Here is a 57671-nt window from a genome sequence, read left to right as displayed (position 1 = left end):
AGATTGCCAGAGACAACAACGTTGCCATCGTGCTGGTCTGCCATGTGAGGAAATCTGCTGGAAACTATGCCGATGGTCAGATTCTGGGGTCAGTTGCATTTACTGGTATCCCACGCAGTATCTACCACCTCGATCGCAGTGAAGAAGACAGTACTCTTTGCAGGTTTTTACCAGGTGGTACAAATGTTGGGCCACCAATGCCCGGTTTGGGTTTCAGGATCACTGGCGACCCAGCCCGGATTGAGTGGGAACCAGAACCGTTGGATATGACTGCCGATGATGCAATGGCGGAAGCTGCTGCAAACAACAGGCCAGGGCCAAAATCAGACATACTGGATTCAGCAATTACCTGGTTAAGGTCCAGACTGCAATGTGGTGCTGTTCATTCCAAGATTCTGTTTGATGAATGGATCAATGGGGAAGGTGGGGCAAAAGCTACATTGCAGCGCGCGAAGGAAGCGCTCAGTATTGTTTCTCGCAGATGCGGGAGTGCCTGGATATGGCAGTTGCCAGTCGAGACAGAAGAGTAAGTTTTCTGACAAAGGTGAATATCTTGAGCATCTTGAGTACCTTGACCAGGGTACAATTGTTTGAATGTCGGCCAGTTTGGCAAAACCCAACTGGCTTGACCATATTGACTGAATTTAATTACATGTTAACTTGAATCCAATCGGTACTCGCTGAATGCTTGGAGCAAGATACCGGTTGGTGAATGGAGATAAAAGATGGCAACTGTGTTTAAGGTGACGACGACACGTAAGCAGGCGGATGGAACGCAGAAACAAGTTTTCTCAAAGAAGTGGTATGGACAATATCGCGATGCATTGGGTCAAAAGAAACGCGTGCCACTGAGTACCAACAAGACCGCAGCCCAGCATATGCTGGAAAAATTGTTGAGGAAATTGAAAAAGAAAAAGCAGGTATTGGCAACCCACGTACCGCCAAATTTCAGCGGATGCCATTATCGGAGCACCTGGAAGCCTGGCGGGAATCGTTGCAGGCGAAGGGTTCTGAGGCGGAATACATCAAGCTCAAAACAAGCCGCGTTACAGCGATCTTGGCAGGTTGTCATTTCCATCTCACCAGAGATCTGAATGGAGAAGATTTGGAAAAGTTCCTATATGATTTGCGAACAAGAAAAGGCAAAAGCACCCAGACTGCAAAACACTACCTGCAAGCAATGAAGCAGTTTGTGATTTGGATGATGGAACATGATCGCATCGACCGTAACCCGTTCAAGACGGTTAAGCCTGGAAATGTTGCCATGGATGCAGAACGTCGGGGTGAATTTCACATCGATGAAATTACTCGCCTACTTGCTGCAACTGCAACTGCTCCAGCCTTTCGTGGTCTGTCTGGCATCGATCGTTCGATGCTGTACCGCGTCGCACTGGGAACCGGATTCCGTGCGTCGGAATTGGCGGTTCTGAAACCAAAATCATTTGATCTGACAGCCGATCCACCGGTGGTACACCTTCAGGCAAGTGACAGCAAAAACCGCCAACAAGTGGTACAGCCACTTCCTGTAGATTTGGCAATTGATCTACAAGTTTTTCTGGCATCCAAACCGCACGGAAAAGTAATCTGGGCAGGTACCTGGAAAGAAAAGGCTGCAACGATGATTCGGCGGGATATGGCCCTCGTGGGCATTCCTGTGGAAACTACCTCTCCCGAAGGTGAAGAGGTGCGGGACTTTCACGCACTTCGGAACACCTATATCAGTAACCTGATCCGCAGTGGGGCAGATCCGAAACAGGTAATGACCCTTGCACGGCATTCGGACCCAAAATTGACAATGAAAAGGTACGCCCGAACCAAGTTGACCGACCTTGGAACCATGGTGAACAGTCTGCCGAATAACAAAAGTGTTGCACCCAGTGTTGCACCTCTTTCTGACAAAACATGCCAAAGTGAGCAAATTGCTGACAAAATGGACGAATCGTTGATCGTTGATGCAACGGGTCTGGAAAATGAAAAAAGCCCTGAAAAAATGATGTCTGGTGATGTCAGCGAATTGGTGGTGAGAAATGACGAAAAGCACGCCCGGCTGGAGTCGAACCAGCAACCTACGGTTCCGAAGACCGTTGCTCTGTCCAGTTGAGCTACGGGCGCGTGTAATTAATTTATATCAACTGAGCCACGAATCGCATAGTAGGTTCGCTCGGAAGACATAAAGCCTACTGGATATCTTGTAGAATTTCTCACGTGCGTGCTGCACGCGTAAATCGTTGGATAATCTCTCCAGTCGATCGATCTTTTAATATATAACGGATTATATATGTAGTTGCAGCAGGGATCTGGAAGAAGACCACCTTGTAGTTCTCAGCGTTTCGCCTCGCAATATTTACAATCGAGTGTTCTTGCAATAGAATCCGTCGTTCAGGCAAAAACAATTGGATTGTCAATACAGGATCCAAAGTTGAAGTGGTCAGAGTGCCAGTGATTTCTAGTTTTGCCATTATTTCTCCAAAAGTGCTTGTTTTTTCATTTTTTAAGGTTGAATCAAGGTGACTTCAATTGGTGGTGTACCTGTCAAAATGTTGATGTTGGACACCGAGGTTGAATTGTTAAACGCAGCAGAGTTGCTTGCTATGATCATATGCGGGTTGTTTCCTGCAACTAAAGTGTAATTTGTGCCGGCAATGAAATCGATTGTCCAGTAGCCACTGGCCGGGTTAGTTGTCAAATAATCCTGCCCTACGTTTATTACAACATTGGTACCATCTTTATCCAAAATTCTCAGGTAAACTGTAGCAACACTTGATCCCGAAGTGCCTGCCACCTGAAAACTTCCTCCGGGGCTTTCATTCTGGCTAGGGACCAGGATTTCAATTTCATCGTTTGCGAGTGTCAACGCCAATCCAATCGCTCCGCCGTTGCTCATTTGATGCCTCACTTGCTGATTTTTGGAGTAACAACCACATTTCGGAATGCCACGGTGGCATTCGATGAATAGATACCGAAAGACCCGCGTGGGTTCCAGGCGGGATAATGTACTTTACCACCATCCTTCAAAGTGAAGTGGTTCTGGCCAAGATCGCCTTTCACTTCCATATTTTCAGGTGGGATATGAACTTTCGCCGTGATCCCTTTGGTTTTTTCGAATTCCACTTCGATACCGCTGGGAGATACTTCGAGTTTCATTTTCCGCCAGCCATATCTGACATCTGCGGGAAAAAAAAGTCCCATGGGTGGGTTCGGGCTCAGGTTAATCAGCCGATGCTGCCAATCACCCCGCTGGAAGGCAACATAGCGTTGTATGCGAACGGAATGTTTTGCAGCGACAGCGGGCATTTGTTGTTCAATAGTTTCCAGAAAATCGCTCCACTTGAGGGCCACGAAACTGATACACGGCGTGCCATCATCTGCACGGATACGTACCAGATTAAGGTAAATGCCAACATAGCTGCCCGGATCGACTACCTTCTGATGGTGGGCAATTTCCAGTTCAATGGTGTATTCATCGCACTGTGGATCGTCCAAGAGAGACAGCAGTGAAAGTGTCTGTGTTTGAAAACTGGCGGATCGGTCGCCTCTGGTTGATTCCATCAGTACCGTATCGCCCAATTCCCAAAGAAAGTATTTTGGAAATCCTGTTTCTCCCACTAACAGGGTGGGCTTCTCATTTCTGAGAGAACGATGAATTGAAGTAATTGGTTCTAATTCCCGCCGGATAATCATGGCAGCCAGCAGTACGGTGGGGATCAGTACTGCTACCGCAGTTAACTTCCAACGCCGACGCAGCCATCGAAAAGTTCGTTCCGAAAAGCTGAGCGGACTGGCAATGGTCGATTTTCCAGCTTGCCAATTCAGTAGATCATCACGAAATTGAGCAGCAGATATATATCGATCATCGATATTCAGGGAGCAGGCTTTGGTGACAATTGCTGCCAGTCGAGCGGGAATTTCAGGTTTTGAAGCTCGAACATCGGGTAAGGGTTCCTTTTTCAGCTTTTCCAGGGTGTCGGCTTTGTTCATCCCTTCGTAGGGCACCCGACCGCTTAACATCTGGTGCAGCACGACGCCCGCAGAAAAAATATCGGATGCAGGAGTGAGGGTTTCTTCCAGGCGGGCCTGTTCCGGTGACATGTACTTCGGCGTGCCGATTAATTGGCCCGATAGAGTGGGTGAGTTGGGGTCGTCTGGTAGTTTTGCGATGCCAAAATCTGTCAGTTTAATTTGCTGCAAATCAGTAGTGAGGAGGATATTGGAAGGTTTGACATCGCGATGCAGAATCCCCTGTTCGTGGGCAACTTGCAAGGCTTCCAAAACGGAAGCCATAATGGTGATAATCTCTGATAGGGAGAGGTCTTTCAGGTCCAATAGTCTGGATAGCGTAACCCCTTCGATGTATTCCATCGTCATGAAGGGGATACTCGCTTCCAGTTGAAAATCTATGACCTGAACTATTTTATCGCTCTGTAACTTTGAAATTGCGTGGGCTTCTCGTTGAAAACGGGCGATGTCTTCCTGGTAATAACTGCGAAAAATACATTTGATGGCCACCATGCGGCCCACAGACAATTGCAAGGCCCGGTAAACCCGCCCCATACCACCTTCACCCAGAACTTCCAGCACGCGGTAGCCGGGAAAAGTGGGTGCATCTTTCAATTCCTGCTCGTTTTCCTCATTAAACTTTAATAAATACTTGTTTTTCGGCAGCTGGGATTGCTGGCTCTCAACAAGAGTTATTGTGTTTAATGTTTGATCGACAGTATTCAGAGAAGATGTGTCAGAATTGGTTTCCTGTGGAATGGCGGTCAGTGGTGCACCACAGTCCGGACATTGTTGCCCAGGCTGTTCCACTGCTGTGGAATAAACGCATTTTTGACAAAACCATTTACTCATATTGGGCACACAGGAAACTTATGTTCATCATGACAAATTCGTCCGAAAGATGCAAGAGAAAATCCGATTTTTGTGCTTACAGAGAAAAATGTGGCAGAGCTTTCATCTCATTGTGGAGAAAGTGAAGAATTGATTAAGGCTTCCCAGCTAAACTCATCGTGGGAGAGTTGGGGTATTCTTTGCGCAGACTTTCAATGACTTGCAAATAATCAGCAGGGATTGCTTCAAATCGATCCAGTTTGATCGTACCCATCAACCGTTTGCATTTGGAATCTTCGTGGGCGGTCAAAAGGCCCTTCTGACATTGTGTTACTTGCTGGTCTGGCATACCGCCAGTTTTGTACGCGATTACCGTGGATGGAAAGACCTTCGATTGCAGCAGCACCTTCAAATTCTGAGCGGGACCTGGGTACAATTTCTGAAAATAGCTCCAGGAGGCACCATCAGTGAAAGTGATATCTGCTTCACCATCTATCACCAGATGAATCGCATCGTGGGCGGTTTTTGTGTTTTTGAGATGGGTAAAACTGCTGCCCACGAGTTGATTGGTGCGTTGTTTGTCCAGATAAAGCAGTACGTGGTCTCGAGTAGTGTCGGCGATTACCAGTTTCTGGCCTTTGCATTCACCCAGATCTTTGGCGGGGTGGTCGTAACGCACTAATCCAAACGCCTGGATTTCGCGTGGCTTTGGCACGCAAATCACCAATGGCATCAATTTGGGAAATTTATCTTTGGCCCAGGCGAACTCATGTGCCTGAAATACCCCCAGCTGATACTTTCCACTATCCAGATGCTTTGCGATGGTCAGGGCATCATCAACTAATTCCGCATCACCGGGGTAGCCAGTGCGGGATTGAATCAGCTGATCGAAAGGCTGGGTGGCGAATGACAGCAAAGGTTTAGGAATGTCTTTGAAAACGGAAGCAGGTATCCCCACATTGACCCGTTCTGCACATACCACTGTGCCTGGTGCCACCAACAATAAACATGAAAATACTATGAGAGAACGCATGACAATCCTTTGATCTGCGTGGAATGCGGCCACCAGCACCGTAAATTTTTTCTAATTGTGGGCGATTGTCGCAAGACATTTTGTCTTATCGGCCTGGGAAGTTGATGCTTACCCCGCCGGAAGTTACCCGTTCCAGGTTTGCCAAGGCAATTATCTGTTCGAAAAGTGCTTCGTTGTAGGAAGCAAATGCCTTGGTGGCTGCAATTTCATTGGTCAGCAGATCTTCTTTAGTCAGCGTACCACCAGCTGCTTCCCGTTGCCGGGAAATCATTTCTTTGGCGGCTTTACTGGCATCTTTGAAGAGTGCGACTTTCTTATTGGCATCTTCCCACCGTGTAAAGGCGACATCAGTTTCCAGAATAATCAGATTTTTTGCCTGGTCTGCCACAGCCTGTGCCCGATCGGCATAAAACTTGGCAGTATTGGTTCTGGTTTCTCGACTGCCAATTAAGCGGTCGGGCATTTCCGGATTAAAGCCACCTGGTTTGTATTCTGGATCGCGCGTTGTCAGCGGGACGGAACGGGCATGAATGTCCCCGGCGTTCGCATACGTGGTCATGTAAATACTGAGTCTTCGCGACCACTGGGCACAGATTTCCAGCCGACTCACATCCGCACCGATGCGACTGAGGACAATTTCTCCACGCCGATTGAGTGCGTGGCCAAGAATGACCTCTTTGGTCAGGTCCGCTTCCACTGCTGGAAGCAATTCATCTGCTGCATCAACAGCAATTTCGTTGCCGTAGCCCATTGCTTCGCGAAGTAGTGCCTGAGATTTCTTCACCCCTGTAACCGCATCGAAATATTTGCCTTTGGCTTCGGAAATAATGATCACCAGTTTGTCTTCCGTATCTTTGGTAATACCGCGGATACCACCATTCTTACTGTTGACAATTTTGCGAACCTGTTCCAGGTAAACTTCCAGTTGTTCCACCAGGTCGGCGGCAACTTTTGCCTGTTGCTTGGCGTAAACCACGGTGTAGTAAGAACGAATCACTCCGAAAGTTACTTCGAATTCTGCCTGCCGTAATTCTGCCTGAGCAGCCAGCAGTGCCATTTCACTTTGGGTTTTGCGATATTTCATATCAGGTAGCAGGAAGGCCCCGCGGGAGGCAGATTCTTCCAGCCCGTAGTGCTTTGTCAGTGCAGCATTATAGCTGGCATTCATTGCCCTGATTTGTGGGTGTCGGCTGACCCCGACGCGAATCGCATCCGCAAGAGCAAAACGTTCCACCCCACGTGGGACTTCGACAGCCGGTGGAACACCTGGAATTGTTGGAACCACGGGAGGTGGTTCAACAACTGGTGCTGGCAATTGGCCATAAGCAACTGAACAGTAAGCACTTACGATCAATAAGCACCCAATTTTCTTGATCGAACTGTACTTATCCATTGTGTCAGTCTCCACGCACCGCATTCAGTCCCACGTGGGGTAAATCCCACAAACTTCTCTATCGGCAACTACTACCCCAATCAGCCAACTTGCCAGCTTTTCCCAATGAAAAAGTAGTTTGGAATCTACCGAAACCGCCCATCGTAGCAGTTAAACGGATCAGGCAAACTTTGAGGGCTAGGTAAACTAGTCACCATTCCAGCAGAAACGGTTCACCATAAAACAACATGGTAATAGAACAATGAGCGGCACCATGTTAGAAGAGTTTAGCCCCGCTGTGGAGCGGGCAATGGAATTAGCAAAAGCGGCATCTGTAGACGGAATTATCCAGAACCATCACTTGCTGTTGCAACTCCTGGCAGATGATGAAGGGCGAGCTGCAGAAGTAATTCGCGAACATGGTGGGCAACTTCCGCAGATCAACTCTGCAATGCTTGCACTGTCTTCTTCTGACGATTTCAAGATTTCTAAAGTGCTTTCAGAGGTGAAACTGCTCTTTCCTGAGCGTATTGAAGAAAACTTAACCACCGAATTGTTGCTGATTGGAACCCTGGCTACCAGTAGAATATTGCAACAATTGTTTAATGATAATAGTGTCGATGTCAGTAGAATGCTGCATATTTCTGGGCCCGAACCAATCATCATTTCAGAAGATCTCAATGTGTTGCCCACGGCAGAAGAGTCATCGTTGTGGCGGATTATTGACGTATCAACTAATCGGGTGCGCGAAGGTTTGCGCGTGATTGAAGATTACGCACGTTTTGTGCAGAATCATTCCCGAATTTCATCAGAATTGAAAGAAATCCGCCACCAGTTTTCGCAGGCTGTGAATCACTTCCCATTGTCGATGGTGCTGCAAACCCGCGATACCCTGGGCGATGTGGGAACCAGTATTTCTGTACCAACGGAAATGGTGCGAGCTTCACTTTATGAAAACTCTCTCATTAACTGCAAGCGAGTGCAGGAGGCTCTTCGTAGCCTGGAAGAATACTCCAAAATGGTAGACCCACATCTAAGTAGAGAGTTTGAGCGGATTCGATATCGTGTATATACGTTGGAAAAGTGGATTTTTGTCGCACAGGATGCCCAAAGCAGATTGGAAAATGCCTATTTGTATACGTTAATCACAGGCTCATTGTGTTTGGCTGCAATTGATTGGACGATCAAGCACGCTGCCGCAGGTGGTTGCCAAATTTTTCAACTTCGTGAGAAAAATCTCACCGATCAGCAATTGCTCGCACGTGCGAAACAGGTGAGAAAATGGACGCACGAGGCTGGGGCGTTAATGATCATGAATGATCGGCCTGATATCGCGTTACTGTGCGGTGCGGATGGAGTTCATTTAGGGCAGGATGACCTGTCCGTTGCTGATGCCCGTAAGATATTGGGGCCGAGGGCAATTATCGGCATCAGCACCCACAATCCGGAACAGTTAGAACATGCACTGGCTGCTGGCGCAACCTATGTTGGGGCGGGGCCCATTTTTCAAAGCACCACGAAAACTTTCGAAGAATTCGCCGGTTTGGAATACTTGAAATATGCCTGCCAGCGGTCTTCGGTACCAGTTTTTGCAATTGGTGGGATAAATGCAGCAAATGTGGCCCAGGTTCGAGAAGTGGGTGCCCAGCGTGTTGCAGTAAGTTCGGCAATTATTGCTGCCGACGACCCCCACTTGGCCGCAGCTACAATCTACCAACAACTTGTCTGAATCAGCGTAAGTAGTTACACATCAAGCTCTTCAGTAGAAACCTTGTCCGCATTACTCATAATTTCCACATAGCGGTGGGCAGGGTCTTTGCCTAGCAGATGGTCGAAGGTTTCATCGGCTTTCAACGGATTGTCAATTTCCATCCGCAACAGGGTTCTGGTCCGTCGATCAAGAGTAGTTTCCTTGAGCACTTTGGAATCCATTTCGCCCAGCCCTTTAAATCGGGTTACTTCGTAGCGTGCATTGGCTCGCAGACCAGCAATGATTTCTTCTTTGTGGTTGTCGTCGCGTGCCCAGAAGGTTTCTTTGCCCACATCAATGCGGTAGAGTGGGGGTTGACCGATGTACACATGGCCTTTTCTTAATAAATCGGTCATATGTCGGAAGAAAAAGTCCAACAAGAGTGTAGAAATGTGATGGCCGTCGGCATCAGCATCCATCAGCAGGATGATTTTTCCGTAGCGCAGCCCACGGATGTCAAATTATCCCCGGCACCAGTGCCAATAGCAGTAACCAGATCTTTTAACTCGTTATTCTGTAAGACTTTAGCTGTTGCCAGTCCTTCAGAATTCAGAATCTTGCCCCGCAAAGGTAAGACCGCCTGCGTGCGGTTATCCCGCCCTTGTTTTGCTGACCCACCTGCGGAATCACCTTCCACGATAAACAATTCGCTTTCATCCAGCCCAGTGGATTTACAATCGGCCAGTTTGCCAGGTAGATTCAAACGGCGGGAACCGATCGTTTTCCGTTTGACTTCACTGGCTGCTTCCCGCGATGCCTCCCGGGCTTTTGCTGCCAGAATAATTCGGCCAACAATCTGGTCTGCTGCGGTGGAATTGTTATTCAGCCATGTTTCCATGGCGGGGCGCAGGGCATTTTCCACCACGGAAGTCATTTCGGGATTATTCAACCGTTCTTTTGTTTGTCCCTGAAACATGGGACTGCGAACGAACACAGACAGCACGCCGATAACACCTTCACGGATGTCATCTGCGGTGATGGTCAATCCCTTTACTTTGACCTGGTGGGTCTCCATATAGTTGCGGATTGCCTTCACCATCGCCGCTTTGAAGCCATTTTCGTGGGTGCCACCATCGGGCGTGCGGATCCCATTCACGTACGAACGAATCACTTCTTCCGTAGATTCTGTCCATTGAATCGCCGCTTCAATTTTTTCTGTGCCCGGCCTGCTGTAATTGAAGGCGGCATCGCTGACCACTGGTTTCTGGCCTTCTTTCACTAATCTCGTCAGAAAGTCCGGCAGTCCGCCAGGGTGGCTCAGGTCGTGGGTTTCGCCAGTAATATCATTCTTGAAAATAATTTTCAGGCCGGAATGAATGTACGACATATCCTCCAGGTGAGACTGGATTTCATCCGGGTTGAACCGCGTGGTGCGGAAAATGGTTTCATCTGGCTCAAAATAAATGATCGTTCCATGACCACGGAAAGGCGCCAATTTCTCGATCGGACCTTTGGGAATGCCTTTGGAAAATTTCATTTGCCACTCAAAACCATCCCGCCGCACGGTAGCAATCAGTTTGCGGGAAAGTGCATTGACGACGGAAGCACCCACGCCGTGCAGACCACCGGAGTGAAAATAGCCACTGCCATCCGCACCGAATTTGCCTCCCGCGTGCAGCACGGTGAGCACCAGTTCCAGGCCACTTTTTTTGTGCTTGGGGTGGATATCAACAGGAATCCCACGTCCGTTGTCCGCAACGGTAATGGCATCACCCGATTTGTGCAGGGTAACAGTCACGGTGTCGGCATGACCGTTCAGGTACTCATCGACTGAATTGTCGACTATTTCCCACACCAGGTGGTGCAAACCTTTTGCATCGGTGCTGCCAATATACATCGAGGGACGCACCCGAACAGGTTCCAGACCTTCGAGTACCTGAATCGATTCTTTGGCGGTGTACCGCGATTTTTCTTCGACTTCTGCCATAATTTTGAGTTATTTTCTGAATTAATCGAAAAGATCTGGTTGTGCTTTGCCATTTTTGGATGCGGTGGGCTTGGGTTTCGGATCCGATTCCAGCTCGTCCCAATTCACCAGTTGAATCGGTGGGGGAACAATCCCATCAATTCCTGCTTTTTTCACCACATGTTCCCCTTTGCGGTGGCGCGTACCAATCGGGACGTCTCTGGGTGCAAGTTCCCGTGTGGTTCCCCCACCCGTACGGATCGTGGGCATCGTGCCACGTCCGGTAACTAACGCTGCACCCACGCAACGGTCGCGTTCCAGTTTGATCCCACCAACGCCTTTGCCAGCGTTTTGGGTCAGCGGCACTTCAGACAGTTCAAAATGCACGGCATAACCTTTTTCACTAGCAAGCAGAATACTTTCCGTACCTTGAACGATGCCACAGAAAATTGCTTTTGCCGGATCAGTAAGGCGAATGTACCTGCGGCCATTTTTGGTGGAAAGCTTGCGGAATTCTGTGAATGGGATCTGCAGAATGTTGCCATCGCTGGTAACTGCGACCAGTTTTAATCCATCTGCTCCCGTTTCATCACCAGAATCCGGCATAAACCGTGGGTCGGTAGTTTCCATGGCGATAATGCGAACATTATCACCCAATTTAATGAATTTACTGATCGGTTCGCCATAGCCGGAACTGGCAGGGATTTCATTCACCCGAATCGTGTAGGAAGTGCCATCTTCCGCAAAGAATATGACGTTGTCCAGCGTGCTGGCAGGCACCACGGCAATCACTTCATCGCCTTCCCGCACGCGGGTGCCTTCAACGGAAGCAAGTCTGCCCACCCGTTTTACCCAACCATCGCGGGTCAGAATGACGTTGGTGTTTTCCTTAACAATGTAGGCTTCAGCGTTGAATTCGAGCACATCCTCATCGCCCGCCATCCGCGATTTTCGTCGTTCGCCAAACTTTTCTGCAATTGCCCCCAGCTCATCGCCAATAATTTTCCAGAGCTTTTTCTCAGACTTGAGAATGTTTTCAATCCTGTTGGCCTCTTTGGTCTTTTCTGCCAGTTCTTCCAGGATTTTGTTGATTTCCATCTGGGCGATTTTGTAGATCTGTGCTTCCAGCACGGCGTTGGCCTGTTCCAGGTCCAGCCCGAAATTTTTAATGAGTTTCTCAGCGGCATCTGCTTTCCCACTGGATCGGCGGATCAACCGCAGGGCTTCATCCAGCACATCAAACACAATCCGGAAACCTTCGAGAATATGGATCCGTTTTCGTAATTGTTCCAGTTCGAATTCAAACCGCCGCCGCACGGTTTGCATGCGGAATTTAAGGAACTGCGACAAAATTTCTTTCAACCCACATTTTTGTGGGCGAACTGTCCCATCTTCGTTTGGGATCAGACAGGTCATGTTGAATGAAAAATTCGCCTGCAGCGCAGTATGGCGAAACAGATAGGCCATCACCAGGTTGGGATCAGTGCCAGGTTTCAAATCGATGGTGATCCGCAAGCCGTCTTTTTCGTTGGTTTCGTTGGTCAGGCCAAGCGCCCCAGGCAGCTTTCTTGCCTCAATAATGGTGCCGATATCGTTTTCGATCTTGCTTTTATCGGTGCCATAAGGGATTGAGGTAATCGCAATCTGGGGTGTTTTGCCATCAGCACCTTCTAGTTTCCATTCAGCCTGAACTTTAATGCTGCCATCGCCATCTTCATAAATCTTTCGAAGGGTGGATCGATCTGCCAGAATTTTCCCACCAAGAGGGAAATCGGGCCCTTTGATCGAATTCATCAACATCGAGGTGGTGGCTTCCGGGTCTTCGATCAGTGTCAGGCAGGCGTTGATTACTTCCCGCAGATTGTGGGGTGGGATGTTCGTTGCCATCCCCACAGCAATGCCGGAAACACCATTGACCAGCAGGTTCGGGTACTCAGCAGGCAGCACCACCGGTTCGGTTGATTCACTGTTGTAGGTGGGGCGGTGGTCAACGGTATTCTGGCGAATTTCCCGCAGCAACAAATCGGCAATCGCGGACAATTTGGCTTCGGTATAGCGGTATGCAGCAGCAGAATCACCATCAACGGAACCGAAATTACCTTGCCCCGCAACCAGTGGCACCCGCATGACCCATGGCTGAGCCATCCGCACCAGGGCATCGTAGATTGCACTATCTCCGTGGGGGTGGTATTTCCCCATCACATCGCCCACAATACGAGCACATTTAGCCGGTCTGCCATCAAAATACAAACGTAAATCGTTGTACATTGTGTAGAGAATGCGACGTTGCACGGGCTTCAAACCATCGCGGACATCGGGTAATGCACGCGCGGTAATCACTGAAACGGCATAACGCAGATAACGTTCGTGCGTTTCGCGTGCGATAGAAACCGTTTGAATTGTTTCCGCCATAAACCCCAGTCAACTCCTGTCTGTCGCAGTAAGCCTTTCACATTGGTGGGCAATTATTGTTAACAAGATTACATGTTATCAGGCAATTGGGCAATTGTTCATGATAATATGTGCAGTTTTGACTTTGAAAAGAGCATCCACTGAACGATTGTTCAAAAATTCTGGGAATTCATTCAATAACTTCTTGGCAAAATGGCGAAAGTAAGGTAATAATGAACAAGTCCTTTTCGGTGCGTGGATTATCCACAGCGACAAGTTGCCTGGGCACGGTGTAGTGCTCCATCGAGAAGATTCGAGGATTTAAGATTATGGCGCGTCCCAGCGCGCGAGAGATGCTTTCGCAAACGGCAAGCTTGCTCATACCAATGGCAAGCAAACAGGATTTCGTCGTTCGGATCGTTTTCTTGCGGGCCTTCGGTCCGCCCCACGTGTGACATTCATTTCACATGTTCAGCCAGACCCAGACAGTATTGGAAGCATGCTGGGTTTGTCTCATCTGGTCGAGTCGACCTTGGGGATTCCCACTCGCATTACACGCGATGGATTAATTAACCGTGCAGAAAATCGGGCAATGGTGGAATTGCTTGATGTGGATATGGATCCGGTTGAGAAACTGGATTACCTTCCCGATGAAGCAGTGGTGATGGTGGATAGTCAGCCAAAAACTGGCCGACATTCCATTGATTGCAAAGTACGCTTATACGGCGTAATCGACCACCACAATACCCCTGGTGACCTGCAGGGTATTCCATTTATTGACTTACGCCCCAGCCTGGGTGCCACCTGCACGATTGTCACTCGTTATCTGCTGGAACAGCGGGTTTCCGTTCCGGAGAAAATTGCCACGGCACTTTACTACGGCATTGAAACCGAAGTGGGGGGCTATCCCCGGGAAGCGACACAGATTGACGATGGTGCGCTGCACTTTTTATTCCCATTGGCGAATAAAGATCTGCTGGCACAAATACGTAATGCCAAACTGTCCCATGGCCACTTTGAAGTGCTGCTGAATGCACTGCAATGTTCCACCATCTACGACCGCCTGATGATCAGTTGGATGAGCCACATTCACCAACCGGAACAAGTTGCCGAAGTAGTGGACTTCATGGTGCGTTTCGAAAAAGTAGACTGGGCACTCTGTGGAGGAATCTATCAGGGTAAACTGCTGCTTTCGTTACGCACTTCCATACATAATGTGCAGGCAGGCGACCTGCTGCGGAAAGTAGTGGGCGATCTGGGTAAAGCAGGTGGGCACGATCGCAGAGCAGGGGGATGTATCCCACTGCCAGCTGATAACCCAGGTGCTGCCTGTGCGATTCAGGAAGAACTACGCCGACGGATGATCAAAGAACTGAACATCCACGATCACTGTGGGGAACGCCTGGTTCCACTTCGTGAACTACTTCAGAAATTATGATCCGGAATAACCCACTAATAAATTCCGGCGTTGTCTACAAAGTCTTTCAATTTATTTTTCGTACGTTTCAACCGTAATTGCCGCAACCACTGGTGCACTGCCATCTGGCCCTTTTACCAGGCGGATCTCTTTAATGAGATCTTTCTTCTTCGGCTGCACCGTCAGATAACGCATTTGCTGGGAACGCAACGAGAATGCAAACTTTGATTCCGGCACATCTTCCCGTCGAATGTAATCGGCAAAGTGCACCGCATTCAACAATTCGTGCTTTTCAGTTTGACCATCAGCATAAACAATTTCCACAATCATGGTGGTAGATTTTGCACGGCTGTACGGATAGCCCCAGCCGCTGATCCCACTGAGCATGTGGATTGTTTTTGCACTGCTGTTCACCGGCAAAGTAACTGATTTCGGCATTTTCGGTGCGTTGTTGCCGTTTGGCCCGTAAAGCAGAATCATATTTTTCTTGCGATCTCCTTCCGGATCTACCAGCACAAATGGCACATTTTCAAACATCTTCGGTTTCCAATCGTTGAAAACCAAACGTTCGAGGGTGGATGATTCTGCAAAAAACATCCCCTTGGTGCTCACCACAGTGGCAACTTTATCCAGTGGCAATGGTAGGTAGCGTCCTTTCTGGGTCAGAAATTCCAGCAAGTGGTTGATTTCTTCAGGTTTCATCTGTTTTTCAAACCCTTCGGGCATCAACGATTTGTTTGAAGCCTTCACGACATCAATATCGTCTCGCTGAATCAAGTGGCGTTTTGCTTCAGCATCAATCACTTCCAGACTGTTTTTGGTTTCTGATGCCAGCATGCCAGAAAAGATTCTGCCATCGAGCAGACTGATTGTGTAGGTACGGAAATTACCTTCCACGCTTCTGCTGGGATCCAGCAGGTGGATCAGTAGCTCTTCTTTTGGGTGGGCTGCCATTCCAGTCAAATCTGGCCCAATGTTGTTCCCTTCTCCCTGATGACGATGACATGTAGCACAATGTTTTTTGAACAGTTCTTTTCCAATGGCAGTTTGCCCGGAATGTTCAATAATCTTTTTGTGGCTGTTAATCACTTGTTGTCGATCTGCATTGGGCAAGCCACCTTGTTTGCTCATGATTTCCCGGGCACGTGAGGCAACCTTCGCATCCGGATAGCTCAACAAATTCTGTTGTAATGCTAGGGGGATATCAATCATGGTGATGTTGCCCGCCTGCAATTCGTCCAATAGAGCAGTCGTCAGATCTGGCCTTGTCAGGATCATGGTGATCCCCACCGTTTTGCTGTTCGGCGACCACTGTGGCAGATTCTTCAACAATTCACCCGCAAGATTGGGTGCCTGGGATTGTTGCAACACACGCACCAGGCCACTCACCATATCGGGTGAACTGCGGAAGGTAATCCGTTTTAGAACGGCCGTAACCACCTGTGGATCTTTGCTGCGCATCTGTACCAGTTGGGTGGCAGCGTTTTCCGTGGCTTGCTCGTCTGCTTCTACATTATTTACTACTGCAAACAATTCTTTGGCAATTTCCATTGTGAACTTTTCAAACTCTGTACTGCCAAGCACTGTCGCCAGTTTGATCAATTCACTCTTCATGGTGACTGGTGCTTTCGTCATCAATTGTACCAGCCGTTTTTCTGCAGGTGCATTCAGTTTGATCGTGTTGTTGCGTCCTAACGAAGAGCTGATTCCGGAAATAATGACTGGAACATACCCCGTTCCATTTTCATCCAATTGAGAAATGACCTGATTCAAGTCATCACCAGGTTTGCGACGCGCAAAGTGGCCCGCGACCAGACGCACCAGTTCAGTGGTCTTTGCCGTTGGTTTGGCATTGCCTAATTGCTGTAGGAAAAATAGATCGTGCTTGGCACTTGCTGCAGTCAATGCATCAAGCAGATTGCGATCGTCCTGGTTTTCAACATCATGAATGGCAACGACCAATCGTTTGCCAAGACTGATATTCGAAGGCATTTCTGCCACAGTCTGAAACAGTGCCAGGCGGGTTTGCAGATTGCGGTCGTTCCAGAGTGCTGGCATATCTGCCAGTAATTCTGCCGCACCTTCAGTGCGTGGGATTGTCTGCAGCCAGGCACGTCGCACTCCGGCAGCACGGTTGGATAACTTTGCACGCCAATCTGCTGCATCCCACTTTACCATGGGTTCCTGCAGATAATTCAAGCACCAGATTGCATGCATTGCCGCAGGATTTAAACCAATTGCATCAACACTATCTTCTAATGACAACATGTTTAATGCAGCAACTACTTTTTCTTCAGTTGCCTTGCGTTCAATTAACATGCGTTGTGCGTGCAAGCGCCAGAACATATTGTCCGATTTCAAACCTGCTACCAACTGTTCATTACTGGGATTAGCAGGGAATGGGGCGTTGCCTAATTGCGTCTTTGCTGCCACCAATCGATAGATACGGCCATGCTTTTTATCTCGTAATTCAGTCTCGTAAGCATTGCCACGACCATTTTCAAATCCAGCTGGCGTGGGGTTGTGCTGCACAATAAAGTTGTACCAGTCAATTACCCACATGTTGCCATCGGGGCCAACTTCAGCAGCGATGGGCGAAATCCATTCATCCTGGCCAGCCACCAGATTCCACGAGTTGCGGGCGATAAAATCTGCTCCCTTGGGTTCCAGTATAAATGTGGCACAGAGGTGACCAGTGGGTTCTGCCACAAAGGCAGTGCGATTCCAGTAATAACTGGGATAGGCCCTTGCGGTATATAACGCATGGCCTGCCGCAGCAGTAAATCCACCGTGAAAATCAACTTGCCGCACTTTGGTAGTGATTGGTTTAAATGCGTTGCTGATAGCAATGTTGGGCAACACACTGGAAGACCAACCTTGTACCTGTTCATAGTATCGATTGGGCATACCTAGAAATACACTGGGCGTGCCATTCGCAGTGGAACCGAAGACCAGGCCTTCTTCGCTGATTCCTACACCCCAGGAATTATTGCTGGTATTCCGCAGGAATTCAAAGCGGCTGACACGTACTCGGTCTCGTTCTTTGGTTAACTGAAAACGATACAGCCCTTGTCGCATCGAAACTTGTTCACCAGCAATCCGACCATTGAAACCACTATAGCCAACGATGCCGTAATACCAGCCATCGAGACTATAACGAAGATTGCTTGGCCCAGCGTGGGTGTCTCTGGTGCCCCAGCCAGTGAACAAAACGTTGCGTTCATCAGCAACATCATCTCCGTTAGTATCGCGCAGAAACAGTGTATCTGGTGCCTGGTGTACAACAATGCCGTCGTAAGCAAATGTAAACGAAGTGGGAATGCTCAATTTATCGGCAAATACTTTGAATTGATCGGCTTTGCCATCATTATTCGTATCTTCGCAGATGATGATCTTGTCATTACCTTTGCCTGGTGCCTGCAAATCGTTGGGATAATCCACCGTAACTGCTAACCACAATCTGCCACGTGCGTCCCAGTTCATCGCAATTGGTTTGCCGCCCAGCCCAGGTTCCGATGCAAACAGCTTCAGGTCGAAATCTGCCGGATACTGGTAGTGCTTCATCGATTCTTCTGGCGAAACGGGCAACTGCATCTGACGTGGGGCACGTTGATCTCGGCCACGACCGGGGTAAAAAGGAATCTTCGCATTCTGGTATTCGAACTGATCTGCATTAGCGACCGGACCTGTCAATCTCGGTTGATCGATATATTTTGCATATGCGGGGATTTCGCGACCACATGCCCAAAGGATGCCACGTTCCACAAGATTCTGAAAACCACTGTGGGCCCAGGTGCGTTCATCATGGCCCCAGGCGGTGTAAAACACTTTTCCCTTGCCGTGCGTGCGAATCCAGGTCCAGGGTTCTTTCTGACCACCTTCCTCACGATATTCCAATACTGTGCGATCTTTGTCGTTGTGTTTGGAATGCACATAGGTTTCATCCCAGCTTTCAAAGCTTTGAAAGTTTTCCATGATGGGATGTTTCGTGGTGGCAGGTGTCACCCGGAAGATGCCGGTGCCATGCCGCGAAAATTGTGCCCCCACGAGGTCGATATATTTCTGCGACCGAATGAAACAGAACGAGCCACAGTGCAGCGGAATGAAGCCTTTGCCCGATGCCACATAATCCAGCAATGCTGTTTCTTGTTCTGCGGTGATATCGTTGATGTTGGCGTAAATCAGCAGTCCATCGTAGCGATTTAACGTCGTGCTGTTCAACGCGGTAACTTTATCGGTATAGGTGATGTCGATGCCACGTTTCGCAAGCACTGGTGCCAACTGTCGGTATCGCTCAGCTGGTCTGTGACCAGCATTATCGCCCAGAAACAGAATTTTTACATTGGTGTCTGCAGCGTGCAGCACCGTGGTACAAAAGCACAGAAAGGTGCTTAAAAGATAGGTTTTCATCCTCAGCCTCACATGGGAAAGTGCCACTATTTTAGGTATTTATTCATTGAAAACTCATTAGAAATTGCCAATTTTAATTATTCTGGCAACAAATCAAAATGCTGCAACAGATGATCCCGGAAATAAGTCATCGGCAGCGGGCTATCGCCAGCAGGCAAGTTATTTGCTATCAACAGTGGGCCATCCAGGGGGTTTTCAGCAATCAGGCCATGACTTCCTTTCACGATGGTCCCATCCAGAGGTACCACATCCAGCTTCATCCGAAAGCCCAGCATTTTCTGGATCAGTTTCCACGCCACCTTCAATTTGGGCAGGGTTATCCTGGGATCAAAGAACAGTTCGCATGGGTCGTAGCCTGGTTTATTGTGGATGGCAACGCACCGTGCATAATCGGGTGCTTCGCGATCATCCAGCCAGAAGGGATATGCAAACCAGGCGTTCGGCTGAGACAGCATAATGATTTCGCCAGCACGTTGGTGATTCAGATGATATTCTTTCTTCGTATTTCCGGAAATTAACTTGCCCACACCAGGAATGGCTTCGAGGCAGGCCCATACTAACGGAATATCTGCATGATCTGCCACATACACATGGGCAACCTGGTGGTCGCACACGGCAAATGCCTTGCTTTGATAGGTTTCCAGTTGTTCGCCGAATGGTCCCGATCGCACCTGAAGTAACCCCGCCTCGCGTAGATGCCGATTGGGATAGACCACGGTATTCACATCGCAGTGGCCATATTCGCTTACTACCCACACATCGGCACCTTCTGCCTGAGCTGCATCCAGCAGTGGGGCACAAATATCGTCCAACTGCTGCACTTGTTGCTGCATGTTGCACCCGCTGGGGCCAAAGCGTTGTGGATCGTAATCCAGATGCGGAACATAAACCAGTGTCAGATCAGGTTTCTCCGTGCGAACCACTTCGGCACTCGCCTGGGCAATCCAGGCACTACTTTTGGCACCGGCCATCGGCCCCCAGAAAGCAGCAAAAGGAAACTTTCCAAGTTTGGTTTCCAACGCACCTGCAAGATCAGGTGGGGTGCTGGAGATGCCAAATGCTTTGCTGCCATCAATACCATAGTGCGGTTTGGGTGTTACTGAAATATCCACTGCGGCACCCTGATTAAACCACCAGAACATTTTGGCAGTTTTGAACTTTCTCCCCCGCCTCGCAGCTTCGTTGCGTGCAGTTTGATAGACCGGTTCAGACTGCATTTGCCGATTGGATTGCTGCCAGAAGCGGATTTCGTTGGTTTCGCGAAATAGCCAGCCATTGCCCACAATTCCATGTTCGTTCACAGGTTTCCCAGTCAATAATGTGGCCTGTGCAGACATCGTTACTGCTGGCAATATATCCTGCATTGGTCGCATCGCTGTGCGATCGGCAATCTGCTTCAAGCGGGGAGCATATTGCAACAACCTTGGCGTTAGGCCCACGGCATTGATGACAATTAACATTCCAAAAACACCTCAATCGTCAACGGAACCCACGTTACGAGTGGTTTCCAAGTTTATCCACTATTAATATTTCCTTTTGCCCATATCGATTGAGAAGAAATTTGGCACAAAATGGCAAAATGGCGGAAAAAAGTTGGAAATGGCGGGTGATTGGGTTGCAAAATGAGAATACGTTAACGAATAGATCCGTTTGCCACAATTCATTTCACTTAAACTGAATGACGATACGGCGGATCGGATCGGCAAGTTTCATTCGGATCATGCCAGTTGGGTCACGCACATCAAGGTCGCGTTCGACGGTCAGATATTCCGGGATCACTGTTAATCGCGCATCGTAGTGGTAGCTCAGTATGATCACACCATGTTCATTCGGCACCAGATCTGTCAGCACAATTTTTCGGGCATCTGCGGAAACTACCTTGCCACTGCCAGCCAGGAAAAAATCGGGCTGCCGATTCAACACAAATAAGGTCCCATCACCAGATTCGTGAAATCCTGCAGCCGGGATGGCATTAGGATATTTGTTCAATCGTTCTATTGTGTATGCATTCCAGGCGACAACGCGGGTGATATTGTAACGCCGGAAGTAGGCATCCAGTTCTTCGTCTTTCCAGTCTGCAATGTCTGTGCCTGCCAGTTTGCCATCGACCAGACGCATCGGAAAAACTCTCTGACAACCGGAAGAATTCAGCCCGCCAATCATCTGTCGTTGTGTATATTCAGGGAGTAATACCGCCCAGGTGGTGTGGGAAGCGAGATCGGTTCGATCTTCCCACAGTATCCGGCCTTCATTGGTGCTGGCTTCACGGAGAGTCTTCACAATCTGTTCTCGCCCGGTATCCAGACCAATCTGAAACGGTTTCACTTCGGTAGGAGGCAGCACATGAAATCCATACCCCGCGATAAACAACACACCTGCTACTGTGAAGGTACCTACGGTGGTAATTCCTGCGGTAATATCCATGCCACCCAGCAGCCACGCCAGAAAATACCCACCCATTACAACGAATGATGCCTGCACGACGCTACGGGAAACATTGTTTGTCTGAGTGGCCAGTGCCGGGAAAAAAGCTGTCACAAAGTGCATCCCAACTAGCAGTAATAAGGATGTTAGAATAATCCAGGCAAATCCGGCGTGGCGACGGTGCATCACCACCCAGCCTGCACCGCCAAGCAGTGTAAAAATTCGTTCGAAGTTATTGCCTGGTATGTATTTGCGAAAGATGAGTAATTTTTCATCTGTTGTCGTCGTGCTATTCAGATCCATTAACGTGGTAACATTGTAAAGGCACCAATCGTGCAGCCAGACTGCATTCGCTGCGATCCCACAACCATAAACGGCCAGTAGAGCCACCTGCCAGTGCAATTTCCATGGATGAAACAACCAGATATGCAAAAATAGTTGTAGTGGGATCAGAAAAATCATTCCCAGTGGCATAGCAAACCAGCACACGATTGCACCAACGGAAGCTGCCAGCCAGACCAGAAACGTAGGATTCCGAGAAAAGTTAGCAATCGCGGCCAGGTAGAGTGGCAGAGCCATACAGAAAAGCAATATGTCTAAAGAGCCATGTTTCAGCAGATGCTGGTTCGTTGGTGCCCACCAGGCCACGATGCTAAGGCAACTACACAAGATAGCACCTGCCGGGTGAATTCCTGCAAGGCGGGCAGTCAATGCCGCCAGCAGCGGGGCCACCATGCACAGAAAAAAGATACCCCACTTGTAGGATGCAGGCACCGGGCCCAGAAGGTGCAGTAGTAGCTGTGCAGGCCGACTACTGCCTGAAAGTAATGGTGTTCTGGTATAGCCCGCCTGTAAAGTGGGGTCATAGTTTGAAATTGTTTGGCTTTCGTGCCAGGTGCGATAACCTTGAAAAGCGTGATAGCTGTTTTCTGGGTGCAAACCGTTAATAATGGGTCTGCTATCTGACAATTGGCTGAGTGTTATACTGTTGCCGAAAAGCTGTAGCGATAGCCATGCCTGTACTGCTAATGGAACCAGCAAAGCAATAAACCACATCGAGAGTGGTCGAGTTTCAGGTGTCGCACGTTCCGTGTGCATGCAATCCGTAAAAAGGTGGCCTCAGAATCCAATTTCAGAAGATAAACGAATCCTCCAAGTGTGAAAAGATCAGTTCTCATCAATTGTCCCGAATTGCCTATCTTTCCTAATCATGCCAAAAGTTACCAGTTTGCCGGTTTTTGCCTGCTTGACCGATTTCCCAGCGTAGAGCTATTTTGCCTGTGTCGATGAAAATGAGGAGAATTCACGAAGCAAAACGTGGGAGGATTCCACATGAATGATCGATATCAGTTGAGTTGTTGGCTGGCTATCACGTTAGTTGTACCATTATTGAGTGGGTGCCGGTCTACTTGGGAAAAAGGATATTGCAAGAATTGCCAGCCAATCGATGCCACGGTGGTGCAGGTTGAAAAATGCCCACAAAGCGGTTGCTATCATGTAAAATCCACATCGGAAGTGCCACCTTTGCACACGATGCCGACCACCACTATTGAAGCCAAACCTGCGACACCTGCTACTGTAGCACCAAAAGCAGAACCAGCTCCCAAGCCCGCCCCACTGCCGAAAATCGCTCCAGAAGTGGCAGTGCCCAAAGTAGATCCTATCCGTCCGGGAGTGGCATTCATTTCCAATATGCCTCAAGTGGGGATGATGTCTGCAAATTCTGAGAAAAAAATGAAGGATATGCCAGTGGTGCACCCGGTGCAGGCTCCAGAATTTGTGAAAACATCCACTGAAACAGCACCTTATTCGATGCCCACCACCCACCTGTATTCAAATGATTATTCAAGTATTACAGGAACAGCACTTTATTCCCACGTACGTAAAAATTGGCAACTTCGGTTCGCATCGGTGGATCAGATAGCAGATTTTGGTGGTAGCGTGACCCTGTTGTTGGGGCACCATGATTTTGATCGCAAGATGGACGGTAAAACGATTACGGTACGCGGGAAATTACTGCAATCAGACCCAGGAATCATTGCACCGAAGTACCACGTGGAAAAAGTGCTGAAAAATTAATTTTCTGTAATATTTGCCGTAAGTCCTTGTGCCATGCGTATTTCTTCGCCGTGGTTCACAGTCCAAGAGATTTTGTGGGTGACAGTTTCTATCAGCCCTGCGGCCGAAGGATGCCCGTTGCCACTTTTCTTTACCCCACCAAACGGCAGGTGGACCTCCGCACCAATGCAGGGGAGATTGACATAACCCATGCCGAAGTCACATTCTTCGCGAAAGAACCTCATTTTGCGATAATTTTCGGTAATGACCGCCATCGATAAGCCATAATCAGTGGCATTGTATATCTGGGCGGCGTGCTCATCGTTCCGAAATGGAATTACCGCCACGTGGGGGCCGAAAACTTCTTCCCGGATACAGCGAAGGCCCGGTTTGGCTTCTGTCTGATAAATAAATGGCTGCAAAAAACACCCTTTGTTCCCTGCGGGCTGGAATGTTGACCCATCCCGGTGCACGGTAACCCCCTCTTTTTTCGCTAGTTCGTTGTACTGAAGTACTTTTTCAACCGCACCGTGGTGGATGAGTGGCCCAGCGAAACAACGCTGATTCAAGGCGTCTCCAAATTGAACCCGATCGGCCATCTCACAGAAATCTTTGATAAATTTTTCGATACGTGATTCATGTACCAGAATTCTGCTGGCTGAAACGCACCGTTGTCCGGTGGTTTTAAAACTGCTGAGAATTGCCGCACGCACCGCCAGGTCAAGGCGGGCATCTTCACAGACAATGACTGCACTTTTACTGCCCATTTCTGCCGCCACAATCCGGTTGAAGTGTGAGGCGGATTCCAGTTGGATTTTCTGTCCAACTTCAAAACTACCAGTAAAGAGTACCACATTCGTGCGTGCATCCTCAACGAGCTGTTGCCCCACTGTGCCATCGCCATGCAGCAGTTGAATGGTACCTTGCGGGAAACCAGCTTGCTGAAACAATTCGACGATCAGTTGCCCAACCGCAGGGGAATCTTCCGAAGGTTTGAAAATGGCAACATTTCCTTCCAGCAATGAAGGCCCCAGCATCCACAACGGCACAGCGAATGGAAAGTTCCAGGGGGTAATTACTGCGGCAATTCCCCAGGGTTTACGACGTACGAAGGCATCTTTTTCTGGCAATTCTGATGCCAGCACATCTCCGTGCGACATGCGGGCGGTACCAAATACGTATTGCACCATATGCAGACCTTCAATCACTTCCGCCCGACATTCCAGAATGTTTTTTCCACATTCCCGTGCCATCAGGTGTGCAATTTCATCCAGTCGCAGTTCAATTTGTTTTGCAAGTTGCAGAAACAGTTCTGCTCGGTGGATGCGACTGGTGCGTCTCCAGATGGGAAACGTTTCCTGAGCAGATAACAGGGCAGTTTCGACTTCCGTGCTGTTTGCACACGGGAACAGGCCCACCGTTTCATCCCACTGACTGGGGTTGCGGCTTTCAAATAAGTTGGAACCAGCCTGCCAATGGCCTGCAATAAAGTGTTTTCCTTGAATAGCAGTTGACATGGTTTTACTCCTTCCAGCAGATCACGGTATACCGTTATTTTAACAATACAGGAAAGAGAAATGCGAACAGGCAGTTATTTACTGGCTGGTGTAATGGCGGATAGCTGGTCGACCAGGTGCGTGACACTGGGTTCCATCCACTGAGTCAACAGTGATGGCAGAATTCCCAATGCCACTGCCAGCACCACAAAAATGATCAGAATAGTAGCTTCTCTTGTGGAAACATCGGCATAACTTGCTGTTGTAGTCGAAGTTCCCAGGTATACTCGCTGCCACGTCCAAAGCAGGTAGGCAGCGGTCAGAATTGTTGCCAGAATTGCGATCACAGTCAGAATTGGCTGATAGTGCCAGCTTCCCAAAATCACAAAAACTTCACCGATAAAACCGCACAATCCAGGTAGTGCCATTGAGGCGAAAAACAACATCGCGCTGAAGCCAGTGAAAAAGGGCATCGATGTGTAAAGTCCGCCAAATTTACTAATTTCTCGGTGGTGGGCTCGTTCATAAGCAACCCCCACCACAAAGAACATGCCAGCCGATGTGATACCATGGGCAATCATCTGAAACATGGCACCGTTCATTGCCCACGACCAATAATTGGATTGCGAAGGTTCCGACCAGACAGCGATCCCAAAAATAACGTAACCCATGTGGCTGATGGAAGAATAAGCAAGTAATCTTTTGAAATCGGTCTGACCCATGGCCACCAGCGCACCATACACAATGGCAAATGCACCAATGCTTGCCACCACCAGGGAAAGCTGGTGGGCAGCCCAAGGGCAGATAGGATAAGCCAGCCGGATGATACCATACCCACCCAGCTTCAGAAGCACCCCAGCCAGCACCATACTGATCGGTGTGGGAGCTTCTACGTGGGCATCAGGCAGCCACGAATGTAGCGGGAAAATAGGTACCTTCACCGCAAAGCCGACAAACAGAAATGCAAACAGGATATATTGGTACGTTTTCTTGAAGAACGGCTGGTCGAGTGATGCAACGGCTCCTGCTTTCGAGTTACCTCGGCCAAACAATTCAATCGCATTCTCTTTGCCGGATTCTTTTACTTCCACCCGATCAATTTCACCATTGATCTGCAACATGGCAGCCTGACCCGCGCGTTGCAGGGTGGGAATATGAAAGGTGTGGTATTCCCCACTGAGTTGTCGGCCTTCCAACGGATTTTCCCGTTTTTGCTTGCTGATCTGGCTGTCGACCGCAGTACGGTCAACAAATGCCTTCATATCGGTAAAATACAGGCCGATTATCGCCAGAAGAATAAACAGGCTGCCCACTAGCGTATAGATAACGAATTTCATCGCCGCATACTTTTTTCGAGGCCCACCCCAGACACCAATCAGAAAATACATCGGGATCAGCATCATTTCGTAAAAGACATACAGCAGAAACAGATCCATTGCCAGAAATGTGCCCAAAACTCCGGTTTCCAGGATCAGCAGCAATGCGAGATAACTTCGCAGGTTCTGGGTTGTTTTCCAGCTCGCCAGCATCGCCAGAAAAATGATCACCGTAGTCAGAAGGATCAGCGACATTGAAATGCCATCGAGCCCCAATGAGTAGAAAATGTTGAAGCGACTGATCCATGGTACGCTGGCATACCAGTCGTTTGACAGGCGGGGCTCTGGCACTTCGGCATTCATACGACGTTGGGCTTCATCGGCACGGGCATCCAATTGGGTACTGGGGTGGGACAGACTGTTCAAACCACGGTCCGAATAGGTGTCCAGTAAGGCGTAATATTCCACAAGTAAGCAGAGTGAGATGGTCAGAGCAAGAGCGCTGCCCAGAAGTGCCCACCAGCGACATAGTTCCTGAAAACGTGCTGGTATCAGTAACGTCACCAGCCCGAAAATTGCAGGCAGGAAAATCAGCACCGACATCAACACCAGGTCGTATTCAATCATGTGAATCGTTCATCCTCAACGCGTGATGATTTTCTGTTAATCAGGCAGAACTAACAGCCTACCATGTCCATAAGGTTATCAACAGCAACAGAACCACTGTTGCCAGCAGCATTGCGGTCACGTAGCCGCGGATTGCCCCACTCTGCAGCTGTTTTAATTGCATACCGGCTGCAGCGAAACAATTTGCCATTGAATTAAAACAGCCATCAACGCTGGGCAGGCGGAATCGTGGGGATTGTTCCTGACTTTCATTTTTATCAAAGCGTGCTGTTAATGCTGATGTCCTTATCAGAGCACGAATTCCGATGATGGCATACAGCCGATCAATATACCAGGTTGCCTGGAAAGTACGCTGAACCAATGGGATCTGCATGGGCTTCATTCGTTGTTTGGCGTAAATCATTGTCGCAATCGCAAATCCTGCGAGCGTCATGAATAAGCCGATCCAGCCTGCCCAGTGGTTTTCCAGAGCAAGCGATGTCACCTGCTCGGGAGCGTGATCATGCAGTAAATGCCCCAGATAGCTGGCGTGGGCGTCCCAGAAAGGCCACCCCCAACCCACTGCAACGCTGAACAAAGCCAGAAAAATCAGTGGGATGGTCATACTGCGTGGCGATTCATGGGCGTGTTTTGCCTGTTCGCTGCGTGGAGTGCCGATAAAGGTCAGGTACCACATCCGAAACATGTAAAAACTAGTGATCCCCACTGTCAACATTGGGATCACAGCCAGCAACCAGTGGGATGAATGCTGGGCATAACCCAGCGCGTTTGACAAAATAGCGTCTTTACTATACCAACCGCTGAGAAAAGGAAAGCCGGCAATCGCCAGTACCGCAATCAGCATAGTGATTGCGGTAATTCGCATTCGAATGCGAAGACCACCCATTTTAGTCATTTCCTGCTCGTGGTGGCAGCCATGGATTACGCTACCAGAGCACAGAAACAATAGAGCTTTGAAAAAAGCGTGCGTCAACAGGTGAAAAGTGCCTGCTACCCAGCCACCAACGCCCAGGGCCAGCATCATATAGCCCAACTGGCTAACGGTGGAATAAGCAAGTACTTTCTTGATATCCGTCATTACCATCGCGGTACAGGCAGCTAGAAAGAGGGTGATGGTGCCTGTGTAGGCGATGACCAGGCGAACATCCGGATCGAGCAGCAGGTAACAGCGGGCAACCAGATAGACACCCGCAGCCACCATCGTGGCGGCGTGGATGAGTGCGGAAACCGGGGTGGGGCCTTCCATCGCGTCCGGCAGCCATGTCAGCAGTGGGAACTGGGCCGACTTGCCAACGCACCCAAGAAAGATCCCCAGGCCGGCGACCACCCACCATTCATGAGAAATGGGAAGTTTCTCATTTGTTACTTTTTCCGATAGCGTGGTGATATCGAAGGTGCCAAAGGCATGCCAGATGATCGCCAGTGCCACCAGAAAGCCAGCATCACCAATGCGGTTCATAATGAATGCCTTGTTGGCGGCACTGCCTGCACTGGCACGTTCGTGATAGAACCCAATTAAAAAGAAGGAACAAACGCCCACTAATTCCCATGAAATAAAGACTTGCAGCAAATTACTCGAAATCAGCAGGTGAAGCATCGAGAAACTGAACAGAGACAGAAACAGGTAAAACCGCCCGAATCGTCCCGGTCGCTTGACGTGGGCAACATGGTCATCTACGGTGGGCTTACTTTCTTCGTCCATGTAACCAAACGAAAAAATGAAAACGCATGTTGCAATCAGCGTCACCATCGCAAACAGGATGGCAGTTAAACCGTCGATGTGGTAGCCCAATTCCAGAGTACTGGCGGGGGAATCAGCGGGTTTGGAAAGTTGTACCCAACTGATTTTCTCCGACCAGCGTTCTACAAGTGCCGTAGAACTGTAAATATCTGTGTCCTGAAAATATCGTTGCAAACTGAGCAGGGCAATTAATGTACTGGCTGCGATGGCTACAGTGGCCAGTACCGCACCAGAGCGGATCGGCTGACTTCCACCGAGAAATAGATAAAGAAAACGGCACCATTGAACATTCACGTGACGTTGAAAAATCTGACGAAATGTTCCGCCAATCAGCAGTAAAACGAAGGCGGCCAGTGGCAACCCAGTTGCCAACAGGTAAAGACGGCCGGGATTCGCCATGAGCCAACTGATCATCGTTTCGTCCTTGCTTATCCCTTCAATTCATTGCCACGATCCACGTCGACCGTTTGGTAGTTGTTGTAAAAGTTCAGCACGATTGCCAACGCCACGGCTGCCTCACCGGCTGCCAGTACGATAACAATCAAGGTGAAAATCGAACCATCCAATTGAAAGTTCGGCACATAACGTGCAGCAGCCACAAAATTAATGTTGGCGGCATTCAGTACCAGTTCAATACCCATCAAAATGCCGATGGCATTGCGTTTGACAATAATGCAAAGCACGCCACAACAGAAGAGGAACGCACTGAGAACCAGAAAATGTTCCAGGCCCAAGGTGGTCATGGCGTGCCCCCTTTTCGTTTTTTGGTTCGCGCGAGGTATGCGGCACCGATCAACACCACCAACAGGTGGATTGACAGTATTTCAAATGGCAACAGATAATCAGTAAGGAATGCCACACCAATTTCACCATATGTGGGGAGTTTCTGTGGGGTATCCAGGGAAGATTTGACATTCGTGCAGTTATAAAGAATAATGGCGAAAAGGCTTACTGCCAGGATACTTACGACAACAGTTTCCTGCCATTTGTTCTGTAGTTGAAGCATCCGCCGTTGGGCGGTCAACATGATGCCGAACACCAGCAGTACCATAATTCCGCCCACATAAACGATCAACTGGGTGGTGCCTAAAAAGTCGGCTCCGACCAGAAAGTAAAGCATCGACAGGCTGATCAGGGTCAGTAAAAGCCAGAAAGCACTGCGCACAATGTTGCGGGTAAACAATACCCCCAGCGCGGTGCAGCAGATGCAACTGGCCACGACATAAAAAAGAAAAGTTTCCGTGTTCAACTTTTCCCCTCTGTGAGAGTTGCTGGCTGTAATTGCCATGCACCTGGCAACTGCCCATGCGTTGTGGCAATGGGAGCAACAAACATTCTGCCAACTATCAGAATAAGTGCAAGCAGGCTACTGATACTGATGACATACTGCCACATATTTTCAATGCCACTGGGCACAAATAACTCCCACAGACAGGTGCCGATCAACAATGCACAGGCAATAGGCAGGAAATATTTCAGGCAGGTAATCATTACCTGGTCAATCCGTAACCGTGGGAGTGACCAACGCATCCACATCATCACAAAAACGAAAAAGTACCCTTTCAGAATGAGCACAATTGCATTGAATAAGTGGCCAAACCAGCCCCACTGGGTGCTGGGGTCGAATGGCAGGAAACCTGTATGCCAGCCACCACAATAGAGCAGGGCACATACAGCAGAAACAGCGAACATGCTTCCATATTCCGCCATGAAAAAGAAAGACCAGCGTAAACCGGAATACTCTGTATGAAAACCAGCAACTAATTCACTTTCTGCTTCTGCTAAGTCAAAAGGAGCCCGCTTACAACTTGCGGTAGCCACCACAAAGAAAAGGAAAAAGCTTAGAAAAGAAAATGGATCGTGGAACATAAACCAATTCCAGAAATAGCCACCCTGTTGCTGACCGATCGTGTTTAAGCTGAGACTCCCTGCCAGAATAACAGGGATGACTACGCAAATGGATCGCGGAATCTCATAACTCACCACCTGGGCTGCTTCGCGGATGCCGCCAAAGAGCGACCATTTACTGCCAGAGGCATACCCCGCCAGGATGACGGCAAAAATTTCACTTGAAAGTATCGCCAGTACAAAAAATGCCGAGACCTGTAATTCAATGCCAACCAGATCAGTGCTGAAAGGCAGAGAGATAAACGCACAGAAAGAGGCTACAAACCCAACATAAGGCGCAATTAAAAACAAAAATCGATCAGCAATGGTGGGGCGTGTGTCTTCTTTTACAAGTAATTTAATGCCATCAGCAATCGTCTGCAGCCAGCCATATTTCCCCCCAACGCGGGTGGGGCCGAGGCGGTCCTGAATCCGACCGGATACTTTTCTTTCCAACCAGATGAAAAATAATGCAGATACAGCAATGAAAGAGAGGAACACAATACCCACCAGCACGGCGAAAGCCACTTGATCGAAAGGTGGGGGAGAAAGTGAAAATACTTTTTCACAAAGTGGGTACTCGCCAGTAAAGTTCCATTGAGAAATGTTATTTGTTTCCAAATGGGCAACAAGTACCGAAAAGAACGCCCGCCAGGATTCTAAAGAGGCGGATTTGATGAGAATTGTCTCATTTTGTTCTGCAGTTGTTGTAGGCACGTTGAAATGGCGGAATCCGGCACAACTGAGGGGAACGGTGTTGAAAATTTCAAAAAATTTTTTAAGTGCTTATGAAATCAATACTTAAAGCGGATTTTTTTGCTGTAAACCCAGAAAAAAGTGAAAATTTCTTTTCAATCAGCCACCTCAAAAGGATATATTATTACATGTGAATTTATTTCCAGTATTTGGAATCTGTTTGCTGGAAACTCATACAACGTAAAGGATAGTGAAATCTGATCAACAATTAAGTGAAATGATGCTATGCCTGAACGAAAATCTATTGTCACACAACCGGTAAACTCTGCCTATGTGCGGTTGGATCAGATTGCGTTTGCTGTATTGCTGATGCTGATCTGTGCTCGTCCAATGGTGCCCAGCCTCGATCCAGGGCAGTTACAACTTTCGGGCAGCATGGGCAGTGTGTGGTTTGCAATCATTTGCAATCTGTTGCTGGTAGTGACGGCATTCTATCAATCAGTTTTTCGGCAGATTCGCTTAGGACTTGCCGAGTTCACTTGCTTGGGCTTGTTGTTGTTGGGTGTGGTCACTGTTTATTCGGGCATGCACCAGGGTGGCTATCTAAGCCCGGCGATTTTTCAGGCACTGGAGTGGTATTCGCTGGGGTGCTTGTTCTTATTAGTTCGATTGCTTGCAGATACGCCAGCACGCATCAGGACAGTCTGGTTGGTTTTGTTGGCAACAATAATCTCCCAACTGACCGTGGGTGCCTACCAGGCATGGGCCCCAAAACTGAAGTTGCCCTCTTTGACAATCAATGATCTGCCCAACGAAGGTCTGTTGGTAGGCGATCTGACCGCACAATGGTATCCCACCTGGTTGACCGCACAGATCAATGGCGGGTGGATCCATCGGCTGGATACGTTATTGATGTTCAGCATTCTGGGCCTCATTCTGGTGCTGCCTTTGGCACAGAATCGACGTTTCCACAAATGGTTGTTTCGTTTCCTGTTCCTTGGCATCTTCTGTTGTACCGTCGGGTTATTGAGTAACAATCTTCCACAAATGCCTACAACAGCATCGCTGGCACCTTGGAAAGGTCAGCCGATGCTTGGAATTGGTGTTGATCGTCTGCAGCATATGAATGTGGGATCGGATTCTGAAGTAGCCCCCACCGCACCATGGTTGATTTACCTGCTGGTGAGCACTGGTATCATCGGTGCGTTGCTGCTTGTATTGACGGTAATCAGTACATGGCTGCCTGCCTGGGCCAAAAATCGCCCAGCAGGTCATGTGGATTCTGCCTCGGAGGTGCCGAAATGGAATTGTGATACAGCAAAATCAATTCGTATTTCAATTTATGCCGCTGGCACCTTGGGCCTGTTGATGGGGCTGCTGTGGCAGGCCGGGCAACTGGCACCCGAACAGCCACCGAAAGCGATTGAGACATTAGGTATGCTGGCAGCAATTGGTGGTGTTGTGTGGTTTCTTGCTGTTGCGTTACTGGAACAAGCCAGTATGCACACCGATCGGTTTTCGCTGCACTTACGAGTATTTACTTTCGTGCTGCTGCTGGCAGGCTTGATTTATCCTGGTGTTGGGCATTTTTCACTGTTGGCAGTCCTGGTAATCTGTTGGGCACGTGCCGGGAATATGGATTCCCAGACCCCAACGCGTAGACCCACTGGTGCAGTACGCTGGCTGATACTTGGCATTGCAATGCTTGGCCTGGTGCTTCTTTTAGTGGTTGGGCTGCCATTAATGAATGCAACTGATCATTTTCGGTTTGCTCGCCTGGCCAGTTTTCACTTGAAGGAATTGCACCGTGGAACGGAAGGTCTGCCACCAGGACCGCTCCGAACGACACGAGTGGCTACGGCCCACGATCATTTGCAGAAAAAAGTTTTATTACCTTTGAAATTAGCGGAGAAAGAACTTCCGGGGAACGCACCACTGCAATTGGAATTAGCCCGCATCTATAAACAAGCGTGGGAATACGAACTGATATTGGACCCCACCAATGCTGCAAAAACAGCAGAGTTAATTTTTAGACACGCAGAACTGGCAATCAAAGCAGATCCCCAGTGCCGTGCTGCACAAATTATTATTGTGGACTCGCTGTTCATGATGATCCAGCGATCCACTAAACGACTGCCCGAACGGATCAAAGCGCTGCAAAGCAGAATGCCCCAGTTGGAACAGCTTCAGCCCATGCGTGCGTTGCAGATGAACTACCAGTTGGTAATATTGATGCTGGAAAATAACCTTATTTCCGAAGTAGTAGCGATGGTGGATCACCTGATTGATTTGCACCACCGTGCAGTTGCGGGTGGAAAACCTGGTTTATCGAAAGATGAGATCCAGCGGCTGTTCAATCAATCAAAAGAGCGTCTAACTGAGATGCCTGATTCGCTGTTGAAACTGTGGACGGAACAACCCGCAGGGTAGGGGAGATATAAGTTCCAGTGTTCGCTTACACAAAATGGATAATTTGGTCAAGCGGAGGGAGAGAGATTCGAACTATTGCAAAAAACCCCTAGAAAATACGAGAGATCATAAACCAGTGGTTGCAGAATCCGACGCAGTAGAAGAATTATTAAAAAAACTACCTGCTACTCATACTTATTCACATCTTTATCTACCTTCTGAATTATTACGATTACTACTTGATTGGACCTCTCTACCGACAAATGAACAAAATTACATATTAGATATGATCAAATATCACCAATTAAATAAATGACTGACTACTATTTCTCTTTGCGTATGACACATGACAAAATGACAAAACCCCCGAAAACTCCGGAGTTTGTCGATCTACGTGTCATAAAGTGCTACCGAAACAGGGGGTTCTGTCATAAACGCTGACTGCGAATTGCCATAGGTACTACCGGGCAGATTGGTTCTCTTTGAGGCCACGGGAGCTATCGGATACCCAGACACACTTTCTTTCTGTGAAAAAAAATTTTGGAAACCTGAAAAATGTTCATCGGATAGCTTCGGAGGCAGGATAATCGCCACCAGATCAATCAGGATCGAATATAATTTCTTAGCCGACAAACTTGTCGGAAAATAGAAATATCGCCACAGGAATCGAATAATCGTGATTGGTGGCACTAGATCAAAAGTGAGAGCAAAATGGATATTAAAATGAGAAACCCTTCAGAATTGCGACCCGCACATGGGAGTGCATCGATTCCAGAGGCAGCCGCACAGGCCACTTGTACAGTAGTCCGCAACTGGGGAATCCGTCCACCAATAGTAGTGAACACCCGCGATGAGGTGCTGCTTGGCCTTCCTCGATAGCAGGCCGCGATTCAGTTGCAACTGAACGAAGTGCCAGTCGTCGTGCTGGACCTGATCCCCAGCCAACAAGAAACACTCGTCCGAGCAGTCCACTACGCGTTCCGCACCGATCCAGCGGTGGCCGATCTGCCACCCGAAGTCCAAGATCTGCTGGCACTCGAATACGACCTCTCGGACCTGGGTTTCGACTGGCAGGCACTTTCGGAGCAACTGGAAGGGGTCTTGGCTAAAAATTGAAGCGATACACTGATCCAGTAGTCTAAGTTTTTTAGCTGCAAACGCTCTAAACCTTGCGAGTGAATCCAGTTGCTCTACTATTCAGGCAGGTCTCTCATGAAGACAATCGGTGTTGAACTCATGCACTAGGTTTATCATGTCGGGCAATCAGCAACGCTGCGATGGCGGTGGCATCAGGGGGATTGAGTCGCGCGAGCAGCCCACAAGCGTGGATCGCGGTGCGGATGTCCCGGCCAGCAAGAGGAAGATAGAGCTTGAAGGCAGCATAGTCACGCTGCTCCACAATCCGCTCCGCGATGGCTGGTAGGTACTCATCGACATCGATCAGTATTTTCATGCCCGTAGCAACACCCGAGTAACTGAATCCAGCTGAGGCTTGGTTTACGGCGATTTCTCTCAAGGCCCTGCTGCGTTCCTTCTCTTTAGAGATGGCCTCAGCGGTCTGGATGGCCTTGTTGAAAGTATCTGTTGCTCCGTCCATGTTTCCCGCTTGAGCTTGGTTTACGGCGATCTCTGTCAAGGCCCTGCTGCGGTCCCACTCGTCAGAGATGGCCTCAGCGGTCTTGATGGCCTTGCTGAAAGTATCTGTTGCTCCGTCCACGTTTCCCGCCTGAGCTTGGTTTACGGCAATCTCTGTCAAGGCCGTGCTGCGGTGCCGCTCGACAGAGATGGCCTCAGTGGTCTGGAGGGCCTCCTCCACATTGCCTGCCTGAGCTTGGGCTGAGGCGATCGCACTCAAGGCGTAACTGCGGTACGATTCGTTAGGGATGGCCTCAGTGGCCTGGAGGGCCTCCTCCACATTGCCTGCCTGAGCTTGGCATACGGCGATTTCTCTCAAGGCCCTGCTGCGTTGCCACTCCTCGGAGATGGCCTCAGCGGTCTTGATGGCCTTACTGAAAGTATCTGTTGCTCCGTCCACGTTTCCCGCCTGAGCTTGTTTTACGGCGATCTCTGTCAAGGCCGTGCTGCGGTGCCACTCGTGAGAGACGGCCTCAGCGGTCTGGAGGGCCTTGCTGAAAGTATCTGTTGCTCCGTCCACGTTTCCCGCCTGAGCTTGTTTTACGGCGATCTCTGTCAAGGCCATGCTGCGGTGCCACTCGTCAGAGATGGCCTCAGCGGTCTTGATGGCCGCGTCCACGTTTCCCGCCTGAGCTTGGTTTACGGCGATCTCTGTCAAGGCCGTGCTGCGGTCCTTCTCGTCAGAGATGGCCTCAGTGGTCTGGAGGGCCTCCTCCACATTGCCTGCCTGAGCATGGCATACGGCGATTTCTCTCAAGGCCCTGCTGCGTTGCCACTCCTCGGAGATGGCCTCAGCGGTCTTGATGGCCGCGTCCACGTTTCCCGCCTGAGCTTGTTTTACGGCGATCTCTGTCAAGGCCGTGCTGCGTTCCTTCTCGTCAGAGATGGCCTCAGCGGTCTTGATGGCCGCGTCCACGTTTCCCGCCTGAGCTTGTTTTACGGCGATCACCCTCAAGGCCGTGCTGCGGTCTTCCTCGTCAGGGATGACCTCAGCGGTCTGGATGGCCCCAACCAGATCCCCCGCCTGAGCTTGGGCTGAGGCGATCTCCCTCAAGGCCGTGCTGCGGTACTCCTCTCTAGGGATGGCCTCAGCGGTCTGGATGGCCTTACTGAAAGTATCTGTTGCTCCGTCCACGTAGCCTGCCTGAGCTTGGGCTGAGGCGATCTCCCTCAAGGCCGTGCTGCGGTACTCCTCTCTAGGGATGGCCTCAGCGGTCTGGATGGCCTTACTGAAAGTATCTGTTGCTCCGTCCACGTAGCCTGCCTGAGCTTGGGCTGCGGCGATCTCCCTCAAGGCCTCGCTGCGTTCCTTCTCGTCAGAGATGGCCTCAGCGGTCTGGATGGCCCCAACCAGATCCCCCGCCTGAGCTTGGGCTGAGGCGATCTCCCTCAAGGGCTCGCTGCGGCGGTACCGCACTTGGATGGCCTCAGCGGTCTTGATGGCCGTGCTGAAAGTATCTGTTGCTCCGTCCACGTTTCCCGCCTGAGCTTGTTTTACGGCGATCTCTGTCAAGGCCATGCTGCGGTGCCACTCGTCAGAGATAGCCTCAGCGGTCTTGATGGCCGCGTCCACGTTTCCCGCCTGAGCTTGGTTTACGGCGATCTCTGTCAAGGCCGTCCTGCGGTGCCACTCGTAAGGGATGGCCTCAGCGGTCTTGATGGCCGCGTCCACGTAGCCTGCCTGAGCTTGGGCTGAGGCGATCTCTCTCAAGGCCCGGCTGCGGTCCTTCTCGTCAGAGATGGCCTCAGTGGTCTGGAGGGCCTCCTCCACATTGCCTGCCTGAGCTTGGCATACGGCGATTTCTCTCAAGGCCCAGCTGCGTTCCTTCTCGTCAGAGATGGCCTCAGCGGTCTGGATGGCCTTGTTGAAAGTATCTGTTGCTCCCTCCACGTTACCCGCCTGAGCTTGGGCGACGGCGATTTCTCTCAAGGCCCTGCTGCGTTCCTTCTCGTCAGAGATGGCCTCAGCGGTCTTGATAGCCTTGTTCAAAGTTTTTTTGGCCTCCTCCACGTTGCCCGCCTGAGCTTGGGCGACGGCGATCTCCCTCAAGGCTTCGCTGCAACTCCACCCCCTAGGGATTGCCATTGCGGTCTGGAGGGCCTTGCTGAAAGTATCTGTTGCTCCGTCCACGTTTCCCGCCTGAGCTTGTTTTACGGCGATCTCTGTCAAGGCCGTCGTGCGGCCCCACTCTTTAGGGATGGCCTCAGCGGTCTTGATGGCCGCGTCCACGTTTTCCGCCTGAGCTTGGTTTACGGCGATCTCTGTCAAGGCCGTCGTGCGGTCCCACTCTTTAGGGATGGCCTCAGCGATTCGGGAGCATACATGCCAAAGTTCTTGCCAATTGGTCTTCAGCATGGCATGATCTATTGATGCTCGCAGTTCCGGTTCGTTCAACGTGGGATTGTATTGTTTCAGCAATTGTTCAACGACCTTGACATATATCTGTTGCGGAAGCAGGGCCATAGCTGCTTCCAGAAATTGCGGAAACACCTCAGGAGTGAGCCATGTCAGCAGATCACAAGTCAAATCGGCTTTCCAATTATCCAATATAGGATTGGCCCTCTGAAATAAGCGGCGCAGGACGGTCGGGATGGCATCGGTTTGGTGGCGGTGGCTCATTTCCCACGCCAGCAGCAGATACCACAGTACCCGGCGTTCCGCGTCTTGTAGGTCGGCCAGCGTCATGGCCCCATCAAGTTTGCCAGCACGGAGCAACTCCAGCGGTGAGGCGTTATGGAACTGCTGATAACCATCCGCGAGGCGAAGCACGGCCTCGGCCATCCGAACTCCGCTGTCCTGCTCGCAAGCCCCAGTCAGGGCGTGCTGCAACGTGCGGATATTGGCGGATGGATCGGTTGGCAGTTCCCTGCGCTGAGCAGCTAGAAACTCCTCGTCTTGGGCCAGCGAGGTCAGGTTGTCGTAGCGTTTCTCTTGCAGCAGATGTTCGCTGCCATGCAGTAAAACGTATTGCCTGGCATCGCTATCGATGGGAAGTTTGAGCCAATCCAACGTCATTTGAACGAAGACTTCGCGTGCTTTGCGATTCTGAATACGTCGGCGGTCAGTACGATCCTCGCGGATGTGATCACGAAATGTTAAGTGGTAGGGCTCGTAGCCAAGTTTCCCATCGGCAAGTTGTACTGGGCGCAGAATGCTCCCCACACGGTCTATGACAGATCGCAGTCGATTGCGACTATATGCTGGATCGACTCGGTCGAGCACTTCGCGGCGTGCAAGCAGCTCCAGCAAAAAATCTTCTGTGGGCGGCTCCAGTGCCCAAGCACAGACCGCAATCAGTGGAGAAGGAATTGCATCCTCGTCATCAGCCTCAGCTTGTTTGAGCAGTTTCTCGAAGTAATCCTCCAACTTGTTCGGCAACCGGGAAGGCAAGGTGCTATCAAGAGGCAGTTGGCCCGAAAGCAAATCTTCACAGACGAAGTGAACGTACAATGGCAGGCCCGCAGCTCGGGCGGCGATTGCGTCGACAAGCTCATTCTTCGTTCCGTCATCTGCATCTTCGTCCTGTCTCAAGAGATCTTTCAGGCGGCTGCCAATGCGGGCATCGATCATCTCACGGATTTCCGTCGATGCCATCCCCGGTAATCCACCTGGAAAGACATGCTGGCAGCGGTCTGTGGCGAAGATGGTTGGGATCTGGTCGCCCTCGTGGCGGCCAACGCACAGCCAGATGGCATGACCAAAGTGCCAGTCGGCAATCGATCGCACAAAGTCACCATCGGAGCGGGCAATCTCGTCCATGCCATCAAGAATGAACAGCACCTGGCGCTCAGGATTCCGAGTATTAGCATCCCGGAGTAAATCGAGAAACTGAACGAGCAACTGCGAAGGATCGAGAGACGGGAAGGTCGGCTCGGAGCGTAAGCCGAATTTCGGATCGCTCAAGGTACGAATGGCGTGACGGAAGAAGGCGTGCCGGTTGCAGCGGTCGGCATCGTTGGCCCGGAACCGCCAGAACACGGTGATATACTGGTTGGAGCCAAGTTGATTCTGGGCAAACTTGGAGATCAAATAGCTCTTGCCAATGCCACCAGGTCCGGACACCCACAGCACCCCGCAGGAGGCTTTTTTTACTACCTTTTTCAGTTCCAGCAGTTGCTCTCGTCGCCCACACATTGCTTTTGCTTCGGCAGCAATGTCGCCTGCGAAGTCAGCGGTAATACCTACCGATTTCTCCGTGGGACGGTCGAGACGGAAGAAGGCTCGAAAGGCAGCGAGCTGGTCGGTTGACTGATGAATCGGCAGATCACTACCGAGAGCAGCATAGAGTAGGCGGCGTTTTTCTGCCCGAAAGTATATTTGTGGGGTTGAGCTTTGGCTGGTAACGATCGAACCGAAACCTGGCATTGTCGTGGCTGCGAAATCACACAGTGGCCAGAGGTCGATCCATCGATTCTCCCGGAGGAGTAAAACACGACGATTGAGGCCAGTAGCTGCCAGGTTGTCGCTGAGTTCCGTAGCTAGAGGTATGATTTCACCTTGTCGACCGTCTGGTTCGATGTTGTGTGCGATGCCATTTTCAAACCAGACCAACTTGCAATTGGCGAGAAAAGCGAGCAGGTCGATCAAATCTGCAACTTTCGGTTCCCACTCCTCGAGCAGGCGTTCCGCAGCCTTCTGATTGATACTTCCGCCGTGGGCAAGAGTATTGCGAATATGTAACAGTGAAGCGGTCCAATCGACTGGTTTCTCGGGAGAATATTCAAAAAGTGTCTCCGAGATTATTCCAAACTCGGGCAGCACTAGCTGATCAGAAGGCTGGAATTGGTCGGTCAGGTCTTTCAGCAAACCAAGCCATTTGCCCAGGCTTGGCCCTTCAATTTCTGGCGCTATCGTGGATATTGCGGTATCGAATCGGGCGTCTCCATCAGGTAATGCTCGAAATTCAGCCAAAGTAACTGCGGTACCAAAACGGAGCAGGATTTCATAGACCTCACACAAAGTCCATAACTTCAAACGTGGGTTTGTTTCTTCTTGAAACTCCTGCCACTTGATGGCCAGAAAGGCGGGTAAGTGGGATGGGACATTCATCATTTCTCTCCCAACAGCTGGGTAAGATCCTGGAGTGTGATATGTGCACGCAGCCACGCTAACAGTTCATCCGTGGTGCCGGATTGATCAGTGAGGTGCTGCTTCAGCACGCCGATGGCCCGGCCCGATTGCCCGAGTTCGGCAGCGTATTGACGGGCAGCATTACTGATGTTCGCTTCTCTCTCCTTCTTCATTTCGGCTGCTTTTGTCAAATCCGGGTAAAGCCGTAGTCCATTGAGGAATGCCAGGGTGGCTTCAGCCCACTCACTCACCGGTTGGCTTTGCTTCACACCCCGCGCAGCCAAACGGTCAGCATAGCCGTGCAGCAGAAGCAGTGGCAGCAATTCCGCCCCGACTTTTGCGATTTCTTCATCGAGTAGCTTCAGTACATCTCGATTCGGTTCTCCATGTCCAAGTTGCTTGAGCCCGTTCAAGAGATTTGGATCGGAGAACAATCGATTTCCCAACAACTGATGGCTGGTATGATGATACCGGATCAGGTCGCTGAGAAATGTGCGGTCAGTACTGTTCGGAAACCACGCTGACAGGTGCCGCCCGAGCAGTGAAACACCGTATACCTCGTGGCCAATAAACTGGACTTCCTGCGTTTCTCCCTTCTGGCGTACGGTGCGGGTACCCGGCTTACCTACATCGTGCAGCAGGGCACACCATTTCAGCAGGAGTCGAAGCTTTTCTACTGAGGAAGCCTTGTTGAACAGCTCCGTTAAATAGGATTGCAATTGTGTTGGCATATCACCAGTCAGCCAGTCACAATTTAGTGGCTTCGCACTCTGGTAAGAAAGCATGGGTGGCAATGGCATCCCTGCCGCTGCCATTTGCTTCGATACCTTTTCATCCAACCAGGCGGGGTGGCATAGTGCCTTGAAAGGGTCTGCCAGAATGGCTTCCACGTAGGCCAGTACGGAAAGCGTGTGTTGATAGGCATCCAGATGGTGGTAATTCCCTTGCAACACCCCTTGCAACTCCACCACCGGCTTCAGCAAATCTCGGCCATCAGATGTCTGGCATAAGTAGTGAACACGCCCACTCGCGCCCTCTTCAAGAAGCAAATCTGCCGAAATCAGGCGAAGAGGGTCATACGGCAGCTGTCCCCGATCGAACGGAGTTCGGCCCAGAATATGGTCCAGGGATTCTTCGAGCACCCAGAACAGCCCCATACACCAGCGGAGATTACCCGCGCCCATGGAGGCTTTGGGTTGAGCAGAAAGAGGTAATAACCGCAAGACAGTCAAATAAAGCACCGCCAGGTAATCACGTCCATCGACGAATTCTTTCAGACACCAGCGTCGAGCCAGCGTGCGGAGTTGGACAATACAACTGGCGATCTTGTACAGCTCGTCCGGATTTGCTCCGATTCCCGCTGCCAACTGGCGTACTGGTTCCAGGCTGCTCTCACTACCATGGAAATGGGCCAGCAATAACCGTTCGAGTTGCTCTGCTAATGGCCCGACATTGCTGCTGCCTTCGTTCAATTCGATGCACCACAATCGGAGCATGATTTCCATCCGTGCATAATCGGCGAGAACTGGACCAATGCCTGTATGCTCGAAATCAATCAGCCAGATATTCTCAGCATCGCAGAGCACATTGCGGGGATGAAGATCACCATGTGTCAACGAATAGTAGGCATTCATCTTCAACAATTCAAAGAGCAAGCCATCCGTCCGATCACCTTTCCCCATCAAATGATGACGAAGATGGGCCGTATTTCCAAAAGGAACTTCCCATCGTAAATGGGCAGAAAATTCCTGCCGTCCGGGCGAAGGGGCTCCGGTCCAGGTCGGTTGATCCCATGTCACCGTTGCATCACGGTTTTCTTTCTGGAAGTTAAACTGACCAAACAATAACCAGGTTGCGGAGGTGTTGGCTGGATGAACATCTGAAGGTGGCAGACCATGCTGGAATTGAAAAACGCGAGGCCACTGGGCCAAGGAGAGGGCTTGAACATTGTTGTGCCAACTGTCGAGGTGGCCATACACCTGATCCAGTAATTTCAGGCAACGGTCCAGGTCACTACAGCCGCGAATCACTTTGTCCAGCGGCTCTGCCTTTAACGTGTCGCCGCCCAGGAACGAACCAATTAAGGCAGCAAGGGGCTTGTCTTCGCCGGATTCGCTCGAGTGGACGACGAGGAACTCTTCGAGTTGGGCGATGAACGGGCTTTGCCGATCCCGCAAAAACAGGTTGTATCGTGTCCATTCTTGCCGAAGTTTTTCTGGTCGATCGGTTTTAACCAGCAGCGGTGAGCCCCATGCACCATTGAGTACGTCGATCGGTCCACTGGTAGTCAAGTCTGGGTCGTTGGCTACGGGAGGGGCTTTCAATTTTGGGCGGAACACCAGGACATCACTCCCGGACAGCCCGCCACCGAGCCGCTTTAATCCGACGAGTTCGGAATAGCGTTGATAGGCCCGCCACAGCAATGCCGCCTTGGCTGACGGTGCCAAGGACCACCCTGGTTCGCCGAGTCGCAGCAGGCCATCGACAATAGTACAGTTTACCCAGCGGATGATTGACCCTTCGCGGGCTTCTTCAAAATCCGGGCCAGATGTACTTTCAATGGCCACATTTCGATGGTGCGACATGGATGGTTTTCCTTATTCGAGTGGAGGAATGCTACCGAAAAGTGTTCGCAAAAACTCAGCGAGACCGTGCGAGGCGGCGGTCAGCAGTTGCTCCCGCTGCTCGGCGGAAAGGCGAACGACGCTGTCAAGCAAGCTGTTCAGTTGCTGTTGGTCGAGTGGCGTGATTTCGGATGCTCGCTGCTTGGCGATGAACGCCTGAAGGCCCAGTCCCAAGACACTGGCCGCCGTCGGCCAATCGGTTTGGGTGATGGCCACGTAGATGCGACTATGCACCCCTCGCAGCAGGTAGGGCAGAATCTGCGGCTGGCCGTTCTGGAAGAGTTGGAAATACAGGCGGATGACCTCGTCGAAGCACACCGTCACATCTCTCTCTTCGCCCATGTGAACCAACGCTATCCCCTTATTCATCAGCGACTTAGCTAGGGTGTTAGCCAATTCGCCCCGCCCCGAATTGACCATCATGCGAAGGATGGCAATCCCCTTGTCGTAACAGGCTATTGCCTCCGGCCACTGTCCCACATCGTCGTGAGCGTTCCCCCTGTTCACGAGTGCAGAGGCCAAGGAGTCAGTCAACTCGGTCCTACCACTCTCCACCAGTTGGCGTAGGCTGACGATGGCCTCGTCGTAGCATGCCACCGCCTCTGGGAAAAGGCTGGACCTGGTAAGGGCGTTTCCCTGATTGATTAGGGCTTGAGCTAACCTGGATGCGAGTTCTTTCCGCCCGTTCTCTACCAACTGTCGGAGGATAGAGATGGCTTCGTCGTAGCATGCCACCGCCTCATGAAGTTGGCCCATCTCGTCGAGTGCGAGCCCCTTGCTCACGAGAGCGTAGGATAGATCTGTGGTCAACTCAGTCTGCCCGTTCTCCACCAACCGGCGGAGGCTGGCGATGGCCTCGTCATAGCATCCCACCGCCTCATGAAGCCGACCCATCAGTTGGAACGTTTCACCTTTCCCCTTTTGTGCGAGGAGCAATTCGTTAGCCCGGTCGGACTGATCGCCATTATTCAGCGCGCTGTGGATTGCGATCGCCTCGTCGTAGCAGGGCATCGCCTCCTGCAATCGGCCCAGTTCTTTGAGTCTATTCCCCTTGCCAACGAGAGCGTTAATCAAACTATTTGCAAAATGATTATGCACCTTGTCGTATAGCTTGCCATGGATAATAATGTTGTCGTTATGGCTCGCCATATCGGGTACTTGGTCCATCTCTGACAGCAGTGTGCGAATGATCCTAATAGCCTCGTCGTTACATGCCAACGCCTCTTCCAAATGTCTGAGTCCACTCAGCGCTACCCCAAAGTTATTGAGAACGGACACCAAGTCGAAAACCAACTCAGTACGTCCACAGTCGACCAGACTCCGATACAGCACAATGCACTGGCCGAACAAATCCACTGCGAGTTGATGACGGGAGTGTAGTTCAAGTTGACTCGCGGGTCTCCACATGCCCATCGCCAGCGACTCATCGCTCCGCAACACCTTCGCCTCGACCGTCATCCCTGCTACGTCGCAGTGCCAGAGCACGAACCGTACGTCGTACAGATCGGCGTCTTCGGCCGGGTCGAGGTCTTTCCACTCGGTCTTGTTGTGCCGCAAGGCCACGGTCGCGATCGTGCGGTGGGCTTCCTTCAGTCGCTCCGCTTCGTGTGCCTCCGCGAAGCGCACGAACGCCTCGTGGGCGATCTTGTACCGCGGTTCGGGGTCGTTGCTCAGGCCCTCGTGCCAATCGCGGTGGCGGAGTTGCCGCACGAAGTCGCGGAGGTCGTTCAGCGCCGTCGTCAGCCGGTCGGCCGGGATGCCCCACCGCTCGATCTGCTCCCGCGTGACCGGCACTCTGGCGGCTGTCAGCAGCATCAGCAGTTTCAAGTAAACGCTGTCGAACAGGGTGTCGCCCACCCGCTGGCGGATGCGGTCGAGGAACGCCGGGTAGAAATGCTTGGCCGGCGGCAGGTCGGCGGTGCCGGCGAACACCCCCTGCCGCAATGCCGCCACGAAGTGCCACGCGTACAGGAACACCCCGCCGCTGCGGGCGAGGATCTCTGCGACCGCCGTGGTGTTCTGCCGTTCGAGATACTCGCTGACAAGGGCTCGGTTGTCGGCCGAGGTGGGGTCGAGGGTGAGGCGGAGGGCGTCGGCGGAGAGGGCGTGCCAGCGGGCGTCGGCGCGGGGTTTCAGTTCGCCCCCGCGGGCGGTGAGCACGATGTGCAGGTTCGGCGGCAGTTTCGCCGCGTTGGGCAGCAGGTCGGTGATGAGCGGGGTGGTCGGGTCGGAGTCGGGCAGTTCGTCCAGCCCGTCGATGACGAGGATCGCTCCGGGCCGGCCGGCGAGCACGGTGGTGAAGTAGTCGACGAACTCGGCCTGCAACTCGCCGGCAGTCTTCGCCCCCTTCGCCTGCGGCTCGAACGTCCGCTTGTCGGCCGGCAGCAGTTTGTCGTGTACCTGCCGGTTCAGCTCGATGAGGAACGAGGCGAAGTGGCTCAGGTCGCCCGGCCGCACATAGTACGCCAGCACCTTCAGGCCGAGGTCGGTCTCCTTTTCGGCCAGCCCGCGGGCGAGGTACGACTTGCCCGTCCCCTCCGGCCCGTCGAGCAGGACGTACCCCTTCTGGGTGGCGTCGAGCCGCTTGCCAATGGCGTCGAGCAGGTAGGCCGGCCGCAGGTACTCGCGGTCGAAGTCGCGGAACAGGATGGGGATGCCCTCCAGCAGTTCGCCGGTGTCGTACAGCCGCCGCTCCCACTTGAACTCGGCCGGCAGCCACCGCTTGAGCGCGTCCAACTCCGCCCACTCCCGCTTCTTCCCCTTGGCGCCGGCGAAGTATTCGAGCAGCACCGTCTCGTCGGCCGACTTCTGGCGGTCGAAGAAGAAGGCGGCCGGGTGGTCGCACTCCTTGCACCGCTGCACGCTGAGCAGCGGGCCGAAGCTCAGCTCGGTGCCGGCGTTCACCAGGAAGAGCAGCAGGGCGTGGCCGAGTGGGTCGTGCTGGTGTCGGTCGCGCTTCGGCTCGAACTCGCACCCGCTCCAGTCCACCGTCTGCCCGTCGGCGGTGCGGGCGGTCAGCACCCACCCGGCGAACACCGGCCGCAACGCCTCGTACAGGTCGCACAGTTTCTTCGCCCACTCGGCGGCTTGGTCGGCGTACCACGGCCGGTCTTGCTTGAACACCCCGTGGCCGAACACGTCGTTCCGCCAGGTGGTGAACCCCTCCGTCGCCTGGAAGTGAGCAGTGGTGCGACTGCCGCCGTGCTTGCGGAACACGTCTCGCAGTGCAGGCAACCGTCGCCCGGTGGCCGCGGGGTCCGGAAGCGTGAGGATGAGTGCGTCCTTCCACCCGCCGATGGCCACTCCGCGATCCGAGAGTAGCCCAGCGGCAACCTTCTCGGCCACCGCCTGGTCCGGGTTAGCTTGAAGGAAGTCGGCCACGCTCACACACGCACAAAACTTGATCGCCACCTCCCATGCATCCCGAACCGCCCACACCGCTTCGATAGGCTGCTGCCTTTCGAACGTGCTGATGATGCGAACATATGTCAGTGCCAACGGAAAAGGGGATTTGTGTTCAACCCAGTCGAACTTGGGTGGTAGATCGGAAAAATATTGCAGGTTATCCATGGGCGGGCCCAAAAATAGAACTTTAAAAATATTATCATCATGTTAACAACCAATTAGTTAAAATGCATTCATCTTTTGCGACTTTCTTGGCGGAATTCGACTACTCATCGGCCAACGAGTATTCTGAATTGAAGTGACTGATGGCAGATATTTGCGGGTACTATTTCAGGTGAAGCCAATGCGAGTTGATTCAGATCGATCTTCTCTAACTTTTGTGAAACCATTCCTGTATGATCACCAACAGAGCGAACTGGTTCTTTCCCGAGTGCGGTCTGTCCATGTTCCGGCCCGCACTGGAGTAATGGAAGTATGGGAACGCGGGGCTTTTCCTACAGATGATTTTCTGCATCATATTGCGCAATCTCTCGCTCCTACTGATGATTCGCCTGCGGTTGCAGAAAAATATCTGCTCACAAACCGCTTTCTTGAATCAGAGCATGGTCTAGCAGCCAAGAAAGGCTTTTTGTTTCAATTCAAAAATCAGTCAACCCGGATCAGATTGGAAGAGTTGCAGTTGATACTGTTCCGGAACGGTGTGGGTTTTGTGGTGCAACGCTGGAAGGTGGAATCTGATAAGATTGAGGCATGGTTAGACTTACAGCATTTTGGCCGATTTGCAGCACTGGAACGCGGCGGTGTGCTCAGGATGCCATCCCCAGATGGCAAGTCTGTACGCCCATTTCCACAACCGTATCTTCAAACAGCAGACGATAAGTCATCTTCAGAACAGAGTACATTCGCTGCCATCAACCATATCGCCCTCAATAGTGTTGGACTGGGTCTCAATGGACCGATTCCAGTTCAAGAAGTGTTCCTCGCTGGGCGCAGTCTGCCCTACACGGTTCTCTTTTTGAATGAGACAAACGACAGTGCCTGGCCGCGGGAAAAGGTACTTTACAAGTTGCGTCGGCTATTTCATGCCCAGCAAGCGTATTATCCCACTCAGGAGCAGGTGGCGATTTGCCCACCAAACTTCCACCCATATTTGCAAGACCAATGGTTTTTTCAATCTTTGGAAGGGGGTGGTTTCGTCGCGATTGATCCACCGATTGATCCGTTTTTTCAAAAAGAACTTCCTCATCACCTGGAAAATGAGTACTTTGTGATGTTTCTGTTAGCATTGCAACAACGGTTTAGCCTGATGTCGCTGTCTAATGAGGTGGCTCAACGGTGGAAATCGAACCCAGCGAAGCAGCCAGCATCGGAACTTCGAGTGATTTTTGAGCAGATTCGCGATCGACTGTTTGATTACACCGCCCACTACCATTTTGTTCAAGTGGGACAGCGACAGAATCACCACCACTTATACCAATTATGGCAGCAAACGTTTCAGATCACTGATCTTTATGAAGAGGTCAATAATGAAGTCCGTGAAATGAACGATTACCTGAACGACCGGGACAAGCAATCCCGCGACAACCGCTTGAACCTGCTCACGTTATTACTGACAGTGTTTATTGGTGCACCGACCTTGGCGATCAGTTTTTGGAGCATGAACATCAAGGGAATTACTACAGCAGAAGAGGGGTTGTTGTTGTCTGATGCAGTCTCCGTCGTTTTCAGACTCAGCATGGTTTTCGCTTTGTTCTTTGGTTTGATCTGGTATCTGTTACGACGAAAGTAGGTAAATAAGTTAAACTAATATCTCTGCTTGGGTTCCGTTGACGAATGAAGCAGTAGTGATATTATGATGTATCATTGAAGCTATTGTAAATCATGTCATCTGAGATAAATGCCGCGCTGTGGACCTCTTCAACGCCATTCCAACCAATAGAAACGCTTCTGTTGCAGGTCAGTAATTATGGTTTCGTTCATCCAGGTAAAACTCAAGAAGTGAGAAAATACCGGATAACTATTATTGCTGATGCATCCTGCATGAAGTAAATTATATCTGGAACGCAGAATTAAAGTGCGCTTCAATCCACAGTTTGTCAGATAAGACATGTTATTGGACCTTGATTTAATACTGACTAATATTTGCTTAATTATTCAAATGCTGCTGAAGATATTAAAATTCTCCACGATTAAGTGAAATCACTGTATTTATCTGCGATTCAGCAAAAGCAATATAACAAAAGTTCCAGATAAAATTAATCCTTCGACTTGCGTCAACCCTAATCTGTTGTAGGTTAAATTGATTGATATAATGAGAACACCAATAAGCAACACAAATAATAGCTTTACGAAAGATTGACGACCACGTTTTCGAAGCCACTGATCCAGCTGGTTTGCATAGATATGGTGAGGTACAACTAGAAGTACTTCATCAATGAGCTGTCGAGACCTTGTGAATTTTCCTATTTCTGCCATTAAAGCAGCATATGCAAGCTTAACTTGAATATTTTCCAGATTGTTGCTATGGAGGCATTCGTACAGCTGTTCACTTTTGCTGTAATTAGCTCTAGCATCTTTCTTGTGATTAGTTTCACTCAGGAGGGTACCTAGGTTGTTAAGTCCACGTGCCAGACCAAGTGCGACTTCAATGTTCTCCGGGTTGTTCAATTTCAGATCTTCGTACAATTTCACGCTACGCTGATAGATTGCTTCAGCATCGTTCTTGCGATTAGTGTCACTTAACAATAGCCCCATGTTGTTTAACCCACGTGCCAGTCCGACCGCAATCTCTGTGTTCGCTGGATTCTGAAGGTAAAGTTCTTCGTACAATTTCACGCTACGCTGATAGTTGGTTTCTGCCAGATTCTTCCGATCGGTGTCGCAAAGCAGCAGTCCCATGTTGTTTAACCCACGTGCCAGACCAAGTGCAACTTCAATGTTCTCCGGGTTGTTCAATTTCAGATCTTCGTACAATTTCACGCTACGCTGATAGATTGCTTCAGCATCGTTCTTGCGATTAGTGTCACTTAACAATAGCCCCATGTTGTTAAGTCCACATGCCAGTCCGACCGTAACCTCTGTGTTCGCTGGATTCTGAAGGTAGAGTTCTTCGTACAATTTCACGCTACACTGATAGATTGCTTCAGCATCGTTCTTGCGATTAGTGTCACTTAACAATATCCCCAAGTTGTTAAGTCCACGTGCCAGACCAAGTGCAACTTCAATGTTCTCCGCGTTGTTCAATTTCAGATCTTCGTACAATTTCACGCTACGCTGATAGATTGCTTCAGCATCGTTCTTGCGATTAGTGTCACTTAACAATAGCCCCAGGTTGTTAAGTCCACGTGCCAGTCCGACCGCAATCTCTGTGTTCGCTGGATTCTGAAGGTAAAGTTCTTCGTACAATTTCACGCTACGCTGATAGTTGGTTTCTGCCAGATTCTTCCGATCGCTGTCGCAAAGCAGCAGTCCCATGTTGTTTAACCCACGTGCCAGTCCGACTATAATCTCTGTGTTCGCTGGATTCTGAAGGTAAAGTTCTTCGTACAATTTCACGCTACGCTGATAGTTGGTTTCTGCCAGATTCTTCCGATCGGTGTCGCAAAGCAGCAGTCCCATGTTGTTTAACCCACGTGCCAGTCCGACCGCAATCTCTGTGTTCGCTGGATTCTGAAGGTAAAGTTCTTCGTACAATTTCACGCTACGCTGATAGTTGGTTTCTGCCAGATTCTTCCGATCGGTGTCGCAAAGCAGCAGTCCCATGTTGTTTAACCCACGTGCCAGTCCGACCGCAATCTCTATGTTCGCTGGATTCTGAAGGTAAAGTTCTTCATACAATTGCATACTACGAGAGTAATTGTTCTCAGCATCTCCCACCCTTCCCTCTGCACGCAAAAGATTACCAAAGTTATTCAAAGTCAACGCTAACCCTGCCGTGACATTAAAGTTCGTTGGGTTTTGACGACAGTGATCCTCATAGAACTGCAAACTACGCCTGTAGCTTGTTTCGGCTTCTGTAGCCCGTCCAATTAAACGCAGGAGGATAGCTAGGTTGTTTAACCCACGTGCTAGTCCGACTAAGAGCTGTATGTTCGATGGGTTTTGATGGTAGAGATCATCGTACAGCTGCACACTACGCCGGTAGTTGACTTCAGATTCGTTTATCATCCCAGATGCGCGTTGTAAGATCCCTAGGATTCTCAACGCCCGAGCCAGCCCAGACGCAATCTCCAAGTTATCAGGGTTACAAGCCAGTAGCTTTTCGAGAATCGTGACCGTAGACCTCAAATACAGCAATGCAGTCGGTGCCAATGAAGTTGTGATTAGTGAGGACCCTGCCCGATAGATTGCGGAGGCAATTCGTTCGGAATCGTTTTTTACCAGTGATCCAGATAGTCTTTCACCTCGCGATGATACTACTCCGGGAACGAAACCGGTGCGGGCCAGTTCGTCGAGCAGTTTCGTTAGTACACCTCCGGTCCATTCCTCCCCTTCTTCCATTAGCTTGCCGATCCACTCGCGGGCGTCATCGCGGTCCTCCCAGTTCCGCAACAAGAACAGGAACGCCCCGGCGTACTCGGGAAACGCCGTCTCACGCTTCGCCAGCTTCAGCCAGTAAGCGAACTCGTCGGCGCCCGTCGGCATCGCGTCCCGCAGATGGCGATAGAGAAGGTACTCGGCCACCGTCTGGTAGACGAACCGATACCCACCCCCTCCTCCCGTACCCGCTTGGTGATGAACCCCTCGTGCACCAGCATCTCAACCGGGTGGAAGTCGGTGCGAACCTCCATCGCGGTGCGGCCGGACGCCCAACCAAGTCGCAGAGCGTTCACGTCGTCGTCGGTCAGGTCGGAGGTGGCGCGGTCGGGGTCGGCGATCAAGTGCTCCTCCACCGCCCGCACCGCCGGCCCGATGTTCCGCTCGTACGCCGACTCCACATACGCCGCGTACAGTTCCGGCACCCCCGCCACCGGCCCCACCGGGCGGCCGGCGAACGCCCGCTGGAAGAGGTAAAGGTAGAGCGGGTTGGTGAGCAGCTTCCGCACGTTGGCGGACAGGTTGTCCCACGGCGTGATACAGGCGGGGATGGCATAGCCGTCTTCGGTCTTCGAACGGGCGCGGGCTTGGTGCTTGCGGTAGATCCGCTCGGCGTGGTCAGCGACCAGTGGTTCGATCACGAGTGCGGGCAGGCGTCGTTCGCCCGGCTGGTTCGGGTCGGGATCGTAGAGAAAATCCTTCACGTCGGCCCGCGGGTCGGCCTCGGTCGCGGCCATCTTCTCCGGCAGAATGGCCAGCCACTCGTCGCGGGTGGAGAGCACCACCTTGCACCACGGGAAACGGGCAGCGAGCGAAACCAGCTGTAGGGCCTCGCGTGACCTGCTCGGCGAATGGTGCCTCGTTTAGGGCGTCAACCACTAGCACCAGCCGGCGGCCTGCGCCTGATCTTTCAGAAATCCGGTGTGTAGGTGGGCGAACAGTTCGTCGAAGCTGCCGATCCCCTTCTCGCCGACAGACACGCCGAGCTTCTCGGCCACGTCGCCGAACAGCGACACCCCGTCCGGCCGCAGCGCGATGCCGTTGCCGCGGAGGAAGAGAACCACATTAGGGTTGCCGCGGTCGGCTTCGGGGTCGGCGAGCGTGTTTGGCGAATTACCCAGTGTGTTAAGCAACTGCTCCACCCATCGGGCGAGAAGGGCTGTTTTCCCACTGCCAGCGGTGCCGAGCAGGAGCAGGCAATTGAGGAACCGCGGACGGGTAGTGTCCTTCCACTGGTCGCGGGCTGGCACGCTCAGGAAGCGGTCGAGGTGATCACCGATTTTCGGGAACGGCTCGTAGCACTCCGGAAAGTATTTGGTGCCGCGCAGGTCGGTGAGAGTCCGACGGGAGTAGTCGAGGGCGGCCTCGGCGATCGTCCACGGGTAGACCCGTTCCTTCGGCAGGTCGTAGTTAATGTTGCGGGCAACGAGTAGTTCCCGCAAGCGTTCAGCAGCCGCTTGACAGTCCGGCGTGCCGCTGCGCTTGTCCCGTACCCCCAGGTAGTAGACGTACCTGTTCACCGCCTCCGTCTTGGCCGTCACCCGGATGCCGTAGTGCCCGTCGTAGAGGTAGAGCGGCTCATCGTGCGGGAGCGGTCGCAGCAGTGGGTCGAGGGGGATCGGCACCTTGGTGGGTGTGACCAGCACGGCGACGGACTCACCAAACGCCGCCTCCAACTCCGGCGTCAGGTCCGTTTCTACCGGCTCTAGTGGGGTCACCCCGGTCAGCGACCGCACCGCTACCGGCAGCCCCTGCTTCACCTTCTCAGTGTCATCGCAAACCAGCAGTTGGCAGTCGGCGAGGAAGGCGAAGGCGGTGAGCACCTCCTCCAGGACCGGGATGTATTCGGCCAGGTGTCGCTCGGCCTGCTGCTGGTCCGGGAGGCCGCCGTGGGCGATATAGTTGCGTAGGGCGACGATTGCTTCCAGGGACTGGAGTTTTGTTATCCTGCTTGAATCCGGAATGCTTCTCTCTACTGATGGCAATTTCTTCAAATTATCGGGCAAATCAGGAAATGGTTGGGTAAGTTTCAGGGCCGGCCACTTTCTGGGCAGGGTGCGAACTGCAGTAACCCAATCGGAGAACATCGGAGAACGCAGGGATGCAATACGCTCATTGGTAGTTTTAACAGCTTCTTTCGCAGTCTCATCGATTGGAGTCCGCAGGTACTGACTGATAAAGGCCAACACGACCATCCGCAGAGTTTGATATTGGGTAAAACACAGTGCCCAGCGACGTTCCGAAGGTAAAAGCGACTCGTCGAATATAAGTGAGTACGGCAACGCAATCGGATAGGGAAACTGATCTATGATTGAGGAGCGATTCACGATTAAACTCATGAAGATTGCAAATTCGGTGTACGATATATTATCGAATAGTTCAAACTACAGTTTATCACTGTTTTACAACAAAGTCTGCTCTACCAATACCAGAAATGTAATCATCGTTAGATCTGATCTGTGTCACCCAGTTACTTGGAATGGATCAATAGTAGCGACAAGCAGGCAATTGCTTGAAAGTTTCCCAAATTTCATTTGAAAACGCATCAACAAACGCTAATGTGATGATGCTTCTAACTTGGAGAATCGAATGTCTACGAACGAATTGGAAACATTACTCGGATCCCCCAACGGCCAACATTGGATCAAAACCGTACTGGGTGTCCTGGTCGGTGGGCTGGAAAAGTTGCTTACCACCCAGCAGATGGCCGACATGATGAATGCGATTGTATCTGCGGAAGCCTCCCCTGAGATTTCGAATGCCGAATGCCAGGTACTGATCCCGCTCTTTGATGTGATGTTCCAACAATGTCCCGAGGTGGTGAAAGTGGCCCAAGATGACTACCAGGCTACCCAGCCAGCTTCGCTTTCAGCCCGGTAAACCCTTCCCACCGCTTTACGATCACGTCGCAGTATTTTGGGCTGATCTCAACCCCATAACATTTTCTTCTGAGCTGCTCAGCTGCGATCACCGTGGTGCCACTCCCGAGAAACGGATCGTAAACAATTTCCCCTTCTCGCGTGCCATCACCCAACGCCTGGGCCCAAAGGGAAACCGGCTTCATGGTCGGGTGCTCACGGCTCGCTTTGGGCCTTGGATGCTGCCACAGCGTGGTCCGAGTGCGGTCTGCGTTCTTGTGCCGGTCCCCAGGGATCCAGCCAAACAGGATAGGCTCGTGCTGGTAATGGTACTCGCTGTGACCAAGCACCATCGAATCTTTTGCCCACACCAGGATCTGCCGGAGAATGCCTCGCCGATTCCAGTCGTCCGCAAACATGATGTGCAGAGGGCCTGCGGGAACGGTTGCGTACCAGTATGCACCTGGTCGACAGTTTGCCTGGGAATGGTCAAAGGCAGCGGACACCAGCTCAGCCAGCCCCTTTTCGTCGAGGTGATCGTTTTCCACCTTCAGCTTATCTTTTGTTTTGCCAACGTACGAAACTCCGTAGGGGGGATCTGTTACGCAAGCGTCGGCCTTCACGCTTTCCATCAGCCTGCCTACATCGTCGGCCTTCGTCGAATCTCCACACAGGAGCCGGTGCTCGCCCAGGAGCCACAGGTCATTGGTGTGAAGGTCTTGAACTGCTGGGAGGATTTGGCTAAGTTCTTTAAGAGTAAGGTTTTATGTTTTGTCAAGGATTGACAGATGACTTCAAATTCATTCGCTTCAGAGGCTTTATCACGCCTACCTTTAGCCGAAGCCGCTTTCCTCATGCTTGATGATATTTTCCAAAATAATACGCTTGAAGCGATCTATCAATCAAATCGTGGACGCACCTACACTCGTATTTTGACATTCTCTTCATTTTTCCAATTGTTGAGAGATTCACTGATTTCTCCCGATCACTCTGCCAGGGCTCGTCTGATCGATGCATCTGAAAAAGGTGAATTGCCTACATCGCTCAAAGCGTTTTATGACAAATTAGCGCATATGCCGCCAGAGGTTGGGGCGGGGCTCCTTTCGCATTCTTGTCGGGCTATTTCAAAGCTTTTGCCAAGAAAAATGACTTCTAAATTACCAAAATCTCTTTGCAAACTTACTGTTGTCGCCGTTGATGGCAAAGTAATTAAGCATACGATGCGGCGCCTTCTTCCTTTAAGAATAAGCAAGCAAAATGCATCAAAATTGCTTGGAGGGAAAGCACTTGTTGCAGTGAATCTGAGTACTGGTCTGGTAATGGAAATGGCTTCGGAATTGGATGGAGAAGCAAGTGAAACACGCTTGTTAGCTCCACTTTTGCAACAGCTGAAAGACCATTGCGGCGAGAAATTAATTGTGGCGGATCGATGCTATGGTTTCTACAAGCATATTGCAATGATCAAGGATGACGGGTGCCATTTTGTTTTACGAGTTGCAAGCATTACCCAATTTATTCAAGATCCGGAAAAACCAGCGAGAATTGGCAAAGACCGATATGGCCGAAAACTTATCGAAGAACATGGCTGGATCACAAGTCAAAAGAATACGAAATTGATCGCAGTACGCCGACTGAGCATTATCCGCGATAAAGTGCAGATACAACTACTAACAGACCTGACCGATTCGAAACGATACCCTGCAGACGACATCGCAGAGATATATCGCTATCGTTGGGATATTGAGCGTGTATACGCGACGATTACAAAAGTGTTTCAGTTGCGTCACTTGATAGGTACCAGTCCAGAGGCTGGTTTAATACAAGCATCGCTTTGCCTCATTTTATTTAACATTACAGAAGCAATCAAATGGCATATTTCGGTCGGAAACGGAAAGAAAATAGATGAAGTATCTGGCGAAATGCTCTGGCGAGATATCCGAGATGAGGTGATGGCCGCAACGCGATTGCTTCGAACGCGATGTGCAGATGCTGCTTCAAGGGATCAAACAAGAAGTGGGGATATTAGAAAGACTAACTGAATTATTGGGCAATCTGTGGAAAAAGAAGTGGGCAAAAAGCAAAGTAGGGCGTACAGATCCTACAAAAATTCCAAATCCAAAACCCCAAAAACTGAAACAGACAACTTGCCACGATTCAGTCTTTAGGGTGATGAAGCGAGCAAAAAAATGATGCCCAAGACCTTCACACCAATGGGAGCCACAGGTTGCCTGGCTGGGTGATTGCTTCCTTCGGCGGTTCCGGTACCAGATCCGGATCGGTCAGCCCACCGTCGAGGATCTTGCCCAGGTACTTTCCGAGCTCCTTATCATTCCACCCAAAGTCAGCCAGGTTGTACCCGTTCGATTTGAGCCAGTTCAGCTCCGTGGGCAGTTTGATATCGTCCCACTTAGACAGCTCGCCAGTCTTGTTGTCGGCGATCCGGAGGGCCCTGGCTGCCTCTTCGGTGATATCCGCAACGAACACCGGCACTTTTTTCAGGCCCAGTTTTTGGGCTGCCAAGTACCTGGTGTGGCCCGCAATGATCACGCTCTGCAGGTCGACCACGATCGGCTGAACCCACCCGAAATCCCTGATCGAGTTTGCCACGGAGTTGATGGAGTCCGCACCGATTACCCTCGGATTGTCCTGGTAGGGAAATACCTTCGATATGTCTCTCTGTTCAATTCTCATCTGTTTCTCTGTGTACTACTATACCTACACTCTAACAGACACATAAATTCATGTAAATGCTTTCTGAAAAGTTGTACTTTTGGATGTGCGATTGGGGATGAAAAGGAGATTTGCTGGTGCTAATTCTTCTTGAACATATGTTTTAGCAGTGTCGCGAGACGGTTCGGTCTGCCGGGGTTTCAAGCCACAATATTCAATCAGACTTTTCAATATGACAAGGTTAGTACTTTGTTTCAATTACTTAGACTTCCGCCGTTTGTATTTCTCTATCAGTTCCAAGATTCTGCTGATACAATACAACCTATTTCCATTGAGATGCGACGGTGAGCCAAGCGAATCGAGATATTGGAGGAGCAAACAACCGAAAAGGAAACCGGTTCGAAGACGCCTTTGCCGTCGCTCGACTCCTTGAGCTTGCCCCGCCAGTGTTCGAGGGCAAATCCACGGTTCTCATCAAGGAGCAGGCGGGATGCCACGTTGACGACCTCCTGATTTGCGAGAGTGCTCGTCGGCATTACTACCAGTTGAAAGACGACAAGACGATCACGTGGAGGCGCGACAACGGAAAGCTAACTACGCTGTTTGAAACACAGAAGGCCGAGTGTGAGGCTCGCAACGAGGAGTTCAGCCTCAGTGTGGTCGTGTCAGAAGACCACCGGAAAAAATCGTTGGATACCAACATGCCCGTGTCATTGACCGGACCCGTCACTGTCGTTCACTTCCAGCGGCTGCGACGGCCCTCTGAACTGAGCCGACGCCCCCATCTGCAGTTAGCACTTAGTTCCATTACAGCATGGCGAGAACCAGGCCCCGCAGCCCTCGAAGAGGTGGCAACCGGGTTTATATCTCGCATGGGTCGAATGTGACATCGACCACGAAGGTTACGGGAACCTTGGATCCATGATCGCATGGCTGCACAAGCAGCCTCTGAGAATCCGGAGGCCACTTCCAACATCACTACACCCGAAGTGGGACGAGTTTAACTCGATACTGAGCCAAATCGAAGGTTTAGAATGGTACGTGGATCGGGGCTATTTCGAGTGGTTTCTCCGTCCCAGAGAGAGTGGACTCGTAACCAGATGCGACGATCA

Annotated in this window: 36 protein-coding genes and 1 tRNA gene (1 of these 37 running past the window's edge); 12 read left to right on the top strand and 25 right to left on the bottom strand. The window is 50.8% G+C overall.

Features of this window, described 5'->3' with window-relative positions; all coding sequences use genetic code 11:
- Positions 1–530, top strand: the end of a protein-coding gene (locus R3B84_09970; GenBank protein ID MEZ6140885.1) for an AAA family ATPase. The gene continues 1384 nt to the left of window position 1, outside the view; only the last 530 of its 1914 coding nucleotides appear in the window; the start codon falls outside the window, past its left edge; it ends in the stop codon at positions 528–530.
- Between the two features lie 681 nt (positions 531–1211).
- Positions 1212–1430, top strand: a complete 219-nt coding sequence (locus tag R3B84_09965) for a hypothetical protein (protein ID MEZ6140884.1) — start codon at positions 1212–1214, stop codon at positions 1428–1430.
- A gap of 608 nt (positions 1431–2038) precedes the next feature.
- Here the strand turns inward: R3B84_09965 and R3B84_09960 are convergent.
- The 5 genes from R3B84_09960 to R3B84_09940 form a co-directional block, all read right to left on the bottom strand.
- A tRNA-Arg gene (locus tag R3B84_09960) sits at positions 2039–2112 on the bottom strand.
- A 379-nt stretch (positions 2113–2491) separates the two neighbouring features.
- Entirely contained in the window at positions 2492–2884 is a 393-nt protein-coding gene (locus R3B84_09955) for a hypothetical protein (protein MEZ6140883.1), read from the bottom strand.
- Between the two features lie 8 nt (positions 2885–2892).
- On the bottom strand, positions 2893–4848 hold the full coding sequence (locus R3B84_09950) for a serine/threonine-protein kinase (protein ID MEZ6140882.1): 1956 nt from the start codon (positions 4846–4848) through the stop codon (positions 2893–2895).
- Positions 4849–4981: 133 nt separating this feature from the next.
- On the bottom strand, positions 4982–5860 hold the full coding sequence (locus tag R3B84_09945) for a PhnD/SsuA/transferrin family substrate-binding protein (protein ID MEZ6140881.1): 879 nt from the start codon (positions 5858–5860) through the stop codon (positions 4982–4984).
- Positions 5861–5945: 85 nt separating this feature from the next.
- Positions 5946–7253 carry a TolC family protein gene (locus R3B84_09940; protein MEZ6140880.1) on the bottom strand — a complete coding sequence of 436 codons (1308 nt, stop codon included), beginning with the start codon at positions 7251–7253 and terminating at the stop codon, positions 5946–5948.
- Between the two features lie 253 nt (positions 7254–7506).
- Between R3B84_09940 and R3B84_09935 the strand changes: the two genes are divergently transcribed.
- Complete coding sequence (locus R3B84_09935; protein ID MEZ6140879.1) at positions 7507–8961, top strand: thiamine phosphate synthase; 1455 nt, start codon at positions 7507–7509, stop codon at positions 8959–8961.
- 14 nt (positions 8962–8975) lie between these two features.
- Here the strand turns inward: R3B84_09935 and R3B84_09930 are convergent, their stop codons facing one another.
- From R3B84_09930 to R3B84_09920, 3 genes are all read right to left on the bottom strand, one after another.
- On the bottom strand, positions 8976–9338 hold the full coding sequence (locus R3B84_09930) for a hypothetical protein (GenBank protein MEZ6140878.1): 363 nt from the start codon (positions 9336–9338) through the stop codon (positions 8976–8978).
- Between the two features lie 62 nt (positions 9339–9400).
- The gene (locus tag R3B84_09925; GenBank protein MEZ6140877.1) at positions 9401–10909 is read right to left on the bottom strand and encodes an ATP-binding protein; all 1509 of its coding nucleotides are present in this window, start codon (positions 10907–10909) and stop codon (positions 9401–9403) included.
- A 21-nt stretch (positions 10910–10930) separates the two neighbouring features.
- Positions 10931–13300 (bottom strand): DNA topoisomerase IV subunit A, encoded by a 2370-nt coding sequence (locus R3B84_09920; protein MEZ6140876.1) that lies wholly within the window; start codon positions 13298–13300, stop codon positions 10931–10933.
- Between the two features lie 430 nt (positions 13301–13730).
- Between R3B84_09920 and R3B84_09915 the strand changes: the two genes are divergently transcribed.
- The gene (locus tag R3B84_09915; protein MEZ6140875.1) at positions 13731–14717 is read left to right on the top strand and encodes a DHH family phosphoesterase; all 987 of its coding nucleotides are present in this window, start codon (positions 13731–13733) and stop codon (positions 14715–14717) included.
- A gap of 51 nt (positions 14718–14768) precedes the next feature.
- On the opposite strand, the gene R3B84_09910 is transcribed toward R3B84_09915, so the two are convergent.
- The 3 genes from R3B84_09910 to R3B84_09900 all read right to left on the bottom strand — a co-directional run bounded on the left by R3B84_09910 (position 14769) and on the right by R3B84_09900 (position 22628).
- Positions 14769–19106, bottom strand: coding sequence for a ThuA domain-containing protein (locus R3B84_09910; protein ID MEZ6140874.1), 4338 nt, complete (start codon positions 19104–19106; stop codon positions 14769–14771).
- 77 nt (positions 19107–19183) lie between these two features.
- On the bottom strand, positions 19184–20566 hold the full coding sequence (locus R3B84_09905; protein ID MEZ6140873.1) for an alkaline phosphatase family protein: 1383 nt from the start codon (positions 20564–20566) through the stop codon (positions 19184–19186).
- Between the two features lie 205 nt (positions 20567–20771).
- The gene (locus R3B84_09900) at positions 20772–22628 is read right to left on the bottom strand and encodes a hypothetical protein (GenBank protein ID MEZ6140872.1); all 1857 of its coding nucleotides are present in this window, start codon (positions 22626–22628) and stop codon (positions 20772–20774) included.
- 234 nt (positions 22629–22862) lie between these two features.
- Between R3B84_09900 and R3B84_09895 the strand changes: the two genes are divergently transcribed.
- On the top strand, positions 22863–23609 hold the full coding sequence (locus tag R3B84_09895; GenBank protein MEZ6140871.1) for a hypothetical protein: 747 nt from the start codon (positions 22863–22865) through the stop codon (positions 23607–23609).
- On the opposite strand, the gene R3B84_09890 is transcribed toward R3B84_09895, so the two are convergent.
- From R3B84_09890 to nuoH, 6 genes are all read right to left on the bottom strand, one after another.
- Positions 23606–25105, bottom strand: coding sequence for an aldehyde dehydrogenase family protein (locus R3B84_09890; GenBank protein ID MEZ6140870.1), 1500 nt, complete (start codon positions 25103–25105; stop codon positions 23606–23608). The two genes, R3B84_09895 and R3B84_09890, sit on opposite strands and share 4 nt — an antisense overlap.
- A gap of 74 nt (positions 25106–25179) precedes the next feature.
- Positions 25180–27027: an NADH-quinone oxidoreductase subunit M gene (locus tag R3B84_09885; GenBank protein MEZ6140869.1), complete on the bottom strand. Its 1848-nt coding sequence runs from the start codon at positions 27025–27027 to the stop codon at positions 25180–25182.
- A 58-nt stretch (positions 27028–27085) separates the two neighbouring features.
- Entirely contained in the window at positions 27086–29182 is a 2097-nt protein-coding gene (gene nuoL / locus R3B84_09880; GenBank protein ID MEZ6140868.1) for an NADH-quinone oxidoreductase subunit L, read from the bottom strand.
- Between the two features lie 14 nt (positions 29183–29196).
- Positions 29197–29511: an NADH-quinone oxidoreductase subunit NuoK gene (gene nuoK / locus R3B84_09875; GenBank protein MEZ6140867.1), complete on the bottom strand. Its 315-nt coding sequence runs from the start codon at positions 29509–29511 to the stop codon at positions 29197–29199.
- A complete protein-coding gene (locus tag R3B84_09870) occupies positions 29508–30017 on the bottom strand; it encodes an NADH-quinone oxidoreductase subunit J (protein ID MEZ6140866.1) in 510 nt (169 codons plus the stop codon). The genes nuoK and R3B84_09870 overlap by 4 nt, the downstream gene beginning before the upstream one ends.
- Positions 30014–31372, bottom strand: a complete 1359-nt coding sequence (gene nuoH, locus R3B84_09865) for an NADH-quinone oxidoreductase subunit NuoH (GenBank protein MEZ6140865.1) — start codon at positions 31370–31372, stop codon at positions 30014–30016. The genes R3B84_09870 and nuoH overlap by 4 nt, the downstream gene beginning before the upstream one ends.
- 264 nt (positions 31373–31636) lie before the next feature.
- Here nuoH and R3B84_09860 point away from each other — a divergent pair, with 264 nt between their 5' ends.
- From R3B84_09860 to R3B84_09850, 3 genes are all read left to right on the top strand, one after another.
- Positions 31637–33781 (top strand): hypothetical protein, encoded by a 2145-nt coding sequence (locus R3B84_09860; GenBank protein ID MEZ6140864.1) that lies wholly within the window; start codon positions 31637–31639, stop codon positions 33779–33781.
- A gap of 702 nt (positions 33782–34483) precedes the next feature.
- Positions 34484–34639 carry a hypothetical protein gene (locus R3B84_09855; protein MEZ6140863.1) on the top strand — a complete coding sequence of 52 codons (156 nt, stop codon included), beginning with the start codon at positions 34484–34486 and terminating at the stop codon, positions 34637–34639.
- Between the two features lie 30 nt (positions 34640–34669).
- On the top strand, positions 34670–34876 hold the full coding sequence (locus R3B84_09850) for a hypothetical protein (GenBank protein MEZ6140862.1): 207 nt from the start codon (positions 34670–34672) through the stop codon (positions 34874–34876).
- 118 nt (positions 34877–34994) lie between these two features.
- On the opposite strand, the gene R3B84_09845 is transcribed toward R3B84_09850, so the two are convergent.
- From R3B84_09845 to R3B84_09835, 3 genes are read right to left on the bottom strand one after another with little or no spacing between them, the layout of a single operon-like run.
- On the bottom strand, positions 34995–40448 hold the full coding sequence (locus R3B84_09845; GenBank protein ID MEZ6140861.1) for a hypothetical protein: 5454 nt from the start codon (positions 40446–40448) through the stop codon (positions 34995–34997).
- Positions 40445–43051: an HD domain-containing protein gene (locus R3B84_09840; GenBank protein MEZ6140860.1), complete on the bottom strand. Its 2607-nt coding sequence runs from the start codon at positions 43049–43051 to the stop codon at positions 40445–40447. Before R3B84_09840 ends, R3B84_09845 begins: the two co-directional genes overlap by 4 nt.
- 12 nt (positions 43052–43063) lie before the next feature.
- A complete protein-coding gene (locus tag R3B84_09835) occupies positions 43064–46660 on the bottom strand; it encodes a tetratricopeptide repeat protein (GenBank protein ID MEZ6140859.1) in 3597 nt (1198 codons plus the stop codon).
- A gap of 178 nt (positions 46661–46838) precedes the next feature.
- Here R3B84_09835 and R3B84_09830 point away from each other — a divergent pair, with 178 nt between their 5' ends.
- Positions 46839–48284 carry a CorA family divalent cation transporter gene (locus R3B84_09830; protein MEZ6140858.1) on the top strand — a complete coding sequence of 482 codons (1446 nt, stop codon included), beginning with the start codon at positions 46839–46841 and terminating at the stop codon, positions 48282–48284.
- A 419-nt stretch (positions 48285–48703) separates the two neighbouring features.
- Here R3B84_09830 and R3B84_09825 read toward each other — a convergent pair whose 3' ends face one another.
- From R3B84_09825 to R3B84_09815, 3 genes are all read right to left on the bottom strand, one after another.
- Positions 48704–51139, bottom strand: a complete 2436-nt coding sequence (locus R3B84_09825; GenBank protein ID MEZ6140857.1) for a tetratricopeptide repeat protein — start codon at positions 51137–51139, stop codon at positions 48704–48706.
- Positions 51103–51816 (bottom strand): hypothetical protein, encoded by a 714-nt coding sequence (locus R3B84_09820; GenBank protein MEZ6140856.1) that lies wholly within the window; start codon positions 51814–51816, stop codon positions 51103–51105. The genes R3B84_09825 and R3B84_09820 overlap by 37 nt, the downstream gene beginning before the upstream one ends.
- A gap of 93 nt (positions 51817–51909) precedes the next feature.
- Positions 51910–53358 (bottom strand): hypothetical protein, encoded by a 1449-nt coding sequence (locus tag R3B84_09815; protein MEZ6140855.1) that lies wholly within the window; start codon positions 53356–53358, stop codon positions 51910–51912.
- 262 nt (positions 53359–53620) lie between these two features.
- On the opposite strand from R3B84_09815, the gene R3B84_09810 reads away from it, so the two are divergent.
- On the top strand, positions 53621–53911 hold the full coding sequence (locus R3B84_09810) for a hypothetical protein (protein ID MEZ6140854.1): 291 nt from the start codon (positions 53621–53623) through the stop codon (positions 53909–53911).
- On the opposite strand, the gene R3B84_09805 is transcribed toward R3B84_09810, so the two are convergent.
- The gene (locus R3B84_09805; GenBank protein ID MEZ6140853.1) at positions 53880–54521 is read right to left on the bottom strand and encodes a DNA methyltransferase; all 642 of its coding nucleotides are present in this window, start codon (positions 54519–54521) and stop codon (positions 53880–53882) included. The genes R3B84_09810 and R3B84_09805 overlap by 32 nt on opposite strands.
- 156 nt (positions 54522–54677) lie before the next feature.
- On the opposite strand from R3B84_09805, the gene R3B84_09800 reads away from it, so the two are divergent.
- A complete protein-coding gene (locus tag R3B84_09800; GenBank protein ID MEZ6140852.1) occupies positions 54678–55928 on the top strand; it encodes an IS4 family transposase in 1251 nt (416 codons plus the stop codon).
- Positions 55929–56091: 163 nt separating this feature from the next.
- On the opposite strand, the gene R3B84_09795 is transcribed toward R3B84_09800, so the two are convergent.
- Positions 56092–56580: a ParB N-terminal domain-containing protein gene (locus R3B84_09795; GenBank protein MEZ6140851.1), complete on the bottom strand. Its 489-nt coding sequence runs from the start codon at positions 56578–56580 to the stop codon at positions 56092–56094.
- Positions 56581–56903: 323 nt separating this feature from the next.
- Here R3B84_09795 and R3B84_09790 point away from each other — a divergent pair, with 323 nt between their 5' ends.
- Positions 56904–57446 (top strand): hypothetical protein, encoded by a 543-nt coding sequence (locus tag R3B84_09790; protein ID MEZ6140850.1) that lies wholly within the window; start codon positions 56904–56906, stop codon positions 57444–57446.
- Positions 57447–57671 lie beyond the last annotated feature (225 nt).

This window comes from Zavarzinella sp. (assembly GCA_041399155.1).
GTDB lineage: Bacteria > Planctomycetota > Planctomycetia > Gemmatales > Gemmataceae > JAWKTI01.
This window is presented reverse-complemented; position numbering and strand designations above follow the sequence as displayed.

Excerpts from the sequence above, each read along its gene's own strand:
- R3B84_09845 (MEZ6140861.1), bottom strand. The coding sequence starts at position 40,448 with ATGATGAATGTCCCATCCCACTTACCCGCCTTTCTGGCCATCAAGTGG.
- R3B84_09890 (MEZ6140870.1), bottom strand. The coding sequence starts at position 25,105 with ATGTCAACTGCTATTCAAGGAAAACACTTTATTGCAGGCCATTGGCAG.
- nuoL (MEZ6140868.1), bottom strand. The coding sequence starts at position 29,182 with ATGATCAGTTGGCTCATGGCGAATCCCGGCCGTCTTTACCTGTTGGCA.
- R3B84_09950 (MEZ6140882.1), bottom strand. The coding sequence starts at position 4,848 with ATGAGTAAATGGTTTTGTCAAAAATGCGTTTATTCCACAGCAGTGGAA.
- R3B84_09835 (MEZ6140859.1), bottom strand. The coding sequence starts at position 46,660 with ATGGATAACCTGCAATATTTTTCCGATCTACCACCCAAGTTCGACTGG.
- R3B84_09810 (MEZ6140854.1), top strand. The coding sequence starts at position 53,621 with ATGTCTACGAACGAATTGGAAACATTACTCGGATCCCCCAACGGCCAA.
- nuoK (MEZ6140867.1), bottom strand. The coding sequence starts at position 29,511 with ATGACCACCTTGGGCCTGGAACATTTTCTGGTTCTCAGTGCGTTCCTC.
- R3B84_09955 (MEZ6140883.1), bottom strand. The coding sequence starts at position 2,884 with ATGAGCAACGGCGGAGCGATTGGATTGGCGTTGACACTCGCAAACGAT.
- R3B84_09885 (MEZ6140869.1), bottom strand. The coding sequence starts at position 27,027 with ATGATTGAATACGACCTGGTGTTGATGTCGGTGCTGATTTTCCTGCCT.
- R3B84_09840 (MEZ6140860.1), bottom strand. The coding sequence starts at position 43,051 with ATGTCGCACCATCGAAATGTGGCCATTGAAAGTACATCTGGCCCGGAT.
- R3B84_09825 (MEZ6140857.1), bottom strand. The coding sequence starts at position 51,139 with ATGCCGACGGGCGCCGACGAGTTCGCTTACTGGCTGAAGCTGGCGAAG.
- R3B84_09945 (MEZ6140881.1), bottom strand. The coding sequence starts at position 5,860 with ATGCGTTCTCTCATAGTATTTTCATGTTTATTGTTGGTGGCACCAGGC.
- R3B84_09920 (MEZ6140876.1), bottom strand. The coding sequence starts at position 13,300 with ATGGCGGAAACAATTCAAACGGTTTCTATCGCACGCGAAACGCACGAA.
- R3B84_09860 (MEZ6140864.1), top strand. The coding sequence starts at position 31,637 with ATGCCTGAACGAAAATCTATTGTCACACAACCGGTAAACTCTGCCTAT.
- R3B84_09830 (MEZ6140858.1), top strand. The coding sequence starts at position 46,839 with ATGCGAGTTGATTCAGATCGATCTTCTCTAACTTTTGTGAAACCATTC.
- R3B84_09895 (MEZ6140871.1), top strand. The coding sequence starts at position 22,863 with ATGAATGATCGATATCAGTTGAGTTGTTGGCTGGCTATCACGTTAGTT.
- R3B84_09965 (MEZ6140884.1), top strand. The coding sequence starts at position 1,212 with ATGATCGCATCGACCGTAACCCGTTCAAGACGGTTAAGCCTGGAAATG.
- R3B84_09925 (MEZ6140877.1), bottom strand. The coding sequence starts at position 10,909 with ATGGCAGAAGTCGAAGAAAAATCGCGGTACACCGCCAAAGAATCGATT.
- R3B84_09910 (MEZ6140874.1), bottom strand. The coding sequence starts at position 19,106 with ATGAAAACCTATCTTTTAAGCACCTTTCTGTGCTTTTGTACCACGGTG.
- R3B84_09940 (MEZ6140880.1), bottom strand. The coding sequence starts at position 7,253 with ATGGATAAGTACAGTTCGATCAAGAAAATTGGGTGCTTATTGATCGTA.
- R3B84_09805 (MEZ6140853.1), bottom strand. The coding sequence starts at position 54,521 with ATGGAAAGCGTGAAGGCCGACGCTTGCGTAACAGATCCCCCCTACGGA.
- R3B84_09795 (MEZ6140851.1), bottom strand. The coding sequence starts at position 56,580 with ATGAGAATTGAACAGAGAGACATATCGAAGGTATTTCCCTACCAGGAC.
- R3B84_09855 (MEZ6140863.1), top strand. The coding sequence starts at position 34,484 with ATGAGAAACCCTTCAGAATTGCGACCCGCACATGGGAGTGCATCGATT.
- R3B84_09900 (MEZ6140872.1), bottom strand. The coding sequence starts at position 22,628 with ATGCACACGGAACGTGCGACACCTGAAACTCGACCACTCTCGATGTGG.
- R3B84_09930 (MEZ6140878.1), bottom strand. The coding sequence starts at position 9,338 with ATGACCGATTTATTAAGAAAAGGCCATGTGTACATCGGTCAACCCCCA.
- R3B84_09800 (MEZ6140852.1), top strand. The coding sequence starts at position 54,678 with ATGACTTCAAATTCATTCGCTTCAGAGGCTTTATCACGCCTACCTTTA.
- R3B84_09905 (MEZ6140873.1), bottom strand. The coding sequence starts at position 20,566 with ATGTTAATTGTCATCAATGCCGTGGGCCTAACGCCAAGGTTGTTGCAA.
- R3B84_09935 (MEZ6140879.1), top strand. The coding sequence starts at position 7,507 with ATGTTAGAAGAGTTTAGCCCCGCTGTGGAGCGGGCAATGGAATTAGCA.